The sequence below is a fragment of the Paenibacillus agricola genome (genome assembly GCF_011440305.1).
Taxonomy (GTDB): Bacteria; Bacillota; Bacilli; order Paenibacillales; family NBRC-103111; genus Paenibacillus_S; species Paenibacillus_S agricola.
The window spans coordinates 1-56784 of the sequence record NZ_JAAOIW010000027.1 but is presented as its reverse complement, the minus strand read 5'-3'; the positions used below and the strand labels follow the sequence as shown (position 1 = coordinate 56784).

Annotated in this window: 72 protein-coding genes, 1 rRNA gene and 1 other annotated feature (1 of these 74 only partly in view); of the genes, 1 reads left to right on the top strand and 72 read right to left on the bottom strand. The window is 44.2% G+C overall.

Annotated elements, in window-relative coordinates; genetic code table 11:
* Positions 1-27: the start of a KinB-signaling pathway activation protein gene (locus G9U52_RS36235; RefSeq protein WP_166157520.1), read on the bottom strand. It extends 570 nt beyond the left edge of the window; only the first 27 of its 597 coding nucleotides appear in the window; it begins with the start codon at positions 25-27; the stop codon falls past the left edge of the window.
* Between the two features lie 139 nt (positions 28-166).
* Here G9U52_RS36235 and gerD point away from each other — a divergent pair, with 139 nt between their 5' ends.
* Entirely contained in the window at positions 167-877 is a 711-nt protein-coding gene (gene gerD, locus G9U52_RS36230; RefSeq protein ID WP_166157517.1) for a spore germination lipoprotein GerD, read from the top strand.
* Between the two features lie 94 nt (positions 878-971).
* Here gerD and salA read toward each other — a convergent pair whose 3' ends face one another.
* The 71 genes from salA to rrf all read right to left on the bottom strand — a co-directional run bounded on the left by salA (position 972) and on the right by rrf (position 56775).
* Positions 972-2054 (bottom strand): iron-sulfur carrier protein/transcriptional regulator SalA, encoded by a 1083-nt coding sequence (gene salA / locus G9U52_RS36225; RefSeq protein WP_166157514.1) that lies wholly within the window; start codon positions 2052-2054, stop codon positions 972-974.
* A gap of 54 nt (positions 2055-2108) precedes the next feature.
* Complete coding sequence (cwlD, locus tag G9U52_RS36220) at positions 2109-2861, bottom strand: N-acetylmuramoyl-L-alanine amidase CwlD (protein WP_166157511.1); 753 nt, start codon at positions 2859-2861, stop codon at positions 2109-2111.
* Positions 2862-2933: 72 nt separating this feature from the next.
* Positions 2934-4109, bottom strand: a complete 1176-nt coding sequence (gene sat, locus G9U52_RS36215) for a sulfate adenylyltransferase (RefSeq protein ID WP_166157508.1) — start codon at positions 4107-4109, stop codon at positions 2934-2936.
* Positions 4110-4136: 27 nt separating this feature from the next.
* Positions 4137-4829 carry a phosphoadenylyl-sulfate reductase gene (locus G9U52_RS36210; RefSeq protein WP_166157505.1) on the bottom strand — a complete coding sequence of 231 codons (693 nt, stop codon included), beginning with the start codon at positions 4827-4829 and terminating at the stop codon, positions 4137-4139.
* A 210-nt stretch (positions 4830-5039) separates the two neighbouring features.
* Positions 5040-5432, bottom strand: coding sequence for a 30S ribosomal protein S9 (gene rpsI, locus G9U52_RS36205; protein ID WP_076237405.1), 393 nt, complete (start codon positions 5430-5432; stop codon positions 5040-5042).
* Positions 5433-5450: 18 nt separating this feature from the next.
* Positions 5451-5888, bottom strand: a complete 438-nt coding sequence (gene rplM, locus G9U52_RS36200) for a 50S ribosomal protein L13 (RefSeq protein ID WP_166157502.1) — start codon at positions 5886-5888, stop codon at positions 5451-5453.
* A gap of 203 nt (positions 5889-6091) precedes the next feature.
* Positions 6092-6868, bottom strand: a complete 777-nt coding sequence (truA, locus tag G9U52_RS36195) for a tRNA pseudouridine(38-40) synthase TruA (protein WP_166157499.1) — start codon at positions 6866-6868, stop codon at positions 6092-6094.
* A gap of 94 nt (positions 6869-6962) precedes the next feature.
* The gene (rplQ, locus tag G9U52_RS36190) at positions 6963-7331 is read right to left on the bottom strand and encodes a 50S ribosomal protein L17 (protein WP_166157496.1); all 369 of its coding nucleotides are present in this window, start codon (positions 7329-7331) and stop codon (positions 6963-6965) included.
* A 39-nt stretch (positions 7332-7370) separates the two neighbouring features.
* Positions 7371-8315, bottom strand: a complete 945-nt coding sequence (locus G9U52_RS36185) for a DNA-directed RNA polymerase subunit alpha (RefSeq protein WP_166157493.1) — start codon at positions 8313-8315, stop codon at positions 7371-7373.
* Between the two features lie 124 nt (positions 8316-8439).
* Positions 8440-8835 (bottom strand): 30S ribosomal protein S11, encoded by a 396-nt coding sequence (gene rpsK / locus G9U52_RS36180; protein ID WP_076237415.1) that lies wholly within the window; start codon positions 8833-8835, stop codon positions 8440-8442.
* Positions 8836-8856: 21 nt separating this feature from the next.
* Positions 8857-9225, bottom strand: a complete 369-nt coding sequence (gene rpsM / locus G9U52_RS36175) for a 30S ribosomal protein S13 (protein WP_166157490.1) — start codon at positions 9223-9225, stop codon at positions 8857-8859.
* A 16-nt stretch (positions 9226-9241) separates the two neighbouring features.
* The gene (gene rpmJ, locus G9U52_RS36170) at positions 9242-9355 is read right to left on the bottom strand and encodes a 50S ribosomal protein L36 (protein ID WP_003333770.1); all 114 of its coding nucleotides are present in this window, start codon (positions 9353-9355) and stop codon (positions 9242-9244) included.
* 160 nt (positions 9356-9515) lie between these two features.
* Positions 9516-9734 (bottom strand): translation initiation factor IF-1, encoded by a 219-nt coding sequence (infA, locus tag G9U52_RS36165; protein ID WP_009676800.1) that lies wholly within the window; start codon positions 9732-9734, stop codon positions 9516-9518.
* Positions 9735-9736: 2 nt separating this feature from the next.
* Positions 9737-10045 (bottom strand): KOW domain-containing RNA-binding protein, encoded by a 309-nt coding sequence (locus G9U52_RS36160; protein ID WP_166157487.1) that lies wholly within the window; start codon positions 10043-10045, stop codon positions 9737-9739.
* A gap of 16 nt (positions 10046-10061) precedes the next feature.
* Entirely contained in the window at positions 10062-10808 is a 747-nt protein-coding gene (gene map / locus G9U52_RS36155) for a type I methionyl aminopeptidase (protein ID WP_166157484.1), read from the bottom strand.
* On the bottom strand, positions 10805-11458 hold the full coding sequence (locus G9U52_RS36150; protein ID WP_166157481.1) for an adenylate kinase: 654 nt from the start codon (positions 11456-11458) through the stop codon (positions 10805-10807). The genes map and G9U52_RS36150 overlap by 4 nt, the downstream gene beginning before the upstream one ends.
* A gap of 83 nt (positions 11459-11541) precedes the next feature.
* Positions 11542-12843 (bottom strand): preprotein translocase subunit SecY, encoded by a 1302-nt coding sequence (secY, locus tag G9U52_RS36145; RefSeq protein ID WP_166157478.1) that lies wholly within the window; start codon positions 12841-12843, stop codon positions 11542-11544.
* Positions 12843-13283, bottom strand: coding sequence for a 50S ribosomal protein L15 (rplO, locus tag G9U52_RS36140; RefSeq protein ID WP_166157475.1), 441 nt, complete (start codon positions 13281-13283; stop codon positions 12843-12845). Before rplO ends, secY begins: the two co-directional genes overlap by 1 nt.
* A gap of 37 nt (positions 13284-13320) precedes the next feature.
* On the bottom strand, positions 13321-13509 hold the full coding sequence (rpmD, locus tag G9U52_RS36135; RefSeq protein WP_166157472.1) for a 50S ribosomal protein L30: 189 nt from the start codon (positions 13507-13509) through the stop codon (positions 13321-13323).
* 10 nt (positions 13510-13519) lie between these two features.
* Positions 13520-14017 carry a 30S ribosomal protein S5 gene (gene rpsE / locus G9U52_RS36130; protein ID WP_166157469.1) on the bottom strand — a complete coding sequence of 166 codons (498 nt, stop codon included), beginning with the start codon at positions 14015-14017 and terminating at the stop codon, positions 13520-13522.
* A 27-nt stretch (positions 14018-14044) separates the two neighbouring features.
* Complete coding sequence (gene rplR / locus G9U52_RS36125) at positions 14045-14413, bottom strand: 50S ribosomal protein L18 (RefSeq protein ID WP_166157466.1); 369 nt, start codon at positions 14411-14413, stop codon at positions 14045-14047.
* A gap of 53 nt (positions 14414-14466) precedes the next feature.
* Positions 14467-15009, bottom strand: a complete 543-nt coding sequence (gene rplF, locus G9U52_RS36120) for a 50S ribosomal protein L6 (protein WP_166157463.1) — start codon at positions 15007-15009, stop codon at positions 14467-14469.
* Positions 15010-15040: 31 nt separating this feature from the next.
* Complete coding sequence (gene rpsH, locus G9U52_RS36115) at positions 15041-15439, bottom strand: 30S ribosomal protein S8 (RefSeq protein ID WP_076237442.1); 399 nt, start codon at positions 15437-15439, stop codon at positions 15041-15043.
* 32 nt (positions 15440-15471) lie between these two features.
* Positions 15472-15657, bottom strand: coding sequence for a type Z 30S ribosomal protein S14 (locus G9U52_RS36110; RefSeq protein WP_166157460.1), 186 nt, complete (start codon positions 15655-15657; stop codon positions 15472-15474).
* 31 nt (positions 15658-15688) lie between these two features.
* Positions 15689-16231, bottom strand: a complete 543-nt coding sequence (rplE, locus tag G9U52_RS36105; protein ID WP_166157456.1) for a 50S ribosomal protein L5 — start codon at positions 16229-16231, stop codon at positions 15689-15691.
* 32 nt (positions 16232-16263) lie between these two features.
* Complete coding sequence (gene rplX / locus G9U52_RS36100) at positions 16264-16617, bottom strand: 50S ribosomal protein L24 (protein ID WP_166157453.1); 354 nt, start codon at positions 16615-16617, stop codon at positions 16264-16266.
* A gap of 57 nt (positions 16618-16674) precedes the next feature.
* Complete coding sequence (rplN, locus tag G9U52_RS36095; protein WP_028552006.1) at positions 16675-17043, bottom strand: 50S ribosomal protein L14; 369 nt, start codon at positions 17041-17043, stop codon at positions 16675-16677.
* A gap of 44 nt (positions 17044-17087) precedes the next feature.
* Positions 17088-17351: a 30S ribosomal protein S17 gene (rpsQ, locus tag G9U52_RS36090; RefSeq protein ID WP_166157450.1), complete on the bottom strand. Its 264-nt coding sequence runs from the start codon at positions 17349-17351 to the stop codon at positions 17088-17090.
* A gap of 23 nt (positions 17352-17374) precedes the next feature.
* Entirely contained in the window at positions 17375-17575 is a 201-nt protein-coding gene (gene rpmC, locus G9U52_RS36085) for a 50S ribosomal protein L29 (RefSeq protein WP_076237459.1), read from the bottom strand.
* On the bottom strand, positions 17565-17999 hold the full coding sequence (gene rplP, locus G9U52_RS36080; protein WP_166157447.1) for a 50S ribosomal protein L16: 435 nt from the start codon (positions 17997-17999) through the stop codon (positions 17565-17567). The genes rpmC and rplP overlap by 11 nt, the downstream gene beginning before the upstream one ends.
* 2 nt (positions 18000-18001) lie before the next feature.
* On the bottom strand, positions 18002-18667 hold the full coding sequence (rpsC, locus tag G9U52_RS36075) for a 30S ribosomal protein S3 (RefSeq protein ID WP_166157444.1): 666 nt from the start codon (positions 18665-18667) through the stop codon (positions 18002-18004).
* A 14-nt stretch (positions 18668-18681) separates the two neighbouring features.
* Positions 18682-19017: a 50S ribosomal protein L22 gene (gene rplV / locus G9U52_RS36070; protein WP_166157441.1), complete on the bottom strand. Its 336-nt coding sequence runs from the start codon at positions 19015-19017 to the stop codon at positions 18682-18684.
* Positions 19018-19067: 50 nt separating this feature from the next.
* Positions 19068-19346 carry a 30S ribosomal protein S19 gene (gene rpsS / locus G9U52_RS36065; RefSeq protein WP_166157439.1) on the bottom strand — a complete coding sequence of 93 codons (279 nt, stop codon included), beginning with the start codon at positions 19344-19346 and terminating at the stop codon, positions 19068-19070.
* A gap of 39 nt (positions 19347-19385) precedes the next feature.
* A complete protein-coding gene (rplB, locus tag G9U52_RS36060) occupies positions 19386-20216 on the bottom strand; it encodes a 50S ribosomal protein L2 (RefSeq protein ID WP_166157436.1) in 831 nt (276 codons plus the stop codon).
* Positions 20217-20244: 28 nt separating this feature from the next.
* Positions 20245-20535: a 50S ribosomal protein L23 gene (gene rplW, locus G9U52_RS36055; protein ID WP_166157434.1), complete on the bottom strand. Its 291-nt coding sequence runs from the start codon at positions 20533-20535 to the stop codon at positions 20245-20247.
* Positions 20535-21158: a 50S ribosomal protein L4 gene (rplD, locus tag G9U52_RS36050; RefSeq protein WP_166157431.1), complete on the bottom strand. Its 624-nt coding sequence runs from the start codon at positions 21156-21158 to the stop codon at positions 20535-20537. The genes rplW and rplD overlap by 1 nt, the downstream gene beginning before the upstream one ends.
* 22 nt (positions 21159-21180) lie before the next feature.
* Positions 21181-21804 carry a 50S ribosomal protein L3 gene (gene rplC, locus G9U52_RS36045; RefSeq protein ID WP_166157428.1) on the bottom strand — a complete coding sequence of 208 codons (624 nt, stop codon included), beginning with the start codon at positions 21802-21804 and terminating at the stop codon, positions 21181-21183.
* A gap of 52 nt (positions 21805-21856) precedes the next feature.
* A complete protein-coding gene (gene rpsJ, locus G9U52_RS36040; protein WP_076237484.1) occupies positions 21857-22165 on the bottom strand; it encodes a 30S ribosomal protein S10 in 309 nt (102 codons plus the stop codon).
* 283 nt (positions 22166-22448) lie between these two features.
* On the bottom strand, positions 22449-23639 hold the full coding sequence (gene tuf / locus G9U52_RS36035) for an elongation factor Tu (RefSeq protein ID WP_166157425.1): 1191 nt from the start codon (positions 23637-23639) through the stop codon (positions 22449-22451).
* A 37-nt stretch (positions 23640-23676) separates the two neighbouring features.
* Positions 23677-25752, bottom strand: coding sequence for an elongation factor G (fusA, locus tag G9U52_RS36030; protein WP_166157422.1), 2076 nt, complete (start codon positions 25750-25752; stop codon positions 23677-23679).
* Between the two features lie 37 nt (positions 25753-25789).
* Positions 25790-26260 carry a 30S ribosomal protein S7 gene (rpsG, locus tag G9U52_RS36025; protein WP_166157419.1) on the bottom strand — a complete coding sequence of 157 codons (471 nt, stop codon included), beginning with the start codon at positions 26258-26260 and terminating at the stop codon, positions 25790-25792.
* Between the two features lie 45 nt (positions 26261-26305).
* A complete protein-coding gene (rpsL, locus tag G9U52_RS36020) occupies positions 26306-26728 on the bottom strand; it encodes a 30S ribosomal protein S12 (protein ID WP_166157416.1) in 423 nt (140 codons plus the stop codon).
* Positions 26729-26853: 125 nt separating this feature from the next.
* The gene (locus tag G9U52_RS36015) at positions 26854-27105 is read right to left on the bottom strand and encodes a ribosomal L7Ae/L30e/S12e/Gadd45 family protein (RefSeq protein WP_166157413.1); all 252 of its coding nucleotides are present in this window, start codon (positions 27103-27105) and stop codon (positions 26854-26856) included.
* A 157-nt stretch (positions 27106-27262) separates the two neighbouring features.
* Positions 27263-30886, bottom strand: a complete 3624-nt coding sequence (gene rpoC / locus G9U52_RS36010) for a DNA-directed RNA polymerase subunit beta' (RefSeq protein WP_166157410.1) — start codon at positions 30884-30886, stop codon at positions 27263-27265.
* Positions 30887-30962: 76 nt separating this feature from the next.
* Positions 30963-34499, bottom strand: a complete 3537-nt coding sequence (gene rpoB, locus G9U52_RS36005) for a DNA-directed RNA polymerase subunit beta (RefSeq protein ID WP_166157407.1) — start codon at positions 34497-34499, stop codon at positions 30963-30965.
* A gap of 336 nt (positions 34500-34835) precedes the next feature.
* Positions 34836-35432, bottom strand: coding sequence for a class I SAM-dependent methyltransferase (locus G9U52_RS36000; RefSeq protein ID WP_166157404.1), 597 nt, complete (start codon positions 35430-35432; stop codon positions 34836-34838).
* Between the two features lie 71 nt (positions 35433-35503).
* On the bottom strand, positions 35504-35866 hold the full coding sequence (gene rplL, locus G9U52_RS35995; RefSeq protein ID WP_166157401.1) for a 50S ribosomal protein L7/L12: 363 nt from the start codon (positions 35864-35866) through the stop codon (positions 35504-35506).
* Positions 35867-35920: 54 nt separating this feature from the next.
* Positions 35921-36439: a 50S ribosomal protein L10 gene (rplJ, locus tag G9U52_RS35990; protein ID WP_166157398.1), complete on the bottom strand. Its 519-nt coding sequence runs from the start codon at positions 36437-36439 to the stop codon at positions 35921-35923.
* Positions 36440-36571: 132 nt separating this feature from the next.
* Positions 36572-36734 (bottom strand) — a sequence feature (ribosomal protein L10 leader region).
* Between the two features lie 46 nt (positions 36735-36780).
* Positions 36781-37473, bottom strand: coding sequence for a 50S ribosomal protein L1 (gene rplA / locus G9U52_RS35985; protein WP_166157395.1), 693 nt, complete (start codon positions 37471-37473; stop codon positions 36781-36783).
* Positions 37474-37587: 114 nt separating this feature from the next.
* Positions 37588-38013 carry a 50S ribosomal protein L11 gene (rplK, locus tag G9U52_RS35980; protein WP_166157392.1) on the bottom strand — a complete coding sequence of 142 codons (426 nt, stop codon included), beginning with the start codon at positions 38011-38013 and terminating at the stop codon, positions 37588-37590.
* Positions 38014-38052: 39 nt separating this feature from the next.
* A complete protein-coding gene (gene nusG / locus G9U52_RS35975) occupies positions 38053-38586 on the bottom strand; it encodes a transcription termination/antitermination protein NusG (RefSeq protein WP_166157389.1) in 534 nt (177 codons plus the stop codon).
* Positions 38587-38614: 28 nt separating this feature from the next.
* On the bottom strand, positions 38615-38827 hold the full coding sequence (gene secE / locus G9U52_RS35970; RefSeq protein WP_166157386.1) for a preprotein translocase subunit SecE: 213 nt from the start codon (positions 38825-38827) through the stop codon (positions 38615-38617).
* A gap of 18 nt (positions 38828-38845) precedes the next feature.
* The gene (gene rpmG / locus G9U52_RS35965; protein WP_166157383.1) at positions 38846-38995 is read right to left on the bottom strand and encodes a 50S ribosomal protein L33; all 150 of its coding nucleotides are present in this window, start codon (positions 38993-38995) and stop codon (positions 38846-38848) included.
* 212 nt (positions 38996-39207) lie between these two features.
* The gene (sigH, locus tag G9U52_RS35960; protein WP_166157380.1) at positions 39208-39855 is read right to left on the bottom strand and encodes an RNA polymerase sporulation sigma factor SigH; all 648 of its coding nucleotides are present in this window, start codon (positions 39853-39855) and stop codon (positions 39208-39210) included.
* A gap of 126 nt (positions 39856-39981) precedes the next feature.
* The gene (locus tag G9U52_RS35955; protein WP_166157377.1) at positions 39982-40509 is read right to left on the bottom strand and encodes an NYN domain-containing protein; all 528 of its coding nucleotides are present in this window, start codon (positions 40507-40509) and stop codon (positions 39982-39984) included.
* Positions 40510-41253, bottom strand: coding sequence for a 23S rRNA (guanosine(2251)-2'-O)-methyltransferase RlmB (rlmB, locus tag G9U52_RS35950; protein WP_166157374.1), 744 nt, complete (start codon positions 41251-41253; stop codon positions 40510-40512). It abuts the gene before it with no gap.
* 69 nt (positions 41254-41322) lie between these two features.
* The gene (locus G9U52_RS35945; protein ID WP_166157371.1) at positions 41323-41748 is read right to left on the bottom strand and encodes a Mini-ribonuclease 3; all 426 of its coding nucleotides are present in this window, start codon (positions 41746-41748) and stop codon (positions 41323-41325) included.
* Positions 41748-43145 (bottom strand): cysteine--tRNA ligase, encoded by a 1398-nt coding sequence (cysS, locus tag G9U52_RS35940; RefSeq protein WP_166157368.1) that lies wholly within the window; start codon positions 43143-43145, stop codon positions 41748-41750. The genes G9U52_RS35945 and cysS overlap by 1 nt, the downstream gene beginning before the upstream one ends.
* A complete protein-coding gene (cysE, locus tag G9U52_RS35935; protein WP_243767764.1) occupies positions 43126-43785 on the bottom strand; it encodes a serine O-acetyltransferase in 660 nt (219 codons plus the stop codon). The genes cysS and cysE overlap by 20 nt, the downstream gene beginning before the upstream one ends.
* Positions 43786-44224: 439 nt before the next feature.
* Complete coding sequence (gltX, locus tag G9U52_RS35930) at positions 44225-45682, bottom strand: glutamate--tRNA ligase (RefSeq protein WP_166157362.1); 1458 nt, start codon at positions 45680-45682, stop codon at positions 44225-44227.
* Between the two features lie 107 nt (positions 45683-45789).
* Positions 45790-46275: a 2-C-methyl-D-erythritol 2,4-cyclodiphosphate synthase gene (gene ispF / locus G9U52_RS35925; protein ID WP_166157359.1), complete on the bottom strand. Its 486-nt coding sequence runs from the start codon at positions 46273-46275 to the stop codon at positions 45790-45792.
* Positions 46272-46976: a 2-C-methyl-D-erythritol 4-phosphate cytidylyltransferase gene (gene ispD, locus G9U52_RS35920; protein ID WP_166157356.1), complete on the bottom strand. Its 705-nt coding sequence runs from the start codon at positions 46974-46976 to the stop codon at positions 46272-46274. Before ispD ends, ispF begins: the two co-directional genes overlap by 4 nt.
* Positions 46977-47060: 84 nt before the next feature.
* Positions 47061-48155 (bottom strand): PIN/TRAM domain-containing protein, encoded by a 1095-nt coding sequence (locus G9U52_RS35915; RefSeq protein WP_166157353.1) that lies wholly within the window; start codon positions 48153-48155, stop codon positions 47061-47063.
* Positions 48156-48317: 162 nt separating this feature from the next.
* Entirely contained in the window at positions 48318-49052 is a 735-nt protein-coding gene (gene pssA, locus G9U52_RS35910) for a CDP-diacylglycerol--serine O-phosphatidyltransferase (protein WP_166157350.1), read from the bottom strand.
* Between the two features lie 73 nt (positions 49053-49125).
* Positions 49126-50205: a DNA integrity scanning diadenylate cyclase DisA gene (gene disA, locus G9U52_RS35905; RefSeq protein ID WP_166157347.1), complete on the bottom strand. Its 1080-nt coding sequence runs from the start codon at positions 50203-50205 to the stop codon at positions 49126-49128.
* Positions 50206-50238: 33 nt separating this feature from the next.
* A complete protein-coding gene (gene radA / locus G9U52_RS35900; RefSeq protein WP_166157344.1) occupies positions 50239-51600 on the bottom strand; it encodes a DNA repair protein RadA in 1362 nt (453 codons plus the stop codon).
* Between the two features lie 183 nt (positions 51601-51783).
* On the bottom strand, positions 51784-54237 hold the full coding sequence (gene clpC / locus G9U52_RS35895; protein WP_166157341.1) for an ATP-dependent protease ATP-binding subunit ClpC: 2454 nt from the start codon (positions 54235-54237) through the stop codon (positions 51784-51786).
* 74 nt (positions 54238-54311) lie between these two features.
* Complete coding sequence (gene mcsB / locus G9U52_RS35890; RefSeq protein WP_166157338.1) at positions 54312-55388, bottom strand: protein-arginine kinase McsB; 1077 nt, start codon at positions 55386-55388, stop codon at positions 54312-54314.
* A 39-nt stretch (positions 55389-55427) separates the two neighbouring features.
* On the bottom strand, positions 55428-55943 hold the full coding sequence (gene mcsA / locus G9U52_RS35885; RefSeq protein ID WP_166157335.1) for a protein-arginine kinase activator protein McsA: 516 nt from the start codon (positions 55941-55943) through the stop codon (positions 55428-55430).
* Between the two features lie 12 nt (positions 55944-55955).
* A complete protein-coding gene (locus tag G9U52_RS35880; RefSeq protein ID WP_166157333.1) occupies positions 55956-56417 on the bottom strand; it encodes a CtsR family transcriptional regulator in 462 nt (153 codons plus the stop codon).
* Between the two features lie 241 nt (positions 56418-56658).
* Positions 56659-56775, bottom strand: a 5S ribosomal RNA gene (rrf, locus tag G9U52_RS35875).
* Positions 56776-56784: the final 9 nt, after the last annotated feature.

Below are 56784 nucleotides of genomic sequence, written 5' to 3'. Positions count from 1 at the left end.
TAAATAAAACCATTTCCGTAATGTCACACCTTTACCTCCACCAACAGCGTCTTTTCTGATGATAATTGTACCAACCTTCTCAACAAAAAGCTAATGGAGTAATGAGTGAAAATATGGCGCTTTGGCGAATACTAAGGCTAACAAGAAAGAAAGGAGCCATCTCACCATGAAATTACAATGGCTAAGCAAAGTTTTAAGCCTTTTTCTTATTGGGCTGTTATTATCTTCTTGCGGTTCAGACACAAGTTCTTCACAATCACAGAATGGCGGATACAAGGATACCAAAACTATGGTGATGGATATATTGAAAACCGAGGATGGGCAGCAAGCGATTCTCGCAGCCTCGCTCAAGGCAGCAGCAAAGGACGAAGGGCAATTAAAGCTGCTGTCCGTGGGAGATACCCAGCAAATGCAAATGGCCGTTAAGGATGTATTGACGGATACAAGCAATAATAAATTTTTACAGACGGTCATTACTGACCCCAAATTTGCCGGAGAATTCGCCAAAGCGATCCAAAAGGAAATGAAGCAACTTCAAAAAGATTTGATGAAGGATCCCGAGTACCAACAAGCCTTAATCGGCACGATGAACAATCCGGATTTCGAAAAAATGTTGCTGGACACAATGAAAAGCACAGCTTACCGTCAGCAAACCAAAACCGTAATTCAAGAATCGATGCAAAGCCCATTATTTCGATTGGAGCTTATGAATGTGATGAAAAAGGTGCTGGAGGAGGAATCGCAGCCGAAGCAGCAAGCTTCATCTGGGGGTGACAGTGGTAGCGGAGGTTCTGGCAGCGGTAGCTCAGGCGGCAACGGCGGGGAGAAAAAGAAATCCGAGGAAAGCCAAAGCGAGGAGAAAAACAAGAATCAATAGCAGATGGCCCTCTAATCGAGCGGTATTGTCGTAGAGAACAGAAAATAGACCGTCCTAATACCAAGGGCGGTCTTTTTCTAACGAAGATAAGCCTCTATTCCATCTTAGCTATCACCTTTTGGGCAAGCTCTTTATAAAGAAGGCCTGTCGCAGACTCCGCCTTATAGACCGATGGTGAATAATCAGGCTCGGATACATGGTTATCCGGTGCACCAAGAGGAATTTGCGCCAGCAATTGTGTATTAAGCTGCTCTGCCAACTTACCGCCGCCACCTCTGCCAAATATATAGGCCTTTTCGCCGCTGGAATCCTGGTAATAAGACATATTCTCTACGATACCTAACATTTCATGATTCGTATGTATCGCCATGGCTCCTGCCCTCGCAGCTACAAAGGCGGCTGTTGCGTGAGGAGTCGTCACAATAATTTCTTTGCTTTGCGGGATCATTTGGTGCACATCCAAGGCAACATCCCCTGTACCTGGCGGCAAATCCAATAAGACGTATTCCACATCGCCCCAATTAACTTCCTGGAAAAAATTGCGAAGCATTTTGCCTAGCATAGGGCCACGCCAAATAACTGGTGAATTATCCTCAACAAAAAAACCCATAGAGATCACTTTGACTCCAAAGCGTTCAATAGGAATAATTCGGTTACCTACAAGTTCCGGCTTTTGGTCAATGCCCATCATGTCCGGCACACTGAAGCCATAAATATCCGCATCAATCAAGCCTACCTTTTTACCTTCCCTGGCTAACGCAGCCGCCAAGTTCACAGTGACTGTAGATTTACCTACGCCACCCTTGCCACTTGCAATGGCAATAAAATGTACACCAGCGGCAGGGTCGAGAATATTTCGCACAGCCTCTGTCTCTGTAACGATAACTTCCTTGACCTGTTCTTGAACCTTTTTGGCCACCTCAGCGCGGTCAAAGTCAGACAATGAACGGAACCGTAAATGCACCTCAAGGGCACCTACCTTTTGAAACGCGGCTGTAACTTGGGTATTCAAGGTGTCCCGATAATGATTATCGTCTTTTGATAGCAAGACGGTTGCCGAAACTCGACCTTCCTTGACCATTATATCTCTTACAAAATGCAGCTCCGCCAAATCCATATGAAATTCCTGATCCTGAATGGAACGAACCGCATCCAGCAATTGTTCTTTCGTAAGCACAGCTTCACCCCAATATCATTAATCAGACTCGAACGTTATTATAGCATAGTTTGTTCATAAACCCACTTTTTCCCCAGAGTAATACCGCAATATTCCTTGGTAAACAGCAGCAGCAATTTTTTTCTGATAAGCTGCATTTCTAAGCAAGGCCGCCTCCTCCAGATTTGAGAGAAATCCGACTTCAATCAATGCACTTGGCATTTGTAACGTTTTCAGCAGAAACACATTGCCAACCGGTTTAGCTATCCGGTCCGTATTATTGAGATTTTTGGTTAATTCCTCTTGGATCCACATGGCCAGCCCCGCGCTATCCTTGTGGTTGGGATAATAGAAGGTTTGGGCTCCTGACCATTTCACCGAGGGAATACTATTTACATGTACGCTTATGAATAAATCGGATTTTTGCTGATTTATCAGTTGTGCTCGGTTTAATAAGTCTTCCGTTTTTCTCTTGCTATACCCCTTAGTAGCAGATCCAGCCAAATCCTTATCGTCCTCACGGGTCATAAAAACAAGGGCGCCCGCCTCCTGCAAATAATCCCTAAGATAAAGCGTTATGGCTAGGTTGATATCCTTCTCTATAAGTCCATCCTTGCTCTCCGCTCCCCCATCAGGGCCGCCGTGGCCGGGATCCAAGGCGATAACCTTACCGGATAAAGGTATTGTCCAGTATGACCATGTACGAGCTGCAGGCAGCTCGTAGGTAAACATAATTAACATGAGCAAGACAAGCCCTGCCGACAGCAATATTTTCAAGCTGCCCTGCAAGGTCAACCAGACAACCACACGTTTCCTTCGCTTAAACATAAAAGCCCACCCCACATCCCCATAGATTCTGTATCATCTATATGGATGAAGGTGGACAAATATACCTTAAGGCTATACTTGATATTCGGGTTCTTTCATACCATCTATAAGCACTTGCGCCACTTCCGGGCGGGTAAATTCAACCGGCGGGCATTGCCCGTCACGTAGCATGGCGCGTACTTTGGTACCCGATAGATGAAGATGCTCGGTAGCATCATGTGGGCAGGTCTTGCTGGATGCCATGTTGCCGCAACGCTTGCAAAAGAAGCTATGCTCAAAAAATAAAGGCGTAATACCCAGCTCCTCTTTCGTAAAGTTACTAAAAATTTCTTGCGCCTCATAGGTGCCATAATAGTCGCCAACACCTGCATGGTCACGACCCACTATAAAGTGTGTGCAACCGTAATTTTTACGCACCATCGCATGGAAGATCGCTTCACGGGGACCCGCATAACGCATAGCTGCAGGGAAAACACCTAAGAAGACACGGTCCTTGGGATAATAATTTTCCAAAAGCACCAAATAGCTTTTCATCCGTACATCAGCAGATATGTCATCCGATTTGGTTTCGCCAACCAATGGATTAAGAAAAATCCCGTCCACAATTTCCATAGCTGTTTTCTGGATATACTCATGGGCACGATGCACCGGATTACGCGTTTGAAATCCTACCACGGTCTTCCAACCATTAGCTACAAAAGTACGACGGGTCTCGGCAGGGTCGAAGTAAAACTCTTCGAATTTCTCAGCTTTGGGCCTATTTAATACATGTACAGATCCCCCTATATTCGTAGCAGGCCGTGATAGCAGCTTCTGTACCCCTGGATGGGCTGGATCATCGGTTTTGAACACCTTTACCGCTTCATGCTTCTGATCTACGCTATAGACGCTCTCGACGTTTAGAATACCATATACGACATTATCATGCTCTCCCACCAAGGCCACTTGATCGCCCTTCTGGAAGCTACCTGCGATTTGTTCATCAACTGGAAAAGTTACCGGTATGCTCCATACCGTGCCATCAGCAAGCCTCATATGTTCGACAACCGTTTTATAATCCTCTTCACCAAGAAAGCCCGTTAATGGCGAAAAGGCTCCTACACCAATCAAATCCAAATCTGAGATTGCCCAGGCACTGATGGGTACCTGGAACAAAGACTTAGCAAGCTCCAGCAGCCTGCCACGTTCCTCGCCTTCTACTAAGCGGTAAACTAGCTTACCTCCATGAGGTTGAATCGTTTCCGTCATTAGATGAAGCTCTCCTTTAATTGTGAGTTATTTATGAAGCCCACATTCGGTTTTTTCGCTATCTGCCCACCGGCCAGCTCGTGGATCTTCGCCTGCTGCTACTTGCCGCGTGCAATGGGTGCAGCCAATGCTTGGATAATTGTTATCATGCAGCGGATTATAAAGAACGTTATTGCTGCGGATATAATTCCAAACATCTTCAGAAGTCCAACCGGCTAAAGGATTGAATTTCACTAAGCCAAATTTAGTGTCGTACTCAACTTTCTTCGAATTAGCGCGAGTTGGTGCTTGGTCGCGGCGAATTCCGGTAATCCATGCGTCATAATTTTTTAAAATATCTGTTAAAGGATCAACTTTACGTATATTGCAGCATTGGTTAGGGCTAGTTTTCCAAAGCTCGTCTCCAAACTGCGTAGCTTGCTCGACCAAAGTTAGTTTAGGCAATACTTGTACAAACTCTAAACCATAGTGCTGCTGCATCTTATCACGTGTCTCATAGGTTTCTTTAAAGTGTACATTCGTGTCTAAATAAAAAATATCTGATTTCGGGCTCAGCTTTTGTAGCATATCGACCAATACTACATCCTCCGCGCCGAAGCTACAGGCTAAAGTGATATTTGGAAACTTTTCTACCGCTAGTTCAATTAATGCTTCAGGTGGTTGGTTTTCGTAACGCTCAGCCGCTTCTTGAATCCACTGCTCTTTTTCAAATAAATTCATAGTACACCTCCTAAAATTTAAATCCGAGTATGTTAATAAGTTTTATTAGTATAAATTTATTATAGCTACTAGAAACTTTTTGTCAAATTAAATTTTTCTAATGCCTTTTCATTACTATATGCACATTCTTAATAGTTAGTTAGCAGAAAAGAAAAAAACCTTTCCACCAAAATAGTGGAAAGGCCTGTGTTATGCTTATTGAGCTTTGGATTAACGCTTGGAGAACTGAGGAGCACGACGTGCTGCTTTCAATCCGTATTTTTTACGTTCTTTCATACGTGGATCACGAGTTAGAAAACCCGCTTTTTTCAATGATCCGCGCAATTCAGGATCTACCTTAAGCAACGCACGGGAAATTCCGTGGCGAATAGCTCCTGCTTGTCCGGAAATACCACCACCGTTAGCAATAACCAGTACATCATATTGACCCAAAGTTTCAGTCAAGTTCAGTGGTTGCTTCACGATAAGCTTCAAAGTTTCCAAACCAAAATATTCATCCAATTCACGTTTGTTGATCACAATTCGGCCTTCGCCTGGTACTAAACGTACGCGAGCTACCGAATGCTTCCTACGACCTGTTCCATAATATTGAACCTGTGCCACAAGATAGCCTCCTTTTAACTAACCGCGAAGTTCCCAGACTTCTGGTTGTTGTGCTTGGTGCGGGTGTTCGGATCCTGCATAAACTTTAAGTTTTGTTTTCATAGCATCGCCTAAACGATTTTTCGGAAGCATTCCGAAAATAGCTAATTCAAGAACACGTTCTGGTTTGTTATTGATCATGTCATTGGCAGAAGTTACTTTCAAACCGCCTGTGTACATGGAGTGACGGTAGTACATTTTGTTTTGCAGTTTCTTACCAGTTAAATGGATTTTTTCAGCATTGATGATCACAACGAAATCTCCTGTGTCCACATGTGGTGTGAACTGTGGTTTGTGCTTTCCGCGAATGATTGCTGCTACTTCGCTTGAAAGACGGCCCAGAGTTTTACCTGTTGCGTCAACAATGTACCATTTGCGTTCAATTTCATTAGGCTTAGCCATATATGTCGTGCGCATTCGTGTGTTCCTCCTAAACATTTTGCATATCATGCTTGATTGATGACACAGTTTCCTCATGATACCGAGACAACATGTCATCTCATCATCTAATTTATCTGTATCACATTATTTATAAAGTAAGGTGGCTATTGCTTGATCCGGGGCTGTGGGGTAGCCTATCAAGACGCCAAGTTATATTATACTATGAATAGTGAACAATATCAAGAAGTAAATTGATCATTATTGTATAAAACTTCCCAAAGCGTAAGGCCCTGGGGCATAGCAGTTGGTCCAGCCTTAGCGCGCTCTCGCGCATCTAGAATGTCCAGCATGCTTGTACTTGGTCGTTTGCCTTCCCCTATTTGAATCAGCGTACCTACAATAATCCTTACCATATTGTACAAGAATCCGTTGCCGGTCACACAGATATGAATAGCGTAGGAGTGTAATACAGGATCCATTGGCTCGCAGGCCAATGAAGCTGTATAGATCGTTCTTACATTGGATATCTTGGTAGATCGAAGCGAGCAGAAGGATGTAAAGTCATGCTCGCCTATTAAGCATAAAAGGCTAGATTTCATTGCTTCCGTATCTAAGGGTGTTGGGTGGTAAAACTCTTGTCGGCGCCGGAATAAATCCGGATGCTTGCCACATCTTATCGTGTACCGGTAAGTTTTGCGGAGTGCGTGCCGTCTCGAATGAAAACCCTCGTCAACTTGCCTAGCGCCACTTACAACAATATCAGCCGGCAGTAACGTATTCAAAGCCAGGCACCAACGAACCAAAGGAATGGGGGATGAAGTCAAGAAATTAATAACCTGGCATCTCGCATGCACTCCGGCATCCGTTCGTCCTGAAGAGGTGATTTTAATCGTTTCACCTGTCAAAGAACGTACAGCACGCTCTAGGATGTCCTGAATCGTATTGTTGCTAGGTTGCGTTTGAAAGCCATGGTAAGCCGTTCCATCGTAGCTTACGTTCATGCAAATATTTCTCAAGGCTAACCTCCGTCACACTTTCAACCCAAGTCGAGGCTACAAAAAAAGGGCTTCAGCAGAATCCTAAGATCCTGTCCACCCTTTCCAAACCTTATTATGCACGATCTACAAGCTCAATATATACCATAGGTGCAGCGTCTCCGCGGCGTGGTCCAAGCTTTAAGATACGTGTATAACCGCCTGGACGTTCCGCGTAACGAGGAGCCAGATCAGCAAATAATTTTTGAATAGCATCTTGGTTTTCGTCCGCTGCTTCGCGACGAACAAAGGAAGCCACCTGACGACGGGCATGAAGATCACCGCGTTTAGCCAAAGTGATTAATTTTTCTGCAATTGAACGCAATTCTTTTGCTTTAGCTTCTGTCGTTTGAATACGCTCGTGTATGAACAAATCCGTTACTAGGTCACGGAATAATGCTTTACGTGAGCTTGAATCACGACTTAACTTTTGATGTTGTGCCATTGTATGTGTAACCTCCTTATACTTGATAATCGGTGACGACTAGTCTTCCATTCTAAGTCCAAGACCCAGCTCTTCGAGCTTTTCTTGAACTTCTTCAAGTGACTTACGTCCAAGATTACGAACCTTCATCATATCTTCCTCGGTTTTCGTAATCAGCTCTTGTACGGTATTAATGCCAGCGCGCTTCAAACAGTTGTAAGAACGGACAGAAAGATCAAGCTCTTCGATGGTCATCTCCAACACTTTTTCTTTTTTGTCTTCTTCTTTTTCAACCATGATTTCAGCATCCTTAGCTTCGTCAGTCAAACCAACGAATAACAGCAAATGCTCCGTCAAGATTTTGGCGCCCAAGCTTACAGCTTCCTCAGGTCGAATACTTCCATCGGTCCATACTTCAAGAGTCAATTTATCATAATTGGTAACTTGACCTACGCGTGTATTCTCGATACTGTAATTGACACGAGTAATCGGGGTGTAGATCGAATCAATCGGCACTAATCCGATTAGCTGCTCTTCTTTCTTATTCTTATCCGCTTGTACATATCCGCGTCCACGATTAGCATGAATTCGCATATGAAGACGGGAATCAGAGGACAATGTAGCAATATGGAGATCCGGATTAAGAATTTCCACATCACTATCGCCACGAATATCGCCCGCTAAAACGGCTCCTTCACCTTCAGCATCAATTTCCAACACTTTGTCCTCGTCGGAATGGATCTTAAGTGATAACCCTTTTAGGTTCAGGATAATCTCCGTAACATCTTCCTTGACACCAGGAACGGTCGAAAACTCATGCAGAACACCATCGATTTGAACCGAGGTAACCGCCGCCCCCGGTAAGGAGGACAGCAAGATTCTGCGCAGCGAGTTCCCTAAAGTTGTTCCATAGCCTCTTTCCAAAGGCTCTACAACAAATTTACCGTATGTGCCCTCTTCGCTTAAAGCTACGGTTTCTATTTTCGGCTTTTCGATTTCGATCAATGATAACCCTCCTTCAAAACGTCGTTTCCCTCTGGATAACTTAAGACGCGTAAAACGTGCAGTATTCTTATCCACACAGTATTGTCAACTTTTGGATAATTATACTACTCTTCGTAATCTTGAATTAGACACGACGACGTTTTGGAGGACGGCAACCGTTATGTGGTACAGGAGTTACGTCTTTAATTAGGTTGACTTCCAAGCCTGCTGCTTGAAGCGAACGAATAGCTGCTTCACGACCAGCTCCAGGACCTTTAACCATAACTTCAACGACTTTCATCCCATGCTCCATTGCTGCTTTAGCCGCAGTTTCAGCAGCCATTTGTGCAGCGAACGGAGTGCTTTTACGTGAGCCCTTAAAGCCCATGTTACCAGCACTAGCCCACGAGATAGCATTACCGTGAGGATCAGTAATTGTTACAATGGTATTGTTAAATGTAGAACGGATATGTGCTACTCCGGTATCTATATTTTTCCGATCGCGACGTTTCGTACGAACAACTTTTTTAGGTTTAGCCATTTTCAGTGTTAACCCCCTTTACTATTTTTTCTTGTTAGCTACAGTACGACGAGGACCTTTACGAGTACGTGCATTCGTTTTCGTACGTTGACCCCGAACAGGTAATCCACGGCGATGACGAACACCACGATAACATCCAATATCGATCAAACGTTTAATGTTCATAGCGATTTCACGACGAAGATCGCCTTCTACTTTAACGGTTTTGTCAATAGCATCACGAAGCTTGCTAACTTCATCTTCAGTCAAGTCACGAACGCGTGTTACCGCGCTGACACCTGTTTCGGCCAAAATCTTCTGGGAAGTTGTTTTGCCAATACCAAAAATGTATGTTAAAGCAATCTCCACGCGCTTTTCACGAGGTAAATCTACACCAGCAATACGTGCCATTTATACAAGCACCTCCTTAACCTTGTTTTTGTTTGTGCTTAGGATTCTCGCAAATTACCATTACATTGCCTTTACGACGAATGACTTTGCATTTTTCGCAAATCGGCTTAACCGATGGTCTTACTTTCATTTTGATTACCTCCTGAGAGTTTGCTTAGCAAACTGACTTCGTAAGCATAGGCTGAGTTTTCGGAGAAAACTATCTTCGTGTGCGATACTAAGCTTGCTTTAGCATGCTGTCATCGTATGCATGTTCTGGCTTTATAGATAAAAAGCTAGGTTTTGTACATTTATTTAAAACGATAGGTTATACGGCCTCTGGTCAAATCATAAGGGGAAAGCTCCACCGTTACTTTGTCTCCAGGCAGGATCCGGATAAAGTGCATTCTAATTTTACCGGACACGTGAGCAAGTATTTTATGACCGTTTTCCAGTTCCACTTTAAACATTGCATTAGGAAGAGGTTCAATCACTGTACCTTCAACTTCAATTACATCTTCTTTGGCCACAGTCATTCTCCTTTCTTTTGTGCTTCTGATTGGATTTGGTCCACAACCTTATTGATTACAAAGCGCAGTTTACTATTGGTTACACGACTGCTTTCACTCAAACTTTGCACGACTTCACTACTGATGTAGGGCAACAATTCGAGATGAAGGATATTTTTCTTCTTAGGTTGATCGAATCTCCGTTTATCGCCGTCTACAATCCATACGAATCGTTGGTCTTCGACTTTAATGATGACAGCGTATTTACCAGAATCTTTGCCACGAACAATCCTAACTATATGTCCAAGCTGCGGGATGTTTACCGAATTCACAAGAGTCACCTACGCCTCACACTTTTGTAAAAATTTCGTATCCATCCTCTGTGATCGCGATGGTATGCTCAAAATGCGCGCACAGTGTGCCATCCACTGTAACAACCGTCCAATTGTCCTGCAGTGTCTTAACGTGCCGTCCACCGACATTGACCATAGGTTCGATTGCTAATACCATTCCTGGCTTCAATCGCGGTCCTCGTCCTGGTATCCCATAATTCGGGATTTGGGGCGCCTCATGCAACTGTGAGCCTATTCCATGCCCAACATATTCTCGAACAATTGAAAAACCTTCACTCTCAACGCATTGTTGAATCGCATAAGAAATAGTGAACAATCGAGCATCCGGTTTAGCTTCCGCAAGTCCTTTGTATAAGCATTGCTCAGTTACCTCCAAAAGTTTCTTGGCTGTATCCGATATGGTCCCAACGCCATAAGTCCAAGCTGAGTCTCCATGATATCCTTTGTACTGGGCTCCAATATCAATACTGATAATGTCGCCATTCAGCAGCTTTCGCGAGCTCGGAATACCATGTACCAACTCATCATTGACTGAAGCACAGATACTGCCAGGAAAACCATTGTAGCCTTTAAAAGATGGGATTGCTCCCTGACTGCGTATATAACCTTCTGCGATTTGATCAAGCTCTTTGGTTGTAATATCAGGCTGAATGGCTTTTTCCAACAAGCGATGCGTTTCGGCAACGATCCGCCCAGCTTCTCTCATTAAATCCAATTCAGCTGTAGATTTACAAATGATCATTCTGCTTGACCCCGCAATAGTAAGCTGATTTGTGCAGCAACTGTATTTATTTCTTGCTCACCGTTAACCTCACGCAAATTTCCTTTGTTACGATAATACGACAAAAGCGGTGCTGTTTTATTCAAATACTCGTCAAGACGAGTCCCTACTTTTTCTTCGGTATCATCTGATCTTTGGTACAGTTCGCCTGAACATTTATCACAAACCTGTTCAGTTTGAGGAGGGTTAAACAAGATATGATACGTAGCACCACAAGATTTGCAAATCCTTCGACCTGTTAGCCGCGCTAAAAGCAGGCTGCGGTCCACATGTAAGTTAATGACATGGTCTATACTAGTTCCGAGTGAAACCATAATTTCATCAAGCGCTTCTGCCTGAGAAATTGTTCTTGGAAAACCATCCAACAAGAAACCATTCTTGCAATCAGGTAGTTGCAGCCGTTCCTTCACGATACCTATCGTAATTTCATCAGATACTAGCAACCCTTGATCCACATATTTCTTGGCTTCTAATCCTAGAACCGTTTCTTGCTTCATTGCTAAGCGAAACGCATCACCGGTAGAAATATGCGGGATTTGAAACTCATTGACGATTGCTTCCGCCTGTGTACCTTTTCCTGCACCAGGAGGTCCCATAAAAATGACATTCATAATGATGCCTCCCTACTTACAGCAAATGATGCTAACAGAATAATAGGTGCCGATAGTGAATATTCACTATCAGAACCTATTCACTATTTATTAATGAACCCTTTGTAGTGGCGTTTGATCAATTGGCTTTCAACCTGTTTCATCGTTTCCAGTCCCACACCAATGACGATTAGTAAGGAAGTACCGCCGATTTGTACGGAAGCTGGCAAGCCAGCTAAATTCCCAAGCGCCATAGGGACTATGGATATAGCAGCCAAGAATAAAGCGCCCGACAAGGTAATGCGTGTCATTACTCTTGTTAGATATACGGAAGTTGTTTTCCCAGGACGAATTCCCGGTATGTAACCACCGTTCTTTTTCATTTGGTCTGCCATTTGTTCAGGATTGATCTGGACAAACGTGTAGAAAAAGGTGAACCCAATGATTAACAGAACATACAAAACCATACCTAACGGTTGTGTATAACTTAAGTTCGTAATGATCCAGTCTGCTACCGGATTGCCTCTCCAGAAGCTCGCAAGCGTAGGAGGAAAGACTAGCAACGATAAAGCAAAAATAACTGGTATTACACCCGCCGCATTTACTTTTAACGGAATATGCGTAGATTGACCACCGTACGTTTTACGACCAACTACCCGTTTAGCATATTGCACCGGAATTTTGCGAATGCCTTGTTGAATGAAGATAACCCCAGCGATCAAAGCGATAATTACAATCACGATGAGCACTACTTTGATAATATTCAAGAACAGTGCATCTCCAGCATCGGCTAACTGGGTTTTGTAAATCTGCGATATCCCTGTTGGAATTGCAGCTACAATTCCCGCGAAGATGATAATGGAAATACCATTTCCAATCCCATTCTCGGTGATTTGTTCCCCTAACCACATCAGAAAAGCAGTTCCCGCTGTCAGAACGATTGCGATCAAAGCATAGGTTGCGAATGTTGGATCCACAACTAATCCTGTGTAGATTCGGTTAAATCCGATAGCCAAACCAAATGCCTGGATAATCCCTAATCCTATTGTACCGTAACGGGTAATCTGTGCTAGCTTCTTTCTGCCTACTTCGCCTTCTTTGGCCCATTGCGCAAACCTAGGAATTACATCCATCGATAATAGTTGGACTATAATCGAGGCTGTAATATAAGGCATAATTCCCATCGCGAAGATGGAGAATTGGAACAAGGCACCACCGGAGAAAGTATTCATCAAACCAAAAACATCACTTGTATTGGCTTGGTCCTGAAGCTTTAGCATATCTGTGTTTATGTTAGGCACCGGAATGAAAGCACCAATTCTGTAGACGATCAATACCAATAAGGTAAAGAAAATTCTTCTTCTCAGATCGTCCACTTTCATAATATTGGATATGGTACGTAACATTAAATCACCTCGGTTTTACCGCCGGCAGCCTGAATTTTCTCTACCGCAGATTGAGAGAACTTGTTAGCCTTTACGTTCAACTGAACTGTAATATCGCCATTGCCCAAGATTTTGATTCCATCTCTAGCATTTTTGACAATACCGGACTCTTGAAGAACTTCTGGAGTTACTTCAGTTCCCGCAGCAAATTTGTTAAGCTCAGTAAGATTTACAATAGCAAATTCTTTGCGCCATTTGTTTGTAAATCCACGTTTAGGCAAGCGACGATAAAGAGGATTTTGTCCCCCCTCAAAGCCTGGACGAACACCACCGCCGGAGCGAGAGTTTTGTCCTTTATGTCCACGAGTTGAAGTTTTTCCCATACCGCTACCAATACCGCGACCCACACGCTTGCGGGCCTTACGGGACCCAATAGCCGGAGTAAGCTCATGCAATTTCATCGTTTGCACCTCCTCTTATTACGTTTTGTAAAGCAATTTATGCTTCCAGTTCTTTAACTTCAACTAAATGGCTTACTTGGTTGACCATGCCGCGAATCGCTGCATTATCATTTTGTGTAACCGTAGAGTTCAACTTGCGCAATCCAAGTGATACTACAGTACGGCGTTGTGTTTCTGGGCGGCCGATCAGGCTGCGTTTGAGGGTAATTTGCAATTGTTTAGCCATGATATCCCTCCTAACCTAATAATTCTTCAACAGTTTTGCCACGCAACTTTGCAACTTCTTCAGCACGCTTTAGACGTTGCAAACCTTCAAGAGTAGCATTTACCATGTTAATGGAGTTGGAAGAACCAAGTGATTTTGTCAAGATATCGCCAACACCTGCAAGTTCTAAAACCGCACGAACTGGTCCACCGGCGATAACTCCGGTACCCTTGGATGCAGGCTTCAATAGTACGTTTCCTGCTCCAAATTTACCGATAACCAAGTGAGGGATTGTAGTGCCAACAATAGGTACATGAATCAGGTTTTTCTTAGCATCTTCAATACCTTTACGAATCGCATCAGGTACTTCGCCAGCCTTACCGATTCCTGCGCCTACATAGCCATTACCATCGCCAACAACAACTAGAGCGCTGAAGCTGAAGCGACGTCCGCCTTTAACTACCTTAGATACACGGTTAATGTTAACAACTTTTTCTGTTAACTCTAAAGTATTGGGATCAATACGCAAGTGATTTTACCTCCTTGTATAGTTCGATTAAAATTCAAGACCAGCTTCACGAGCTGCATCAGCTAATGCTTGCACACGTCCGTGATATAAGTATCCACCGCGGTCAAAAACTACTTTTTCTACTCCGTTTTGCTTAGCGCGCTCTGCAATTAAAGATCCGACCTTGCGAGCTGCTTCTGCATTTCCGCCATTACTAATGCCATCTTTCAACTCTTTATCTTGAGTGGAAGCCGATACAATTGTAACGCCTTGTACATCATCAATTAATTGTGCGTACATATGCTTGGATGAACGGAAGATATTCAGGCGCGGACGTAATGCCGTTCCTTGAATTTTCTTACGCACACGTAAATGTCTTTTCAGACGTGCTTTGTTTTTATCGCTTTTATTAATCATTCGAGGTTCGCTCCTTCCAACTTAAATGAGAGGTTAACTCGCATTATGCAAGCTTACTTCTTCTTACCGGCTTTACCTTCTTTACGAAGAATGCGTTCGCCTTCATACTTAATACCTTTACCTTTATAAGGTTCTGGTTCACGAACAGAACGAATCTTAGCAGCAGTTGCTCCGACTAATTCCTTATCGATACCTTTAACCGTTATTTTAGTGTTCGTAGGAACATCAAATTCGATGCCGCTTTCCGGCTCGATTTCAACAGGATGGGAGTAACCAACGTTTAATACTAGCTTATCACCAGTTTTATTAGCGCGGTATCCAACTCCAACCAACTCTAGGTTTTTTGCAAAGCCTTCGGTAACACCGCTAACCATGTTAGCAACAACGCTTCTTGTAGTACCGTGTAGAGAACGATGCAATTTATTATCGGATGGACGTTCAACAGAAATTTCAGCTTCGCCGACGACCAGTTTCATATCTTTGTGTAGCTCACGTGATAAAGTACCTTTAGGGCCTTTAACCGTAATAAAAGTGTTGTCGAGTGTAATATTAACTCCACTCGGAATTGTAATTGGCTTGCGACCAATACGTGACATGGTATGCACCTCCGTTCATTTAAATTCTATATTACCAAACGTAGCAGATAACTTCTCCGCCAGCTTTAGTTTGACGAGCTTCTTTATCTGTCATAACGCCTTGGGAAGTGGAGATAATCGCTATTCCCAATCCGCCCAATACACGTGGAACCTCTTGGCTTTTTGTGTAAACACGCAAGCCCGGTTTGCTAATTCTTTTCAGACCGGAGATAACACGTTCATTGTTAGGACCGTATTTCAAAAATACGCGGATAATACCTTGTTTGTTGTCTTCAATATATTCAGCGTCGCGGATAAAACCTTCTTTTTTGAGGATCTCAGCAATTTCTCTTTTGACCGTCGAAGCAGGGATTTCTACCGTTTCATGACGCACAACGTTTGCATTACGAATACGTGTTAGCATATCTGCAATAGGATCTGACATCACCATATTTGTGAACCTCCTTCCCGAAACTTGGGTAATTACCAGCTTGCTTTTTTGACGCCAGGGATCTGGCCTTTGTGTGCTAATTCGCGGAAACAAATTCTGCAAATTTTGAACTTCCGAAGAACCGAATGCGGACGGCCACAGCGTTCGCAGCGTGTATAGGCCTGCACCTTAAACTTCGGGGTGCGCTGTTGCTTCACGATCATTGAAGTTTTTGCCACTTATTTTTACACCTCCGGTTGTACCGTCACCTTATTTGGTAAACGGCATTCCTAATTGGGTTAATAATTCACGGGACTCTTCGTCCGATCTTGCAGTCGTTACGATAACGATATCCATGCCGCGCACTTTATCTACTTTATCGTACTCGATTTCAGGAAAGATCAATTGTTCTTTAAGACCTAATGTATAGTTGCCGCGACCGTCAAATGCTTTAGACGATACGCCACGGAAGTCACGAACACGAGGAAGCGCTACGTTGAACAATTTGTCCAAGAAATGATACATGCGCTCGCCGCGGAGCGTTACTTTTACACCGATTGGCATATTTTCACGCAATTTGAAGCCTGCGATTGATTTCTTCGCTTTAGTTACTACTGGCTTTTGACCAGCGATCAATTGAAGATCTTGAAGAGCTACATCTAGCACTTTGGAATTGGAAACTGCTTCACCAACACCCATGTTAATTACAACCTTATCAATCTTAGGCACCTGCATAACCGTTGTGTAACTGAATTTCTGCATCAAAGCAGGAGTAACTTCATTTAAGAAACGATCTTTTAACCTTGCTGCCATCTTTCACGTACCTCCTTTCCTAACGATTTCGATTAATCGATAACTTCACCGGATTTTTGAGCTACACGCACTTTCTTACCGTTGTCCAGAACTTTGTAACCTACACGGGTAGGCAGGCCGCTCTTAGGATCAATCAGCATCACGTTAGACACATGAATCGATGCTTCTTGTGAAATGATACCACCCTGAGGGTTAGCTTGTGATGGTTTGCTGTGTTTTTTGATCATGTTCACACCTTCGACCAGAACGCGGTTTTCACGAGGGTATGCAGCGATTACACGGCCTTTTTTACCTTTATCCTTGCCTGTAATAACGAACACTTTATCGTCTTTTTTAACGTTTAGCTTATTATTGTGAGACTCCAATTTCTTGGGTTGCTTTGGCATTGAGTTTCCACCTCCTGAGAGCGTTCGAAGAACGCTAACTTCGTAAGCATATTTATATTAGATAACTTCTGGAGCAAGTGAAACGATTTTCATAAAATCCCTGTCGCGAAGTTCACGAGCAACTGGTCCAAAAATCCGAGTTCCGCGAGGACTTTTATCATCCTTAACGATTACTGCTGCATTCTCATCGAAGCTGATGTATGAACCATCTTTACGACGTGCACCACTTTTCGTACGAACAATAACTGCCTTTACTACGTCACCCTTTTTGACAACGCCACCTGGTGTTGCTTCTTTTACCGAGCAGATGATTAAATCACCAATATGACCCACACGACGACCTGTACCACCAAGTACGCGAATGCACATCAATTGCTTAGCTCCAGAATTGTCAGCTACTTTTAAACGAGATAGAGGTTGTATCATTGTTTAAACCCTCCTTCCGGAAATGATGCTAATTATAAGCTAATTTATGATAAAACGCCTTTTTCAACAATCTCAGTCAGTCTCCAACGCTTGTCTTTCGACAACGGACGAGTCTCCATAATTTTCACAACGTCACCGATTTTAGCTTCGTTATTTTCATCATGTGCTTTGAATTTCTTTGTTGATTTAATTCTTTTGTGATAAAGGTTATGTTTTTTGTATGTTTCAACAGCAACAACGATAGTTTTCTCCATCTTGTCACTAACAACTTTACCTACCTGATTCTTTCGATCGTTACGTTCAGTCATTGAAGATCCTCCTCTCTCACTCATTAACTAATGATCCCCAGTTCTCTTTCACGCAAAACAGTCTTTGCACGAGCAATCTCTTTGCGGACTTCCCGGATCTGAACTGGGTTTTCCAGTTGACCGGTAGCTAGTTGAAAACGGAGGCTAAAGAGTCTTTCCTTAAAGCCGGCAATTTTTTGTTCAATTTCAGCAGTGGTTAGGTTGCGAAATTCACTAGCCTTCATTTGCTTCACCACCTACATCTTCTCTTTTAACGAACTTTGTTTTGATCGGAAGCTTATGAGCAGCCAGACGCAATGCTTCGCGAGCGATTTCCTCGCTTACACCTGCAAGCTCGAACATAATTTTACCTGGTTTTACGACACAAACCCATTTTTCAACATTACCTTTACCACTACCCATACGAACCTCAAGTGGCTTTTGTGTTGCTGGCTTTGATGGGAAAATTTTGATCCAAACTTTACCGCCCCGTTTGATGTAACGAGTCATTGCAATACGAGCTGCCTCGATTTGGCGATTGGTGATCCACGAAGGCTCAAGCGCTTGTAAACCGAATTCACCGAAGCTTACTTCTGTTCCGCCTTTTGCATTACCACGCATTTTACCGCGGAATTCTTTACGATGTTTGACACGTTTTGGAACTAACATAGTTAGTTATCTCCTTCCGTAACAGCCTTTTTCTTAGCCGGTGGAAGAACTTCGCCGCGATAGATCCATACTTTTACGCCGATACGTCCATAAGTGGTTGCAGCTTCTGCTGTACCATAGTCAATATCTGCACGCAATGTATGAAGAGGTACTGTACCTTCACTGTAACCTTCATTTCTAGCGATTTCAGCTCCGCCTAAACGACCGCTTACTGCTGTTTTAATTCCTTTTGCTCCGGCTCTCATGGATCTTTGGATCGCTTGCTTCATCGCACGACGGAACGATACACGACGTTCTAATTGTTGTGCAATGCTTTCAGCAACCAAAATCGCATCCAGCTCAGGGTTCTTGATTTCAGAGATATTGATATGAATCTTTTTGCCGTTGGACAGATTAGCGATGTAGTTACGAATAACTTCGATCTCTGCTCCGCCTTTACCGATAACCATACCAGGCTTAGCTGTTTGAATGGTTACATTCACACGGTTAGCAGCACGCTCAATTTCGATATGCGATACAGCTGAATCTTTCAGCTTAGTCTTTAAATATTCACGGATTCTCAAATCCTCAATGAGTAAATCGCCGAAATCTTTACCAGCGTACCATTTGGATTCCCAATCGCGAATGACTCCCACTCTAAAACCTACCGGGTTTACTTTTTGACCCACACGTTATCCCTCCCTTATTTTTCGGATACCACGATTGTAATGTGGCTGGTACGTTTATTGATACGGCTTGCACGTCCCATAGCACGAGGACGGAACCTTTTCATTGTTGGACCTTGGTTTACAAAAGTTTGTGAAATAACCAAGTTGTTCGGATCCAAAGAATAGTTGTGCTCAGCATTAGCAATGGCAGAGTTCAAAACTTTCTCAACGATCGGTGAAGCAGATCTTGGTGTATGACGCAGAATTGCGATTGCTTCTCCTACTTTTTTGCCACGGATCAAGTCAATGACCAACTGCACTTTACGGGGAGCAATACGAACATATCTTGCTATACATTTTGCTTCTTGCATATTGAAGTACCTCCTTTCATTCACTACTTATTTCATAAACGAATCTTTAATTAGCGTTTGCTTGTTTTCTTGTCGTCATCATGACCTTTGTAAGTACGAGTTGGAGCAAACTCTCCAAGCTTATGTCCAACCATATCCTCAGTTACGTATACCGGCACGTGCTTTCTGCCATCATATACCGCAAATGTGAAACCGATAAATTGAGGAAAGATTGTCGAACGACGTGACCAAGTTTTGATAACTTGTTTCTTTTGAGTATCACCTTGTGCTTCAACTTTCTTCATCAGGTAGCCGTCAATAAACGGACCTTTTTTCAAACTGCGACCCATATTTCGTTCCTCCTTTCTTCAAACCCTACTGATTTCCGATTATTTCGTGCGACGACGAACGATATATTTATCAGAAGCTTTACCTTTTTTACGTGTTTTGTAACCAAGAGTCGGTTTACCCCAAGGAGACATTGGAGATTTACGACCGATTGGAGCACGGCCTTCACCACCACCGTGTGGGTGATCGTTAGGGTTCATAACAACACCACGAACTTCAGGTCTTTGGCCCAACCAGCGCGAACGTCCAGCTTTACCGATTTTGATCAATTCATAATCTTCGTTACCAACAGAACCAATGGTTGCGCGGCAAACCTTCAAAACTCGTCTAACTTCGCCGGAAGTAAGGCGGATCGTTACATAAGCTTCTTCTTTACCAAGCAATTGAGCTTCTGTACCAGCTGCACGCACCAATTGTCCACCCTTACCAGGCTTCAATTCGATGTTGTGGATAACTGTACCTACAGGGATATTCTCAAGCGGCAACGCGTTACCGATCTTGATATCAGCTGCTGGACCCGATTCAATGCGATCATCTACTTTAAGATTCTTAGGAGCGATGATATAACGCTTTTCACCATCAACATAATGAATCAAAGCAATGTTAGCCGAACGGTTTGGATCGTATTCTATTGTAGCAACGCGACCTGGTATTCCATCTTTATTACGTTTGAAATCGATAATCCGGTATTTACGTTTATGTCCTCCACCTTGATGGCGAACCGTAATTTTACCTTGGTTATTACGTCCAGCATGTTTAAACAAAGGAGCCAACAAAGACTTCTCTGGTGTTGACGTGGTGATTTCTTCAAATGTCGAAACCGACATAGCACGTCTTGCAGGTGACGTTGGTTTATATTTTTTGATTGGCACTTGGATTCCTCCTTACTTGAAAAGTTAATTACACGCTCTCGAAAAACTCAAGCTCTTTGCTATCAGCGCTTAGTGAAACAATCGCTTTTTTCCATTCGGATGTATACCCAGCATGACGACCGTAACGCTTAGGCTTAGCAGGCATTCTCAAAGTGTTAACTTTATTTACTTTCACTTTGAAGATTTGCTCAATCGCTAATTTAATTTCTGTTTTGTTAGCACGAAGCTCAACTTCAAACACGTATTTTTTCTCAGCCATCATATCACTTGTACGTTCTGTGATTACAGGGCGTTTAATAATATCGCGAGGATCTTTCATTATGCAAAAACCTCCTCTACTTTCTGTATCGCTTCTTTAGTGATGATCAGCTTGTCATATACCATAACATCAAGCACATTAATACTTTCAGCGACAACAAATTTCACGCCTGGAATATTACGAGCAGATAATGCTACGTTTTCTTCATAACCAGCTGTTACTACTAAAGCTTTACGATCCACTTTCAAATTGCCAAGAATGGCTGCAAACTCTTTGGTCTTCGGTTGATTCAATAGCAATTGATCCAACACGATGATTTCATTACTGTTTACCTTAGAAGATAACGCAGATTTGATTGCAATACGACGAACTTTTTTAGGAAGTTTGTATGCATAACTCCGTGGAGTTGGTCCGAATACAACACCGCCGCCCTTCCATTGAGGGGCACGAATACTACCTTGGCGAGCACGACCTGTTCCTTTTTGTTTCCATGGCTTACGTCCACCACCGCGTACTTCAGAACGTCCTTTGACTTTGTGTGTTCCAAGTCTCATGGAAGCACGTTGCATCAGTACAGCTTCATTCAAAATATGGGAATGCGGTTCAATACCGAAAACGGAATCCGCTAATTCAACTTCCCCTATTTGGGTACCTGTTACATTATATAGGGCTACTTTTGGCATCTGTTAATCCTCCTTTCCTGCTTTACTTAACTGTAGATTTAAGGCTCACGTAGCTATTTTTAGGACCTGGAATGGAACCTCTTACAAGGATCACATTACGCTCCGTATCGACTCTAATTACTTCAAGGCGTTGAATGGTAACCGTTTCATGACCCATGTGTCCTGGAAGCTTTTTGCCTTTTGGAACACGGTTGGATTGAATGGAACCCATGGAACCTGGACCACGATGATAACGCGAACCGTGTGCCATAGGACCTACGGATTGGTTATGTCTCTTAATGGAACCTTGGAACCCTTTACCCTTGGAAGTACCTGTAACATCAACGAATTCGCCTTCTGTGAATAAGTCAGCTTTGATTTCTTGGCCAACTTCGTATTCAGAGATCTGAATACCGCGAAACTCTTTAATGTAGCGCTTAGGTGTTGCACCCGCTTTTTTCGCATGGCCCAACTCAGGTTTAATTGCTTTTCTTTCTTTCTTATCATCAAAACCGATTTGAATAGCTTCGTATCCGTCGTTCTCAGCGTCCTTCTTTTGCAAAACCGTGCAAGGACCAGCTAGAATTACCGTTACAGGAATTACCAAGCCTTCTGGAGTAAATACTTGGGTCATTCCAAGCTTTTTTCCTAAGATACCTTTAGTCATCGTTGACACCTCTTTTCTTCTTATAACTATCAATTATTTATGCACATGTGCATTACAATTTAATTTCGATATCCACACCGGATGGCAGATCCAAACGCATCAATGCATCAACAGTTTGTGGAGTCGGATTTACAATATCGATCAAACGCTTATGTGTGCGTTGTTCAAATTGCTCACGCGAATCTTTGTATTTGTGTACGGCACGAAGAACAGTAATGATTGTTTTCTCCGTAGGTAATGGAATCGGTCCAGATACGCTTGCACCGGAACGTTTTGCAGTTTCAACAATTTTCTCAGCAGATTGATCAAGAATTCTGTGATCATATGCCTTCAAACGAATACGAATTTTTTGCTTTGCCATAGTATTCCCTCCTTCTTTCGCCCAATTTAGTATCGGACATACTCAGTGAAAATCTCCTGACGCCTTCCCCATGGCAAAGGGGCCGGGTGTGTCAGCAACCTCTCACATCATCGCAACGTCTCAGACCAACGTTAACTATTATATAAAATACCCAAAGAAAAAGCAAGAAGAACTTTGCTTTATTTATATTTTATTTTTAATAGCCCAAAGTCATCACAAAACGTGCTTACAAAGCAAGAGCCTTCCATCAATCTGATGGAAGGCTCTTCTAGATTGCATGTACTTATTTAGTGATTGTAGCTACAGCGCCTGCACCAACAGTACGACCGCCTTCACGAATCGCAAAACGAGTACCTTCTTCAATAGCAATTGGGGAGATCAGGTCAACCGTAACGGTGATGTTATCACCAGGCATAACCATTTCAGTACCCTCAGGCAAGGAGATAATACCTGTTACGTCAGTTGTACGGAAGTAGAACTGTGGACGGTAGCCTGTAAAGAAAGGCTTATGACGGCCACCCTCTTCTTTAGTAAGAACGTAGATTGAAGCGGAAAATGCAGTATGGGCTTTAACGGAACCCGGTTTAGCCAATACTTGACCACGCTCGATATCTTTACGGTCTACACCACGAAGCAATGCGCCAATGTTGTCGCCCGCTTGTGCGGAGTCCAACAATTTGCGGAACATTTCTACGCCTGTAACGATACATTTGCGAGTTTCTTCTTGAAGACCAATGATTTCAACTTCTTCTTGAATTTTAACAGTACCACGCTCTACACGACCTGTAGCAACAGTACCACGACCTGTGATTGAGAATACATCCTCAACCGGCATCAAGAAAGGCTTTTCAGTTTGACGCTCAGGAGTTGGGATAAAAGTATCGACTTGTTCAAACAATTCGACGATTTTATCAGCCCAAGGGCCCTCTGGGTTTGCCAAAGCTTCACGAGCTGCTCCACGGATGATTGGAGTATCGTCACCTGGGAATTCATATTCATTAAGAAGGTCGCGAACTTCCATCTCAACCAATTCAAGAAGCTCTTCGTCATCTACCATGTCGCATTTGTTCAAAAATACAACGATGTAAGGTACGCCAACTTGGCGGGACAGAAGAATGTGCTCACGAGTTTGTGGCATAGGACCATCAGTAGCAGATACTACTAGGATAGCTCCATCCATTTGTGCTGCGCCTGTGATCATGTTCTTAACATAGTCAGCATGTCCTGGGCAGTCAACGTGTGCATAGTGACGGTTAGGCGTTTCATACTCAACGTGTGCTGTTGAGATAGTGATACCGCGTTCGCGCTCTTCTGGTGCTTTGTCAATTTGGTCAAAAGCTACTGCTGCGCCACCGTATCTTTTGGATAGTACAGTTGTGATAGCTGCAGTTAGTGTTGTTTTTCCGTGGTCAACGTGACCGATAGTCCCGATGTTAACATGCGGTTTATTACGTTCGAATTTCGCTTTTCCCATGGCTTAGATTGCCTCCTCGAATAACTTATATTTTATATTATGCGCCTTTGTGTTTCGCAATAATTTCTTCCGAAATGGACTTAGGCACTTCTTCATAATGTGATAATTCCATCGAGTATACACCGCGTCCTTGGGTACGGGAACGCAATGTCGTGGAATATCCGAACATCTCGGAGAGAGGCACTTTCGAACGGATAATTTGCGCTCCGAAACGAGAATCCATTCCTTCGATCCGACCACGGCGTGAGTTCAAGTCACCAATGACGTCACCCATGTACTCTTCTGGTACGGTTACTTCTACTTTCATAATAGGCTCAAGCAATACTGGGCGGCATTTTTCTGCTGCTGCCTTCAAAGCCATCGATCCGGCAATTTTAAATGCCATTTCATTCGAGTCAACATCATGATAGGAGCCGTCAACCACAGTTGCTTTAATATCAACCAATGGGAAACCGGCAATAACACCGTTTTTCATTGTTTCTTCGATACCGGCTTGAATCGGGGCGATAAATTCTCTAGGAATAGAACCACCTACGACCTTGCTTTCAAACAGGAAGCCAGCTCCCGGTTCTTGCGGTCCAAAGATAACCCAACAATGTCCATATTGTCCACGACCACCGGATTGGCGTACAAACTTACCTTCAACTCTAGCTTCTGCACGGAACGTTTCACGGTAAGCAACCTGAGGTTTACCCACGTTGGTTTCTACCTTGAATTCACGAAGCATACGGTCTACTAGAACCTCTAGATGAAGCTCACCCATACCAGCAATGATCGTTTGACCCGTTTCTTCATCTGTATGTGCACGGAAAGTCGGATCTTCTTCAGACAGCTTGGATAAAGCAATACCCATTCTATCTTGGTCAGCCTTCGTTTTCGGCTCAACAGCAAGTTGAATAACAGGATCAGGGAAATTCATTTTCTCAAGGATTACTGGGTGCTTCTCTTCACAAAGTGTATCACCCGTTGTTGTATCCTTCAAGCCTACAGCCGCTGCAATGTCACCAGCATAAACGATGCTGATCTCTTGACGTGCATTTGCGTGCATTTGCAGAATACGTCCAACTCTTTCGCGTTTGCCTTTGGTAGCGTTAAGTACATAAGATCCTGAATTTAACACACCAGAGTAAACACGGAAGAAAGTAAGCTTTCCTACATAAGGATCCGTCATGATTTTAAAGGCAAGTGCTGAGAAAGGCTGTTCATCCGAAGATTTACGGATGACTTCTGTGCCGTCATCCAGCACGCCTTTAATATCAGGCACATCAAGAGGAGATGGTAGGTAATCTACAACCGCATCCATCATCAATTGAACACCTTTATTTCTGTATGACGAACCGCAAATAACAGGAAAGATTTTTACTTGGCATACGCCGAGACGTAGTGCTGCTTTGAGTTCCTCAACAGTGATTTCTTCACCTTCAAGGTATTTCATGGTCAGCTCTTCGTCAAGCTCTGCTATTTTTTCAACTAACTCAAGTCTTAATTCTTCAACTTGGTCTTTGAATTCATCAGGGATATCAACTATCTCGATGTTTTCACCTTTATCATCTTTGAAGATGTGTGCTTTCTGTTCAATCAAGTCAATGATGCCGTCAAAATCGCTTTCAGCACCAATCGGCAATTGAATAGCAATTGCATTAGCGCCTAATTTCTCGCGCATTTGCTGGATCGCTCCAAGAAAGTCAGCTCCGATGATATCCATTTTATTAACATAAGCAATCCGAGGAACATTATAACGGTCAGCTTGACGCCACACCGTTTCCGACTGAGGCTCAACGCCTTCTTTAGCGCTGAATACTCCAACTGCCCCGTCCAACACACGCAGGGAGCGTTCTACTTCAACAGTGAAGTCAACGTGTCCCGGGGTATCGATAATATTAATGCGGTGACCCTTCCAAGCGGCAGTTGTAGCAGCGGAAGTAATCGTAATTCCGCGCTCCTGCTCTTGCTCCATCCAGTCCATCGTCGCAGCGCCATCATGCACTTCTCCGATTTTGTGAGTACGGCCTGTAAAGAATAAGATACGCTCAGTCGTGGTAGTTTTACCAGCATCAATATGCGCCATAATCCCAATATTACGTGTATCTTTCAAGGAGAACTCTCTAGCCATCAGGATGTCTCCTTTCAAATTATACGGAATTTAAATTCTACCAGCGGTAATGTGCAAATGCTTTATTAGCTTCAGCCATTTTGTGAGTATCTTCACGTTTCTTAACGGAAGATCCTGTATTGTTGCTAGCATCAATAATTTCTTGAGCTAGTCTTTCTTCCATAGTCTTCTCACCACGAAGGCGAGAATAATTAACCAACCAACGAAGTCCTAATGTCGTACGACGATCAGGTCTAACTTCGATCGGCACTTGATAGTTCGCTCCGCCTACACGGCGAGCTTTAACCTCAAGAACAGGCATAATATTTTTAATGGCTTGTTCAAAAACTTCCATTGGCTCTTTGCCTGTACGTTCTTGAATCATTTTGAATGCATTGTACAAAATGGTCTGAGCAACACCTCTTTTGCCATCGAGCATAATGCGATTGATTAGACGAGTAACAAGTTTGCTGCTATAAATAGGATCTGGTAATACGTCTCTGCGAGTAACTGGACCTTTACGAGGCATAGTTATCCCCCTTTCTAAAAAACTCATTCTTATTTTTATTCATAATTACTTTTTAGCTGCTTTCGGGCGTTTAGTACCATATTTGGAACGAGCTTGCTTACGGTTGTTTACACCGGATGTATCCAATGCGCCGCGCACGATATGATAACGAACTCCTGGAAGATCTTTAATTCTACCTCCACGAATCAATACCACACTATGCTCTTGCAGATTGTGTCCGATACCTGGGATATACGCAGTAACTTCTACACGGTTAGTCAAACGAACACGTGCATATTTACGAAGTGCTGAGTTAGGTTTCTTTGGTGTCATGGTTCCAACACGCGTACATACTCCACGCTTTTGAGGAGCGCTGATGTCAGTTGCTTCTCTTTTCAAAGCATTAAATCCTCTTTGAAGCGCAGGTGATTTGGATTTCTCCACTTTGGCCTGGCGTCCTTTACGAACTAGCTGGTTAATTGTTGGCATTTTGCTACCTCCTTCCACTACTATTAATTTACTTTCAAGCCCACAGATCCAGGCGAATCATAAATGAACAAACGAAAAGCTTTTGCCGCGAACATTTCTGTTTATTGGACAAAAACGGATCTTGCTTATTCATTCACTATAGCTGCTACCGCAGCTCCAACATCAATACCGCACGCTTTACCTAACAACTTCAAGGAATCGACGTAGGTTACTGGCACCCCTACCTTTTTGCAAAGGGTAACCATCTTTATCGTTATTCGCGGATCTGCATCTTTAGCAACAAAAACTTCGGAGGACTTGCCTAATTCCACCATTCTTGTTGTTTGCTTTATGCCAATACTTATGTTTGCAGCCTGTTTTACTTTTTCATAAGACATAAAAAATATCCTCCAAAGCTCAAGGAAACACGTCGCAAAATGGCACACTTCGATATAATAGCACTATGAAAGTACCATTGTCAAGAAAATTACTTGCCCCTACAAAGAATTTCATGTAAAACCTTTGTAAAGGCAAGTATATAGCCTTCAATCTCTATTAATCAACAGCTACTACTTCCAACTCCAAAGATTTGTTATCACCTTGATCCGCGTCATTCGGAGTAGTTATCCGGATGTCACGATATCTGTGCATACCTGTTCCCGCAGGAATCAGCTTACCGATAATAACATTCTCCTTCAATCCGAGCAATTTATCGACTTTGCCTTTAATTGCGGCATCCGTCAATACACGGGTCGTTTCTTGGAAGGATGCTGCCGATAGGAATGAATCCGTCTCAAGTGATGCTTTAGTGATACCGAGAAGAACTGGTTTGGCAACAGCAGGCTCTTGTCCTGAGAACAAAGCCACTTTGTTGGCTTCTTCATACTCATGGATATCGACGAATGAACCTGGAAGCAATGTTGTATTCCCCGCATCAACGATACGTATTTTACGAAGCATTTGGCGAACCATAACCTCGATATGTTTATCGTTAATTTCTACCCCTTGGTTACGGTATACACGTTGAACTTCTTGAAGGATGTAGTTTTGTACCCCACGAATACCTTTAATACGCAGCATTTCTTTAGGGTCAATCGATCCTTCTGTCAATTCATCGCCGGCCTCAACCTGTTGGTTAAGCGAAACACGTATACGTGAGCCATAAGGAACGGCATAGGTCTTAGATTCAGCCTCGCCCAATACTTCAATTTCACGACGGTCTTTGGCTTCGCGAATTTCTTTAACGACACCATCGATCTCGGAAATAATAGCTTGGCCTTTAGGGTTTCTGGCTTCAAACAATTCCTGGATACGTGGCAAACCTTGTGTAATATCATCGCCGGCAACACCACCCGTATGGAACGTACGCATAGTAAGCTGTGTTCCTGGCTCACCAATGGATTGTGCTGCGATAATACCCACGGCTTCACCGATCTCTACAAACTGTCCTGTTGCCAAGTTACGCCCATAGCATTTTTTGCATACGCCGTGGTGCGAACGGCAGCTAAGTACAGAACGAATCTGCAGCTTTTCAATACCGGCAGCAATAATTTTATCCGCAATATTCGATTCGATGAGTTCATTACGCCCAACAATGATTTCGCTTGTTTTCGGGTCACGAATCACTTCAAAAGCGTAACGTCCTTCGATACGGTCATACAGATCCTCAATGACTTCTTTGCCATCTTGGATTTTGCTAACGGTAAAGCCCTTATCCGTACCACAATCGTCTTCTCTGACAATAACGTCCTGCGCTACATCGACAAGACGACGCGTCAAGTAGCCGGAGTCAGCAGTACGAAGTGCCGTATCGGCCAAACCTTTCCGAGCACCATGCGTAGAAATAAAGTATTCTAGTACGGTTAAGCCTTCACGGAAGTTGGATTTGATTGGTAACTCAATAATTCTACCCGATGGATTAGCCATCAAACCACGCATACCGCCAAGCTGTGTAATTTGCGATTTGTTACCACGCGCTTTGGATTCAACCATCATATTGATGGAATTGTATTTGTCGAGGGATTTCATCAAGATATCTGTGATTTCGTCCTTCGCCTTACTCCAAATCGTAATAACACGATCATAACGCTCTTCATCGGTTATTAAGCCGCGGCGGTATTGGTTCGTTACCATCGTTACTTTATCATCGCATTCCTTCAAAATAGCTTCTTTCTCCAACGGAACGGTTACATCCGCAACAGCGATGGTAATCCCCGATTTCGTTGAATAAGTAAAGCCAAGCTCTTTAATGCGATCCAAAATAATGGAGGTTAACGTAGTATGGTATTTACGGAAGCATTCCGCAATTATAGAACCTAAATATTCTTTACCTACAGCCTTAGCTTCAGGAAGTTCCTGCATAATTTCTCGAATATTAGCGCCCTTTTCAAAAACGAAATATTGATCGGATGTACCGTTCAGTAAATTCGCTTTTGTCGGCTCGTTAATATAAGGGAAGTCCGCTGGATAGATTTCATTGAAGATCACTTTACCAACCGTAGTGATCAAAATCGCTTCTTGCTGCTCAGGTGTAAAGCTTGTTTTATTCAACGCTTTAGCTGGAATCGCAATCCGTGCATGCAAGGCTGCGGCACCACGTTGGTACATCGAGACTGCTTCATGCACAGTACGAACAATAGTCAACGCTCCTAGAGCTTCTTTATTATCCGTTGTTAAATAAAAGCTACCCAAGATCATATCCTGCGACGGCGTAACTACCGGTTTGCCATCCTTAGGATTCAAGATGTTACCTGAAGCTAACATTAGCAAACGAGCTTCCGCTTGGGCTTCCGCTGATAAAGGAACGTGAACAGCCATTTGGTCACCATCAAAGTCGGCATTATAAGCCGTACATACTAATGGATGTAGCTTAATTGCACGTCCTTCAACCAAGATGGGCTCAAACGCTTGAATACCTAGTCTATGAAGCGTAGGCGCACGGTTTAAGAGCACCGGATGTTCCCGGATGACTTCCTCCAATACGTCCCATACCTCAGGGCTCACACGTTCTACCTTACGTTTAGCGCTCTTGATATTATGGGCAAGACCTTTATTCACCAATTCTTTCATAACGAAAGGTTTGAATAGCTCCAAAGCCATTTCTTTAGGAAGTCCACATTGATACATTTTCAAGCTAGGACCTACGACGATAACGGAACGACCGGAATAATCGACACGTTTACCCAATAGATTCTGGCGAAAACGACCCTGTTTCCCTTTTAGCATATGGCTTAGGGATTTCAAAGGACGGTTACCCGGACCCGTTACTGGACGGCCACGACGACCATTATCGATTAAGGCATCGACAGCTTCCTGAAGCATCCGTTTTTCATTTTGTACGATAATATCCGGTGCACCCAAATCCAACAGCCTTTTCAAGCGGTTGTTCCGGTTAATTACACGGCGGTACAAGTCATTCAAATCGGATGTTGCAAAACGTCCGCCATCCAATTGAACCATAGGACGAAGCTCAGGAGGAATAACAGGAAGGACATCAAGAACCATCCATCCCGGCATGTTTTTCGAATTACGGAAAGCTTCCATAACTTCAAGACGTTTGATCGCACGGTTGCGGCGCTGTCCCTGAGCGGTCTTCAGCTCTTCCTTCAGCATCTCCACTTCACGTTCGATTTCAATATCTTGCAGCAGTTTTTTTACAGCTTCAGCACCCATTCCTGCTTGGAACGCATAGCCATATTTCTCACGGTAACTGCGGTATTCCTTTTCGGAAAGGAGTTGTTTTTTCTCAAGCGGTGTATCTCCAGGATCCGTCACGACATAGGATGCAAAATAGATAATCTCTTCTAGGGAACGAGGAGACATATCCAACGCTAAACCCATACGGCTTGGAATTCCTTTAAAATACCAGATGTGGGATACCGGAGCGGCTAACTCGATATGTCCCATCCGTTCACGGCGGACTTTCTGGCGGGTTACTTCTACTCCACAGCGATCACAAACGACACCCTTATAACGGACACGTTTGTATTTACCACAATGGCATTCCCAGTCTTTGGTTGGTCCGAAAATCTTCTCACAAAACAAACCTTCTTTTTCGGGCTTAAGGGTTCTGTAATTGATAGTTTCCGGCTTTTTCACTTCCCCGCGAGACCACGAACGGATTTTTTCAGGAGAAGCTAAACCTATTTTCATAAATTCGAAGTTGTTAACGTCCATCAAGGAGCCACCCTCCTTATGTTTTATGGGACAAACCTAAAGCGTCAGCATAGACCCTAATATACGACGGGAAACTGAGTTATTCTACACCCATCTCTGTGCCTTCCAGATTGAGATTAAGCTTGTCGCTTGAAACCTCATCATCATCGTCCGTTTCCTTCATTTCGATCTCTTTCTCATCACCAGAGAGAATCTTGACGTCCATACCTAAGCTTTGCAGCTCTTTAATCAAAACCTTAAAGGATTCTGGAACGCCCGGCTCAGGAACATTCTCGCCTTTAACGATCGATTCATAGGTTTTTACACGTCCGACCACATCATCGGATTTCACGGTCAGAATTTCCTGTAGTGTATAAGCAGCACCATAGGCTTCCAACGCCCATACTTCCATCTCTCCGAAACGTTGTCCACCAAATTGGGCTTTACCACCCAATGGCTGTTGGGTAACTAGAGAGTAAGGACCTGTAGAACGGGCATGGATCTTATCATCCACCATATGTGCCAGCTTGATCATATACATCACGCCAACTGTAACCTCACGCTCAAAAGGATCACCCGTACGACCATCATACAAGATGGTTTTACCATTACGCTGCATGCCTGCTTCAACCATCGTATCGAACACATCATACTCGTGCGCTCCATCAAATACCGGTGTTGCGGTATGGATACCTAGATACTTGGCAGCCATTCCTAAATGGACTTCCAGCACTTGACCGATATTCATCCGGGAAGGAACGCCTAGCGGGTTCAGCACGACTTGCACTGGTGTACCGTCCGGCATAAACGGCATATCTTCTTCGGGTAAAATACGTGCGATAACACCCTTATTACCGTGGCGTCCAGCCATTTTGTCGCCTTCGGAAATTTTCCGTTTTTGCGCGATATAGACACGAACCAGTTGGTTGACGCCTGGAGGCAATTCATCACCGTTCTCACGGGTGAACACTTTAACATCTACAACGATACCATCGGTACCATGCGGCACACGAAGCGAAGTATCACGAACCTCACGGGCTTTTTCACCAAAAATGGCATGCAACAAGCGTTCTTCTGCCGTAAGCTCCGTTACACCCTTAGGCGTTACTTTACCTACTAGAATATCACCTGCACCAATCTCAGCTCCAACACGAATAATACCGCGCTCGTCCAAGTTCTTCAGAGCATCTTCACCTACGTTAGGAATATCACGAGTAATTTCTTCAGGTCCAAGCTTCGTATCCCGGGCTTCTGATTCGTACTCCTCGATATGGATGGAGGTGTAAACATCTTCTTTCACCAATTTCTCGCTTAGAAGGATCGCATCCTCATAGTTGTAGCCTTCCCAAGTCATGAAAGCTACGACTACGTTCCGTCCTAAGGCCAACTCTCCCATTTCTGTAGAAGGACCGTCAGCCAGAATATCGCCGACACGAACCTGTTCACCTTTAAAGCAGATCGGACGTTGATTGATACATGTTCCTTGATTAGAACGCATAAATTTATGCAATTTATGTTTGACCAAGTCTCCGTTGACCAGCTTGCCATCTACCATTGCTTGGCGGCGCACCCATATTTCGTTAGCCGAAACACGTTCTACAACACCATCAATTTTGGATACAATACATACACCGGAATCCTTCGCCGCTTTATGTTCCATACCTGTTCCAACCAAAGGTGATTGGGGTATTAATAAAGGTACCGCCTGGCGTTGCATGTTCGAGCCCATTAGTGCACGGTTCGAGTCATCGTTTTCCAGGAAAGGAATTAATGCTGTAGCTACTGAAACTACCTGCTTTGGCGATACATCCATATAGTCAACGCGATCTTTTGAAAGAATCAAGTTATCATCTTTAAAACGAACAATAACCGTATCATTTTTCAAATGGCCATCTTCCGTCAATTCCGAGTTTGCTTGCGCAACCACATAGTTATCTTCTTCATCTGCTGTCAAATAAGCGATTTGCTCAGTAACAATACCGCTCTTCGGATCCACCCAACGATAGGGCGCTTCTATGAAGCCATATTCATTGATTCTAGCAAAAGAGGACAAGGAATTGATCAGCCCGATATTCGGTCCTTCCGGTGTCTCAATAGGGCACATCCGGCCATAGTGAGAGTGATGTACGTCACGAACCTCAAATCCTGCACGTTCCCTAGTCAAACCGCCGGGTCCTAGTGCAGACAAACGACGTTTATGGGTCAACTCAGCCAAAGGATTGGTTTGATCCATAAATTGTGACAGCTGGGAGCTTCCGAAGAACTCTTTTATAGAAGCAATAACAGGACGTATATTAATTAATGCCTGTGGAGTAATTACATTAGCATCTTGAATGGACATCCGCTCGCGGACAACACGCTCCATCCGAGACAATCCGATCCGGAATTGATTTTGCAGCAATTCACCGACCGAGCGCAATCTCCGATTGCCCAAGTGATCGATATCATCTGTGCTACCAATACCATGTAAAAGATCAATAAAATAATTAATCGACGCAATAATATCGGCAGGCATAATATTTTTGATCGATTTATCAATCTTTCCGTTGGCAATAACTTTGACTATCTTGCCATCTTCATCGGGAGAATACACATGGATACATTGAAGAGGAATACGTTCCATATCTGCAATACCGTTAGAAGCAGTATAATCCTTATAGCCAACATTTTTCTCTAGGAAAGGCAAAACCTCATCCAAAAGCCTACGATCCAATAATTGTCCGGCTTCAGCAATAATTTCTCCAGTTTCTGGATCTGCTAAGGTTTCAGCTAGGCGTTGATTGAATAGACGATTTTTGATATGGAGCTTTTTATTAATTTTGTACCGTCCTACATTTGCTAAATCATAGCGTTTTGGATCGAAGAACCGTGCTACCAGCAAGCTTCTTGCATTATCCAGTGTAGGCGGCTCGCCTGGACGTAAGCGCTCATAAATCTCAATCAAGGCTTTGTCCGTCGAATCCGTGTTATCTTTGTCTAGCGTATTACGCAAATATTCATCGTCGCCTAATAGCTCCAGTATCTCAGCATCCGTGCCAAAGCCCAATGCACGCAGCAAAACAGTTACTGGAATTTTCCGAGTTCTATCGATTCTTACATATATAATATCTTTCGCATCTGTTTCTAATTCCAACCACGCGCCGCGATTTGGGATAACAGTAGCTGTATACGTTTTTTTACCATTTTTGTCTACCTTGGTGCTGAAGTAAACACTTGGTGAACGAACCAACTGACTGACGATAACCCGTTCTGCACCATTGATAATAAATGTACCGGTCTCTGTCATTAAAGGGAAGTCACCCATAAATACTTCCTGCTCTTTAACTTCTCCAGTTTCCTTATTGATCAATCGCACCTTCACACGGAGTGGAGCTGCAAAAGTGACGTCACGTTCCTTGGATTCATCGACCGAATACTTAGGCTCTCCTAAGTTATAATCAATAAACTCCAGTATTAAATTTCCAGTAAAATCCTGAATGGGGGAAATATCCTGAAACATTTCACGCAATCCTTCTTCCAAAAACCAATCATATGATTTTTGTTGGATTTCAATCAGGTTAGGAACATCCAAAACCTCATGAATCCGAGCGTATGACCTGCGTTTGCGTCGACCTAGTTGAATAAGATGACCCGCCAAGTTTGATTCACCCCTTATGTCTACTCAATAGAACAAAATAAAAGCCTCTCCTGAAGCCTTCTCGAGTAAATACTGCCCGAAGTGTCACTTCTTACAGAAGCTTTCCATGCATGTAATTCAACTGCTAACAATAACCAACATTTTCCCAACACTTGGTATCGTGCACTTAAAAGTTACACATTATACGTATCATGTATGAATTCTATGCACGAACCCAGAAAAAAAGTCTTGACATTTTAGTGAACTAAAGACAAAGATACTGCATTTAATGCTGACATTTTATAATAGTAACACATCATAAAAGTCAAGTCAACATAATTCGATTTTACCCCAAATTTATTTTTGTGCCTTAATAATTCGATAACCTTTATCCTTGCCTACCTCACTCACCTGGCTAAACAGGCTTTCTAGCTTAGCAAAAGCCGAGGGCGCTCCTTGCTTTTTTTGAATCACAATCCAGAGGCTACCACCAGGGCAAAGCACCTGATACGATTGCTCAAAAATTCGGTGGACGGTCTCTTTGCCCGCACGAATAGGAGGATTCGTAATTACCCTATCAAAAGTGAGGTCGATCACCGTATCCAACATGTTACTTTGCCTAATTTCGACATTGGATATATGATTAGACTCCGCATTTAATCGGGTAAGTTCCAGGGCTCTTTCATTAATATCTACCATAGTCACTTTGCCTTTTACCGCCAGGCTTGCCGCTACAAGACCCATGGGCCCATAGCCGCAGCCAACGTCGAGCACATCGCTGTTCTCAGGAATATCCATAGCTTCAATGAGCACCTTGGAGCCATAATCGACTCCTTTTTTGGAGAACACCCCTGCATCCGTCAAAAAGGTATACGTTCGGCCACGCAACGTTTCCTTGATTTGGTTTACATCATGTGCCGCTGTCGGCTTTTGCGAATAATAATGCTCTGACAACAACCTCACCTCGCATGCGAAAATAGAAAACCCCTTGAAGCATTACACTTCAAGGGGTTTTTAGGCGAAAACTACTTAACTTCTACGCCAGCGCCAGCTGCTTCAAGTTTTGCTTTAACAGCTTCTGCTTCTTCTTTGCCAACTTTTTCTTTGATTGGTTTTGGTGCGCCATCAACAACATCTTTAGCTTCTTTCAAGCCAAGACCTGTAATTTCGCGAACAACTTTGATAACGTTAATTTTGGAAGCGCCAGCGCTCAACAAGATAACGTCAAATTCAGTTTGTTCCACTACTTCAGCAACAGCTCCGCCGCCGCCAGCAGCTACTGGTGCTGCTGCAGTTACGCCGAACTCTTCTTCGATTGCTTTAACTAGATCGTTTAATTCCAAGATCGTCATACCTTTAATGGCTTCCAAAATTTGTGCATTACTCATGGTATATACCTCCGTTATTTGTGTTATAAATATTTAATTTCAAATCTTAGGTAATTAAGCTTCTTGCGTCGTTGCAGGACCTTCTTGCTTTTCTGCAACAGCCTTAACCGCAAGGGCGAAGTTGCGAACAGGAGCTTGAAGAACGCTAAGCAACATGGAAAGCATGCCTTCTCTTGAAGGAAGGTCAGCCAATGCCTTGATTTGGTCGTAGCCGACAACTTTGCCTTCTACAACGCCCGCTTTTACACTCAACTTATCGTTTTTCTTAGCAAAATCAGTTAAGATTTTGGCTGGGGAAACGATGTCGTCTTTACTGAATGCAATTGCAGTTGGACCTGTTAAAAATTCATCAAGTGCAGTAAGATCAGCCGATGCTGTTGCACGTCTAGCCAAAGAATTCTTTAACACTTGAAATTCAATACCCGCTTCACGCAATTGTCTGCGAAGCTCGGTGATTTGAGTTACGTTCAATCCACGGTAATCCGTTACGATTGTGCAAGAGCTGTCTTTTAATTTATCAGCTACTACGGTAACCTTCTCCGCTTTTAATTCAATTGTTTTCGTGTTTGCCATTTTTGCACCTCCTAAGAGCATCCATAAGGATGCTTTCTTCGTAAGCATTTACTTAACTTTCATTAAGAAAGTTATCTACGTAAGCATGATCTTTACTTTCCTGTAACAAACTCACCACGCCATGTGAAGGCATTCGCACAAGCAAAATGCCTCCGCAGACGTTGCGAAGGCATGACGATTCACGTTATCTTTGGTCAAACAAAGAAAAACCCGATTCTATATCATAACACCTCGGCAGGACATTAAGCCTGATTGCTCAAGCACCTGCTGTCTATGGTAAGTTATATTCATTTATCAACTAGAATAGGTTAGCATGAGTGACTATAAAAGTCAACCCAACCTTATCTATAAGTTTGTGTGTTTACGCGAGCACTAGGACCCATTGTCGAGGAAACTGCGATGTTCTTCAGGTAGATACCTTTAGCAGCAGCAGGCTTCGCTCTGTTCAAAGCGTCGATCAATGCACGGAAGTTTTCATTAAGCTTCTCGTCATCAAAGGATACTTTGCCAATTGGAGCATGGATTTGTCCAGCTTTATCCAAGCGATATTCGATTTTACCAGCTTTAATCTCCTGAACGGCTTTAGCTACATCAAATGTAACCGTGCCAGCTTTCGGATTAGGCATTAAACCTTTACCACCTAAGATACGGCCAAGCTTACCCACTTCACTCATCATGTCGGGAGTTGCTACGCAAACATCAAATTCAAACCAGCCTTGTTGGATCTTGTTAATCATGTCTTGGTCGCCTACGAAATCAGCACCAGCCGCTTCCGCTTCTTTTACTTTCTCGCCTTTAGCAAATACAAGAACACGTTTTGTTTTACCTGTACCATGTGGTAAAACTACAACACCACGAACTGCTTGGTCTTGCTTTCTTGGGTCTACACCCAAACGCACTGCAACTTCAAGAGTTTCATCAAACTTGGCAGTTGCTGCTTTTTTAACAAGCTCAATTGCTTCTTTGGCTTCATACAAAGCTTCGGAATCGATAAGCTTTACTGCTTCTGCATACTTTTTGCTTACTTTAGCCATTTGTAACTTCCTCCTTTGTGGTATTAGCGGAATATCCTCCCACTTCGGTTGTCAATCAACCTTGTTCGCAGTACCATAAGCGTCGAAATTGTTGCCATTCATCTCGAAGATGAATTAGCCTTCGATAACTACGCCCATGCTACGTGCTGTACCTTCAACCATACGCATTGCAGCTTCAACAGATGCAGCGTTCAAGTCGGGCATTTTTTGCTCAGCAATTTCACGAATAGTTGCACGTGTTACTGTAGCAACCTTCTTCTTGTTCGGCTCACCGGATCCTTTAGGAATCCCAGCAGCAACGCGCAGCAATACAGCAGCCGGTGGCGTTTTGCAGATGAATGTAAATGAGCGATCCTCGAAAACTGTGATTTCAACTGGGATGATTAATCCTGCTTGATCGGCAGTACGAGCATTAAACTCTTTACAAAATGCCATGATGTTAACACCCGCTTGACCAAGAGCCGGACCGATTGGAGGAGCCGGATTCGCTTTAGCAGCATTAACTTGCAATTTAACAATTTTAATAACCTTTTTTGCCATTGTGTTACACCTCCTGCATGTAGTATGCGGAACTTCCCTCTAAATTTTTTCTACCTGGTGGTAGTCCAGCTCTAAAGGCGTTTCCCTACCGAACATGTTCACATGTACCTTGAGCTTGCTTTTGTCGATCAGAATTTCTTCAATGGTACCGACAAAATTCGCGAAAGGACCTTCTTTCACACGAACGGTTTCTTTCAATTCGAAATCAATCTTCGGCTTAGGCTCTTCCATGCCCATATGCTTAAGAATAGATTCCACTTCTTCAGGAAGCAATGCAGTGGGCTTCGATCCTGATCCTGTTGACCCAACAAAGCCTGTAACGCCTGGCGTATTACGCACGACATACCAAGAATCATCGGTCTGAACCATCTCAACCAGCACATAACCCGGATACACTTTACGCATAACCGTTTTCTTTTTGCCATCCTTGTTTACGATCTCTTCTTCCATCGGAACCAAAACGCGGAAGATCTTGTCCGTCATGTCCATGGACTCTACGCGCTTTTCCAAATTTGCTTTGACCTTGTTTTCATACCCGGAATAGGTATGTACGACGTACCATCTTTTTTCCATCTCCATATTAGCCACCTATAACTCCCGCTTATTTAAAAATAAGACGTAGCAGCTCAGAGATACCCAAATCCAGTACGTAGAAATAAACAGTGACAAAAACAACAGTAAACAGTACAACCAACGTGTAGCTGATTAACTCTTTACGATTTGGCCATTTCACTTTTTTCAATTCAAGCCAGCTATCTGCAAAAAAAGAAAATGTGTTACCGAAGCCTCGCTTCATTCTAACCAAAAATGACAAAACTACACCTCCAAGAAACTACCTAGTTTCGCGATGAGCAGTATGTTCATTGCAAAACTTGCAAAACTTCTTCAACTCCATGCGGTCCGGGTTGTTGCGCTTATTCTTGTTAGTCGTATAGTTCCTTTGCTTGCAGTTCGTGCACGCTAATGTAATAATTACCCGCATGATGTCACCCCCTACGGTCCCAGCCTCATATTTGAATCCTTAAAAATCAGCAAAAAAACGCCTACAAGTTTTAAGGCTTCCTGTACACTTTAGCATAGCGTTATTTTCATGTCAAGGAAAACCTATCACTAGTATAAACATAGACGACAGAGAGTAAACTTGCCCCCTGTTAATTCGACAAAAAATAAAGCGTCTCATCTTATGAGTACGCTTTACCTTGCATCCCTAATTTCCAAATACCGTTCAAGCTTTCGTTTAACACGCTGTAAGGCATTATCAATGGACTTCACATGGCGATCCAGATCAACCGCAATTTCCTGATAGGAGCGTCCATCCAAATAGAGCATAAGCACCCTGCGTTCCAAGTCGCTCAAGATTTCACCCATTTTATCTTCCAAGCCGCTGAATTCTTCCTGATTAATAATCAGTTCCTCAGGATCGGTTACACGTGATCCGCAGATGACATCAAGCAAGGTTCGATCGGAGTCTTCATCATAGATAGGCTTGTCTAAAGAAACATAGGAGTTTAGAGGAATATGCTTTTGGCGGGTGGCGGTTTTGATGGCTGTAATAATTTGACGGGTGATGCAAAGCTCGGCAAAAGCCTTAAAAGAAGCTAGCTTGTCTCCACGAAAATCACGAATGGATTTATATAAACCTATCATACCTTCTTGCACGATATCTTCCCTATCAGCACCTATAAGAAAATAGGAGCGTGCTTTGGCGCGAACGAAGTTTTTATACTTGTTAATCAAGTACTCCAGTGCGTCGCTATCCCCTTCACGGACCGCTTCGACAATGTCTTCATCTGCCTTGAGGTCGTATTCGCACATTCTCAATTCTTTGAGGTCGACACTCAAAATAATCCCTCCGGCCTAGGCAAGACTAATAATCTACTTGATCCTAAAAGATAGGATAAGTATACATTATGTAATCTATTAACGTCAACCGAATTCACGCCAGCCGTAGCCTTTTATTGAAGATATTTACTGGTCCCTGCGCCATTTCTCAAAGAGAGCTTTCATTTCGCTGCTCATCTTGCCACCGAACGGATTGCGCTTGCGGGAAGCCTCTTCGTCAATCTTCTGGTGGATTTCACGTTTGGCGAGCCTAACCTTGACTAAAAGCTCACTGGCCGGAATGCGAAAGGCGCCTTTGCCAAAAATAACATGCTGCTCCGTCATATCCGAGGTAGCTACATAAATCAGCTTGCGCCGGCCTACATGCTCGATAACCAACCGCTCGATCAATTCGTCGGCCGTTTCCTTTTCCTTCGTATACAGGATGCGCAGCCTGCTATGTTCATACTTGCCGCCCAAGCCGGGCACGTAGTAAGCATCAAACACAAGGATTACTTTCATTCCCGAAAAGGATTGGTATTCTGCCAATTGCTCGATCAATCGGTCGCGGGCATCCTCAAGGCTGATATCCTTTAGCTTTTGTAGCTCAGGCCAATCGCCAATAATATTATAGCCATCTACTATGAGAAACTCCTGCAGTGCCGGAGCGACCATCTATTTCACTGCAATCCGCTGGCGGACGACCTCATACATAAAAACAGAGGCAGCTACAGAAGCATTCAAGGAATTGACATGGCCAAACATCGGAAGCTTGAGCAGGAAATCGCACTTTTCTTTGATCAGGCGCCCTACTCCTTTATTCTCGTTCCCAATGACCAGCGCTAGCGGAATTGTTAGGTTGGTTTGGTAAATCGGCTGGCTGGCTGCCACATCAGTTCCCGCCACCCAAATGCCATCCTCCTTCAACTGCTCGATGGTTTGCGCTAAATTGGTCACACGGGCTACACGTACGTATTCAACAGCACCTGCCGACGTTTTGGATACGGCTGCCGTCAAGCCTACCGCTCTGCGCTTGGGAATAATAACCCCATGCACCCCTGTACAGTCTGCTGTCCTCAGAATCGACCCGAGATTATGAGGATCTTCAATTTCATCTAGGATTAGGATGAATGGCTCTTCATTCCGGCTTTTGGCGAAAGCCAGTATATCTTCGATTTCCACATAAGCGTACGCCGCAACTTGGGCAACCACACCTTGGTGGGGAACGTCCTCGACCATTTGGTCAAGCTTGCGCTTATCGACAAACTGGACAATTACGCCCTTGTCCTTGGCTTCAGCTAGGATAGGCTGTACCATTTGCTTCTGGGCATTTTCCGCAACCCATATTTTATTAATCGTTCGTCCCGAACGCAAAGCCTCCAGCACAGAGTGCTTGCCTGCGATAAATTCTTCTTCCATGGTCGTTCTCTCCTTTAGGCAAAAGCTGGCTTGGTCCCAAAAAGCGAACGCTGCCTGTTTTGTGTCTTGCTAATGGTTTTCCAGCGTCTGCAGCATCAAATACTGAAGCCTGTCCATCTGCTTCATATAATATAAATAGCCAAGTAAACATTCAAAGGCGGTGCTATGGCGGTATTCCAATATATCTGCATTTTTGGCGGATGACCCTGATTTGGCGTTTCGCCCCCGCTTGACTACTTCCGTTTCTTCTTCCGTTAGCATCGGCATCAAGCTCTGCAAGGATTTTGCTTGCGCTCGCGCAGATACGTATTGGGTTGACAGCTTGTGCAGGTGATTGGGACGTTGGTTGGTCATTGATATCACATATTGGCGAACGAATACCTCATAAACGGCATCACCGATATACGCCAGTACGATCGGACCCAGCTGCTTAGGATCCTTGGCAGGTGGAAAGCTGAACAAGTCGGTTTCGAATGAAAATGGACCCTCGCTCATTATTTACGCCGCCAGCGGATACCTTGTGCCGTATCCTCCAGCACGATCCCTTGTTCGATAAGCAGGTCGCGGATTTCGTCAGCACGCGCCCAATTTTTAGATTTGCGGGCTTCTGTGCGGTCCACAATCAATTGCTCGATATCTTGGTCCAACAGCTGTTCTTCAGGCTTTGCTAGTATGCCCAAAACAAGATCCATCTGCTCAAACCGCTCCAGCAGTAGCTTAAGCGAGCCTTCGGATACTTCTTCCTGCTGTAGGTAGTGGTTAGCCGCATTGACTAATTCAAAGACCGCCGTAATCGCATCTGGTGTGTTGAAATCGTCATTCATCTTAAGCTCGAATTGCCGTTGCACTTCAGCCACGGTATGCACGATTTCTTCTGCCGGGCTTGCTCCAACAGCCGTAGAAAGGCGGTGCTTAAGATTGGCCAAGCAGTTCTCAATCCGTGCTAATCCGTTATTCGCTTGTTCAATCGTTTCCTCGCTGAAATTCAGCGGGTTCCGGTAATGGACGGAGAGCATAAAATAACGGAGTGTTTGGGGACTGATCGTTTTTAGCAATTGGTTCACATTTACGCCATTGCCCATCGATTTGGACATCTTTTCGTTATTGATATTAATATAACCGTTATGCATCCAGTAGTTGGCCATAGGATGGCCGGTCAAGCATTCCGATTGCGCGATTTCACATTCATGATGGGGGAATTGAAGGTCTTGGCCACCCCCATGGATATCGATCGTATCACCCAAGTATTTGCGAACCATAGCGGAGCATTCAATATGCCAGCCTGGCCGCCCCTCTCCCCAGGGGCTATCCCATGAGATTTCTCCTGGTTTAGCTGCCTTCCACAGCACGAAGTCCTGCGGATTCTCCTTACGCTCATCCACCTCCACGCGGATGCCGAATTGGAGCTCGTCCAAATTTTGGTGCGAAAGCTTGCCATATTCCGTAAATTGATTGGTGCGGAAATAGACGTCGCCACCCCGCTCATAAGCAAAATCCTTTTCCATAATTCCGATAATAAAGGTGATAATTTCATCAATATTTTCTGTCACTCGTGGATTTAATGTAGCTTTGCGAATGCCCAGCCCCTCGGTATCCTCGTAAAACTTTTGGATAAATAAATCGGCGATCTCCGGAACGGTTTGTTCCATAAGCAAGGCCTTCTTGATCAGCTTATCGTCCACGTCTGTAAAATTAACCACATAGTTAACCTCGTAATCGATCGATTCCAAATATCTCCGCACTACATCAAAAAACACCATCGGACGGGCATTCCCGATATGTATATAATCATAGACGGTAGGGCCGCACACGTACATTTTTACTTTTCCCGGCTCAATGGACCGGAACTCTTCCTTCGTCCGAGCTAACGTATTATAAATTTTTAGCGCCATGGTCTTGGTTCCCTCCGCTTTTGTGTTTAATCTCCCTTACTTCCACCTTCAGCTCATCAATCTGCTTCTGCAGCTGGCGGAACATGTCAATCACCGGATCCGGCAAATTATTATGGTCCAGCCGCCCGACACGTACGCCATCCTGCTTCACAATCCGCCCAGGTATGCCTACCACCGTGCTGTTAGGAGGCACTGTGCTCAATACAACGGCGTTGGCGCCAATACGTGAATTATCGCCCACAATAAACGACCCAATAACTTTGGCTCCTGAGGATATCACTACGTTGCTGCCGATCGTCGGATGGCGTTTGCCCGTTTCTTTGCCCGTGCCACCAAGTGTTACACCCTGATAAAGCACAACATCGTCGCCAATTTCACAGGTCTCGCCAATAATGACGCCCATCCCATGGTCGATAAAAAATCTCCGTCCGATAACCGCGCCTGGATGAATCTCGATTCCCGTCATAAATCGGCTCCACTGCGAAATCACTCTGGCAATTGTGTACCAACGGTTCACAAAAAAGTAATGTGCTACCCGATGCGCCCACAAAGCATGCAAGCCGGCGTAAGTAAATACCACTTCAAACCAGCTGCGCGCGGCGGGATCATTCTCAAATATAGTCGTGATATCTTCCTTCATGGACTTGAACAAGCGCAACACCTGCCTTCTACCTTGATTCCCATTCCCCTAACACAAGCAAGAACACATAAAAAAGCCCCCACAGCCCATAAAGGCTGCAGAGGCGAAAAAGTCGCGGTTCCACTCTGCTTGGACAGAAAGCTCCTGTCCATCTCATGTGTTCGTAACGTGAACACATACGGTACGACTACCCCGCTATTCTAACCACTGACACATGGCTAAAGGTAACGGCTCGTCAATACGGCTCCCAGGTGCATTTCCAACGGAAGGACATAGACAACTTACAGCTCGAACCCCTGAAGCCATGCTTACGAAAAAACCTGCAAGCCAAGCTCTGAGATACCGGTTGTCTTCTCTGTGAAGCCCTTACTCGATTGTACTCTCCTGATCGACGCCACGATTCCTATGTTGTAAACAGTATAACGAATAAAGTTCCGGTTTACAATAACTTGTTAAGCCGCGCGGCAACCTTTTCTTTTCCCAGCAAAAAAACAGTCACATTCAAGTCAGGTCCATGCACTTGTCCCGTTAATGCAACACGGATCGACATAAAGAGCGGCTTGCCCTTATACCCGGTCGCCTTCTGGACTGCCTTTAGCATAGCTGGAATATGTTCGGCTTCAAAGGCTTCAGCGCGCTGCACTTCGTCCAAGAAGCCGCGTATCACGATAGGGGCATATGCCTCTGCCAAGATCGCCTTAGCTTCTTCATCCTCATACGTAACTTCCTCTTGGAAAAAGATCTCGCTTAAGCTTACGATCTCTGCCGCGAATTGCATCCGGTCTTGATTGAGAGCAACAAGACGGTTTACCCATTCCTGCTCTTGGCCACTTAATGAATCGGCAAGCCAGCCCGCTTTTTGAAGGTGGGGCAAGCAAAGCTCTACCACACGGGACAAGTCTGTCTTCTTCATATAATGGTTATTCATCCAATTCAACTTATCCATATCGAATACAGCCGGGCTTTTGGAAACACGGCTAAGATCAAACTGGGCGATGATCTCCTCCTTGGTGAAGATCTCCTCTTCACCAATAGGCGACCAGCCCAGCAACGTAATGAAGTTCAATACCGCTTCCGGCAGGTAGCCTAGCTCCTTGTATTGCCCGATAAACTGGACGATCGACTCGTCGCGTTTACTCATTTTCTTCCGGTCGGGGTTCAATATAATCGAGAGATGGGCGAACTCTGGGATAGGCAGCCCTAAAGCCTCATACATCATAATTTGCCTTGGTGTATTGGACAGATGCTCCTCACCACGAATAACCAGGTTGATCTTCATTAAATGGTCATCCAGAATAACGGCGAAGTTATAGGTCGGAATGCCATCCGCCCGTACAATGATAAAATCGCCAATGCCATCGGACTCAAATTCTACATGCTCGCGGATTCGGTCGGCAAAGGCAATAATCTTGCCTTCCGGGACACGAAAGCGGATGGATGGCTTACGCCCTTCTGCTTCGTACTGGGCAATCTGCTCCGCAGTTAGATAACGTCCAATGCCCGAGTAGCGGGGCATTTCCCCCTTAGCTTCCTGTTCAGCGCGCTCCTGCTCCAGCTCTTCTTCGGAGCAGTAGCAAGGATAAGCATCCCCACTCTTAAGCAATTGATCGATATAAGGCTTATATAAGTCCAAACGCTCCATCTGGCGGTAGGGCCCGAATGGTCCGCCAATGTCGACGCTTTCGTCCCAGTCCAAGCTTAGCCATTTGAGGCCCTGCAATTGATTGTCGACCCCTGACTCAATATGTCGGCTTTGGTCAGTATCCTCGAAGCGGATAATAAATTGGCCGCCTGTTTTGCGAGCCAATAAATAATTAAATAAGGCTGTACGTGCGCCGCCGATATGCAATTGGCCGGTCGGGCTTGGCGCGTATCTTACACGCAGCTGATCTGACATGATAATAGCTCCCCCTTATATAGCAATCCGATATTTAACAATAATAATCATTTAGCTGAATAATCGTTTCTAAACACATTTCTGAATACGTTTATGAATAATAGTTGTTATGATAGCACATTTTTAATTAAGCATACAACCGATTGGGCAGCAATACCTTCGCCGCGTCCCGCAAATCCCAATTGCTCGGTTGTCGTTGCTTTTACATTCACTTGGGAAAGCTCTGCTTCCAGTACATTGGCGATCCGCTCTACCATCGCAGGAATATATGGCGCCATCTTAGGTTTCTGGGCAATAATGGTCGAATCGATATTGCCCAGCTTATAGCCTGCTGCTTTGGCCAATTGCCAAACCTGGACAAGCAGTTGGTAGCTATCGGCATCCTTGAACGCTTGGTCAGTATCGGGAAAGTGCTTGCCGATATCTCCCATCCCCAGCGCTCCGAGAATAGCATCGCTAATTGCATGCAGGAGCACATCCGCATCGGAGTGGCCCAATAAGCCTTTATCATAGGGGATATCAACGCCGCCGATGATACATTTACGCCCTTCTACCAGTTGGTGTACGTCAAAGCCTTGTCCTACTCGAATCATGGTTGCTTCTCTCCCCTAACATTGTGAATAATCCAATTGGCCCAAGGCAAATCCTCAGGCGTCGTAATTTTAATATTGTAATAGTCCGCTTCTACCACCTGGACGCTTACGCCCATCCTTTCAACCAGCATGGCATCATCTGTGCCGATGAAGCCTTCCTCGGCTGCCTGCTCATAAGCTTGCAGCAGCAAAGAACAGCGAAAAGCTTGTGGGGTTTGAATAGCCCACAAGCTGCGCCGATCCGGCGTCGACCTGATCGTCCCCGACTGGTCGACTATTTTGATCGTGTCCTTAACGGGCACCGCCAAGACAGCTGCTCCCGTTTCTATAGCTTGATGCCAGCAAGCGATGATGTGTTCCTTGGCCGCAAAAGGCCGGACCCCATCATGCACCATGACCCATTCCGTATCCGCGGCAAGGGCTTGCAAGCCTTTGTAAACGGAATCCTGGCGTTCTTGCCCACCTGGCACAACTTGATGCACCTTAGTTAGCCCATACTGCTCTAGGTAGCCCCTACAGCGCACTACATCATCTATACCAGTAACCAGCACGATGGAATCAATCTCGGGCATGCTTTGAAAAAGATTTAAAGTATGTACAAGGATCGGCTTTCCATTAAGCTCCAAATATTGCTTGCTCTCTTCAGTGCGCATTCGTGTGCCTTTTCCTGCTGCTACCACCACTACCGCCAGTTGGCCCATTCCCTATTCACCTGCTACCTGCATCATAGCGCCTTCAGGGCTTTGTATGTCCCCCTAAATGCTCACTCCTCTATCATAAACGTTTCAGAGTGCTTTTTCCAATAGTTTTGGTTTGGCGAAAATCATGCGGCCTGCTGAGGTCTGCAGCACACTGGTTACCATGACTTCGAGCGTGGTTCCAATAAACTCCCGGCCGCCTTCCACTACAATCATCGTGCCATCATCCAGATAAGCCACACCTTGCCCATGTTCCTTGCCATCCTTAATGACCTGCACCAGAATTTCTTCACCCGGCAGTACCACAGGCTTGACTGCATTGGCCAAATCATTAATATTCAATACCGAGACACCTTGAAGCTCACATACTTTATTTAAATTAAAATCGTTCGTAATCACTTTGCCTTGCAACACCTTGGCCAACTTGACCAGTTTGCTGTCCACCTCGGAAATTTCTTCGAAATCCCCTTCGTAGATCAACACTTTCACATCAAGCTCCTTTTGGATTTTATTAAGGATATCAAGCCCGCGGCGACCGCGGTTTCTCTTCAATAAATCGGAGGAGTCGGCAATATGCTGAAGCTCTTCTAAGACAAATTCCGGTATGACCAAGGTTCCTTCAATAAATCCAGTCTTGCAAATGTCGGCAATACGGCCATCGATGATGACGCTGGTATCCAAGATTTTGTGTTCCTCAAACCCTTTAGCTTCTCCTAATGCCGCCCGCTCTCTCGAAGTACGGTTTTTGGAAAGCAAACCAATAAACTCTTCTCTTTTAGCGTAGCCTAAACGATATCCTACAAAACCAATCATCGCTGTCAACACGACATGCAAGAACGGAGAAAATAGGCCTGCTTGTTCGAAAGGAGTAAGCAATATAAGCGTCACTAGTAATCCTGCAGACATTCCTAGGATGCCTGCGGCCAAATCGGTAATCGGTATGCGTGTTATCCATTCTTCGCCGCGCTGGATTAGCTTTAATCCATAATCGGCAGCCCAAGCCCCTACTCCATAAAAAACCAAAAACCCGACAAGCATCATCCAATAGCTTTGGCCAACTATTTGTATGCCGGTTATCGATTCTATGAATGTAAATAAGGGTTGCCCAATGCTTGTACTCCACTCCAAACCTAATATACCGCCAATAACTGCAAATAAACATTGAATCCACTTTCTCATCATAGGTTCACCTCCATACTTTTTTCATACATATTTTCATACATATAGGTTCGTTAACATTATGAACCAAAAGCTTCTTGCCTAATCCTCAGATAGCTAAAAAAACAAAAAAAAGCATCTATTTTCCCAAGGGGAAAATAAATGCTTTTCATTTTCGAATAATCTTTATAAGGAGTTAGTTTCCGACTTGGCTTCATCCATGGTCTTACGTGCTCTTTTACGTTTGGTAAATAGTCGTTCAGCGTTTTTTTTTAAGCCGTACAGCGCATACAAAAGTAGCGGTACGAAGATCATCTTAGATAAGGTTCCTGGGTATTGAATCGCTATGACAACGGCAAGGATCACCACGACAGGTGTAATCCAGATAGCCTTCTTGGGAATGCCCATTTTTTTGAAGTTGGGATATTTGACGGTACTGACCATCAGATAGGAAAGCAGCAAGGTGCTAAGCACTAATACAAATGCATTTAATTCCGTATGGAACAGAGCCAACGTACAAAGTACACCACCAGCAGCCGGTATAGGCAAGCCTATAAAATAACCTGGCGTGCTTGCTACTACATTAAAACGTGCTAAACGAAGTGCACCGCATATAGGGAAGATTGCTGTTGCAATCCATGCTGTAGGCGCATTCAGTTCTGTAAAGGCTACCACATACATAATAAAAGCGGGCGCTACACCAAATGATATTACATCGGACAAGGAGTCCAGTTCTTTGCCAAATTCACTTTGTACATTTAAAGCACGTGCAACCCGTCCATCCAAACCATCCAATAGCATAGCTACGATAACCATAATTGCAGCTAAATCCGGCTTGCTGTTAAAGACGAAAATGATCGCAATAATTCCCAAAAATAAATTTCCTATTGTGAAAATATTGGGAAGAGATTTTGTCAGCATGTTTTGTCCACCTCTGGTTTACTTTACCCTAATACTTCTTTCTATATTAAGGCACGTTCTGATTGTTTGCAAGTTAAATGTGGCGGTCAATGAGCACTTGATCACGAATTCTTTTCAAACCTTCCTTGATCGTCCTTGCCCGCACTTCACCAATGCCTTCCACTTCATCCAATTCTCCGATTGTTGCCATCATCAAATGAGGGAGGCGCCCGAATCGTTCCACAACGTTTTGAATGATTATCGGCGGCATCCGCGGAATTTTGTGCAGTACGCGATAACCTCTAGGGGAAACGGTTTCTTCAGCACTGTTGCTTGCGGTTGAATAACCCAACAACCGAGCCACATGGTAATGATCCAGCATTTCTTCTGATGCCAACCGTTTCAGGCTATTTGTCAAATCCTTGATTTTTTCATCATTAAAATCTTTCACATAATCTTTTAGCACCAGATAGGCTTCATGTTCGAGTGTACCAACTAATTCCTCAAGCTGCATACTTATTAGCCGTCCCTCCGTTCCCAGCTCCACGATATAACGTTTAATCTCTGCTTTGATACGCAGCACCATTTCAATTCTTTGGATGACATTCGTCACATCATGGAGCTCAACCAGCTCTTCGAATTCGGAAGCGCCCAAATTAGTCAAGGCTTGGTCCAATACCGTCTTATACCGTTCTAACGTTTGCATAGCTTGATTCGCTTTGGTCAGAATAACACCAATATCCTTTAACGAATATCGCAAATTTCCTTGGTATAAGGTGATAACGTTACGCCGCTGCGAGATGGATACTACAAGCTTGGAGGTTTGCTTGGCAACCCGCTCAGCGGTACGATGCCGAATCCCTGTTTCTGAGGAGGAAATCGCCGAATCCGGGATTAGCTGCGTATTGGCATATAAAATCATTTTCACATCTTCACTTAGAATGATCGCTCCATCCATTTTGGCTAGTTCATATAAGTAATTCGGTGAAAAATCGCATTTGATCGAAAAGCCGCCATCTACCAAGGCCATCACTTCCGGACTGTAGCCAACAACAATTAAAGCACCTGTTTTGGCGCTTAACACATTTTCCAATCCTGCTCTGAAAGCAGTACCTGGCGCGACCATTTGCAATAGCTTAATCATCACATCTTTTTTTATTTCTTCCTTGCTCATGTTGTTCCTCCCTGCCCATCCCGGTTTTCCCTATTAGCCTAATGCTGCCTTTAATGCCTCAGCGACCGTATTGACGCCTATAACTTCGATACCTGAAGGAGGTGTCCAGCCTTTCAAGCTCTTCTCTGGGACAATAACCCTGCGAAATCCAAGCTTCTCCGCTTCCTTGACCCTTTGGTCGACCCGGGATACCCCCCGTACCTCGCCTGTCAGCCCAACTTCGCCAAATACGACATCATAAGGCTGTGTAGGTTGGTCCCTAAGGCTGGAAGCGATACAGACCGCTATCGCCAAGTCTACAGCTGGCTCATCCAGCTTTATCCCTCCCGCTACATTGACATAAGCATCCTGGGTTTGTAAAAACATCCCCATTCGCTTTTCCAATACTGCAATGATCAAGGAGAGCCGGTTATGGTCAATACCCGTGGCCATCCTTCGTGGCGAAGGAAAGTTGGTTGATGATACCAACGCTTGAATTTCCACAAGCACCGGCCGGGTTCCCTCCATACTAGCCACGACCGTAGAGCCTGCCACTCCTAGCGAACGTTCAGAGAGGAACAATTCAGAAGGATTACTTACCTCCACAAGCCCAGTTTCCCTCATCTCAAATATGCCAATTTCATTCGTAGATCCGAAGCGGTTTTTTACAGCACGCAGCAGCCGGTAGGAATGGTGCCGTTCCCCTTCAAAATAAAGCACGCAATCCACCATATGCTCCAGCATCCGTGGGCCCGCAATAGCACCTTCTTTAGTAACATGGCCAACTAATACCGTTGCAATACCTTTGATCTTGGCAATTCGCATAAAATGGCTTGTGCACTCCCTAACCTGGGAGACACTGCCTGGTGCCGAAGAGATCGCGGGATGGTATACGGTTTGTATCGAATCAATCACGACAAAATCGGGTTGAACCTCATCAATAGCCGCTTCGATCTGCTCCAAATTGGTTTCACACAGCACATAAAGCATTTCCGATGAAGCATTCAGCCTATCCGCACGCAGCTTGGTCTGGCGAATGGACTCCTCTCCTGAAATATAAAGCACTTTTTTTCCTACTTGGGTCAGGTCATGTGAAGTTTGCAGTAATAGTGTCGATTTGCCAATTCCCGGATCACCACCTACCAGCAGCAATGAACCTGGCACTAATCCTCCGCCTAACACCCGGTTCAATTCATTATTACCCGTTAAGATACGCTGTTCTTCGCCGCTCTTTATATTTATGATAGAAATGGCCTTTTCTTTCGTATGCAATGAAGAATGTGTCATTTGTGGCTTTATTGTTTCCAATTCCTCTATTAATGTATTCCAAGCTTGGCAGCCTGGACATTTCCCTAGCCATTTGGGTGATTCGTACCCACATTCCTGGCAGCAGAACTTTGTTTTTTGCTTAGCCATCTATGCTCCCCTTGCTTTATGCGTTTTTCAAAACCTGCTTTTATCCGAGCCAATCGAATTACCGCTTCATTCGGCTGCGTATATCAAAGTTTACCATTTTCAGAAAGTAATGAAAACCCTTCCCACCTTTACGTGCAAAAACACCCTCCATCTGGGCTTAGGTGGAGGGTGTTTTCTTTAGACTTATTTATTTAATGTAGTTGTGGTTACTTCCTGCGTGCGGTCTACGACCAGCTCGCCATCTCTTTCGTCAATCGAAAGCGAATCGCCTTTAGTAATGGTACCTCGCAGTAATTCCTCGGACAAACGGTCTTCGATATGCTTCTGGATTGCTCTGCGCAAAGGCCTTGCTCCATAGGTCGGATCGTAGCCTTCTTTGGCCAAGAAAGCTTTGGCTTTCTCCGTAAGCACGAAGTCCACGTCTTGCTCCTTGAGGCGCTTGCGCAGTTCTGCAGCCATAAGCGTAACGATTTGCGCAATATGCTCTTCAGCCAAGGAATGGAATACAATGCTTTCATCCAATCTGTTTAAGAACTCAGGGCGGAAGCTTTTCTTCAGCTCGCCCAATACTTTATCGCGCATATTCGTATAGTCTTTACTCGCATCTTGAGCAGCGGTAAAACCAAGTGACGAATTTTTCTTAATCACGTCGGCACCTACATTAGATGTCATAATAATTAAGGTATTTCGGAAGTCTACTGTGCGTCCCTTGGAGTCCGTCAGTCGACCATCCTCGAGCACTTGCAGCAGGATGTTAAATACCTCCGGATGTGCTTTTTCAATTTCATCCAATAATACAACCGAGTATGGCTTGCGGCGAACCTTCTCGGTAAGCTGGCCACCCTCTTCATAGCCCACATATCCTGGAGGCGCTCCTACCAACCGTGAGGTTGAATGCTTCTCCATATACTCGGACATGTCGATGCGGATTACAGCATTATCGTCACCGAATAACGATTCAGCCAAGGCACGTGCCAGCTCGGTTTTCCCTACGCCTGTAGGACCTAAGAAAATAAACGAGCCAATCGGACGCTTAGGATCTTTCAAGCCTGCTCTTGCACGGCGGATGGCACGGCTTACTGCTTTAACAGCTTCCTCCTGGCCAATAACGCGGTCATGCAGGATGGATTCCATCTTGAGCAAGCGTTCCGTTTCTTCCTCAGCTAGCTTGACTACTGGAATACCTGTCCAGCTTGCGACAACTTGGGCGATATCCTCCGGGGTTACCTCGGAATCCATACTGCCTTGTTTTTCTTTCCAATCGTTCTTGGTGGAGTCCAGCTCCTCACGCATCTTCTGCTCGGTATCACGAAGAGAAGCGGCTTTCTCGAACTCTTGGCTTTGTACAGCAGCGTCTTTCTCTTTGCGTACATCCTCCAGCTTGTTTTCCAGTTTTTTCAAATCTGGTGGTACGGTATAAGAGCGAAGTCTTACTTTGGAGCCCGCTTCATCCATCAAATCGATAGCTTTATCCGGTAAAAAACGATCCGGAATATAACGGTCGGACAATTTCACAGCTTGCACTATGGCTTCGTCAGTAATCTTCACGCGGTGATGGGCTTCATAACGGTCGCGCAAACCAAACAGGATTTGAATGGCTTCTTCTGGTGACGGCTGGTCAACCGTAATAGGTTGAAAACGTCTTTCCAAAGCGGCATCCTTCTCGATATATTTTCGGTACTCATCCAAAGTAGTGGCGCCAATGCATTGGAGCTCGCCGCGGGCAAGTGCCGGCTTCAGAATATTGGATGCATCAATAGCACCCTCTGCTCCGCCAGCTCCAATCAAGGTGTGTAATTCGTCAATGAACAACACGATGTTGCCAGCTTGGCGAATTTCATCCATGATTTTTTTCAAGCGGTCTTCGAACTCGCCGCGGTACTTGGTTCCCGCTACAACGGAGCCCATATCCAAAGTCATAACACGTTTATCACGCAAGGTTTCTGGAATTTCATTATTAATAATTTTTTGTGCCAAGCCTTCGGCAATAGCTGTTTTACCTACTCCAGGCTCTCCGATAAGTACTGGGTTGTTTTTCGTTCTGCGGCTCAGAACTTGAATAACACGTTCAATCTCTTTGCTGCGTCCAATTACAGGATCCAGATGGCCTTCCTTAGCGTATGCCGTCAGGTCACGCGCTAATCCATCCAGCGTAGGCGTATTTACATTCACTGTATTGGCATGGCTTGTTGACACCGTTTCGCTGCTTCCTAGCAACTGTAGCACTTGCTGGCGCGCTTTATTCAGGCTCACACCTAAATTGTTCAATACGCGTGCCGCTACGCCTTCGCCTTCACGAATCAAGCCTAGCAGGATATGCTCTGTGCCTACATACGTATGACCCAACTTGCGCGCTTCATCCATGGAAAGCTCTATTACCTTTTTAGCCCTTGGTGTATAGGCAATATTGGTGGGTTGCTCCTGGCCTCTGCCAATAAGCGCTTCAACTTCATCTTGTATCTTCTCAAGACCTAGCCCCAACGCTACTAAAGCTTTGGCAGCAATGCCTTCCCCTTCACGAATAAGCCCCAGTAAAATGTGCTCCGTACCAATATTATTATGGCCTAAGCGAACAGCCTCTTCTTGAGCTAAAGACAGCACTTTCTGCGCACGTTCCGTAAATCTTCCAAACATCATAACTAACACACCTTCCTGTCTTTAGAATGAAATATGGAATCCTAGTAGAAGAATAATAATTGTAGGGCGTGTAGCTACGCCTGCTCCAAATGCTCCGAAGTTAGCTTTTCTCGAATCAATTGTGCTCTCCGGATGTCTCTTTCTTCCGCGTTAAGCTTCTCTCCTGCATGCTGCTGCAAAAACCCAGGCTGTGTCATCACCATAAGCTCGTTCATAGCCTGCATCGAAACATTCTTGATGATGCCTAGATCAATGCCTAGGCGGACATCAGACAGCCGCTGGGCGGCTTCTTTAGAGTCCATAATAGCTGCATAAGACATAATGCCAAATGAACGGCTTACCTTGTCCAATAGCTTAGCTTTAGTGTCTATTTGCAGCTTTTCACGAGCTACACGTTCATGCTCAATTAACTGGCGGACAACACCGCATAAATTATCGATAATCTCCTGCTCGGACTGTCCCAAAGTAATTTGGTTAGAAATTTGAAATAAATTACCTAAAGCTTCACTGCCTTCACCATATAAGCCTCGAACCGCTAAGCCTACCTGTGTAATAGCTGATAAAATTCGGTTTATTTGCTGAGTAAGCACCAACGCGGGAAGATGGATCATCACGGATGCTCTAATACCTGTACCGACATTGGTCGGGCAACTTGTTAAATAACCACGTTTTTCATCAAAGGCATATTCCAAATATTCCTCAAATACATCGTCAAGCTGGCTGGCCATATCCCAAGCTTCCTTGATCTGGAATCCCGAGCACAAGCATTGTATTCGTAGATGGTCTTCTTCATTCACCATAATACTAATGGATTCATTATCACTTAGAATAACGGCTCCATTGCGTGATTCATTGGCTAAAGCCGGACTAATCAAATGCTTTTCAACAAGCACCCGCTTCTCCAACTCATTCAAATCTTCAAGATTCACGATTGTAAAATGGCTTATTGTACTGAGCTCCTCATTGTCTAAAATACCTGACATGGTATCCAATACTTCATTGGATTGTTGGCTTGTCGATAACATAGGAAAAGGATACGACTGCAGGTTCCTGGCAATGCGGACTCTACTGCTGATCACGATATCCGAATCGGGGCTATCACCTTTCATCCAATCACTTAATGCGTGCTCCGTAAAACGATTTATTTCCATAAGCTTCTCTCCTTGCCTGAGGGAACTGGAATTAGCAACTTATCCTTCTAATACTCGTTTCTCCAGTTCACGTATTTCATCACGCAATTGGGCTGCCATTTCAAATTCCTCGTTCTCAATTCGGTGAAGCAGCTCTTTTTTCAATCCTTCAATTTCCCGCTTATGCTTTATTAACCCACCTGAGCGTTTGGGAACCTTCCCCGTGTGAATAGTGTTTCCATGAACCCGTTTAAACAAAGGATCTAATTTCTCGTCAAAATATTTATAACAAGAACTGCAGCCAAACCTGCCTATTTTGCTAAACTGGCTGTAGGTAAGCCCACAATTGTCACAACGGCTAGGCTGGGCTTTGGAGGTTAAGCCTTGGCTCGTTGGATCGAAATCCAATAAGCCAGACAACAGGTTGTGAATCGAAAATCCATTCGGTGTTCCCGGGATCAGCTCGCCCTTCTCTCTTGCACAGGTTTCGCAAATATGAAATTCGGTCTTTTCCCCGTTCAAAATTTTAGTGAAGTGTAGCGTAGCTTGTTTTTTGCCGCACTCCTGACAAATCATAAGAATTCCTCCTTATTTATTCAACAAGGAAATCAGCATTGCTTTTAAAATCTTGGCTCGAATCTCATCCCGAATTGGCAGCTTCAGCAATAACACATCTCTAGAGATTGCCGCTTTCATCAGCGCCGCTTCTCTCGAGGTAACATAGCCGCTTTCCTCCAACTGGTACAACAAGCCTTCAGAAGTGCCTTGGTCGATCTCTGTACTGATCGTCTTAAAAATAAGATCGAGCACTGAACCATGAGCATTAAGCTCAATCTTTTGGATGCGAATATACCCTCCGCCACCCCGTTTGCTTTCCACCACATAGCCTTTTTCCAAAGTAAACCGGGTACTAATGACATAATTAATTTGAGAAGGAACACAATCAAATTGATCCGCCAAATCGTTGCGTTGGATATCTACAATGCCTTCATCGCTTAAATGTAAAATGTTTTTCAAATATTGTTCGATGATTTCTGAGACATTACGCATCAATTCGACCTCCTTAAAAGAAGTAAATTGACTTTGACTTTCTTTGACTTTAACTTTATTATAGCAGTTTTCAGATAATTTGCAACTGGGGGATCATTTCTATTTATTTTTGGCTTTATGCACTTTTGTTATACCTTAACTATGTGCTTAATAAAGACAAATTAAGGCATGCTTTAATAAAGCAAAAAAAGCCCAACTGGAGATCTTCCAGAAGAGCTTTTCATGTTTCGTTGATACTATTGCTTGGCAATGTCCTACTCTCCCAGAACCCTGCGGTTCAAGTACCATTGGCGCTAGAGGGCTTAACGGTCGTGTTCGAGATGGGAACGTGTGGTTCCCCTCTGCCATCATCACCAAACGGTTGCTT

What these genes read in the sequence shown, in the direction of transcription:
- gerD (WP_166157517.1), top strand. Translation starts at nt 167, where the DNA reads ATGAAATTACAATGGCTAAGCAAAGTTTTAAGCCTTTTTCTTATTGGG.
- cwlD (WP_166157511.1), bottom strand. Translation starts at nt 2,861, where the DNA reads ATGTTTAAGCGAAGGAAACGTGTGGTTGTCTGGTTGACCTTGCAGGGC.
- sat (WP_166157508.1), bottom strand. Translation starts at nt 4,109, where the DNA reads ATGACGGAAACGATTCAACCTCATGGAGGTAAGCTAGTTTACCGCTTA.
- G9U52_RS36210 (WP_166157505.1), bottom strand. Translation starts at nt 4,829, where the DNA reads ATGAATTTATTTGAAAAAGAGCAGTGGATTCAAGAAGCGGCTGAGCGT.
- rplM (WP_166157502.1), bottom strand. Translation starts at nt 5,888, where the DNA reads ATGCGCACGACATATATGGCTAAGCCTAATGAAATTGAACGCAAATGG.
- rplQ (WP_166157496.1), bottom strand. Translation starts at nt 7,331, where the DNA reads ATGGCACAACATCAAAAGTTAAGTCGTGATTCAAGCTCACGTAAAGCA.
- rpsK (WP_076237415.1), bottom strand. Translation starts at nt 8,835, where the DNA reads ATGGCTAAACCTAAAAAAGTTGTTCGTACGAAACGTCGCGATCGGAAA.
- rpsM (WP_166157490.1), bottom strand. Translation starts at nt 9,225, where the DNA reads ATGGCACGTATTGCTGGTGTAGATTTACCTCGTGAAAAGCGCGTGGAG.
- rpmJ (WP_003333770.1), bottom strand. Translation starts at nt 9,355, where the DNA reads ATGAAAGTAAGACCATCGGTTAAGCCGATTTGCGAAAAATGCAAAGTC.
- map (WP_166157484.1), bottom strand. Translation starts at nt 10,808, where the DNA reads ATGATCATTTGTAAATCTACAGCTGAATTGGATTTAATGAGAGAAGCT.
- G9U52_RS36150 (WP_166157481.1), bottom strand. Translation starts at nt 11,458, where the DNA reads ATGAATGTCATTTTTATGGGACCTCCTGGTGCAGGAAAAGGTACACAG.
- secY (WP_166157478.1), bottom strand. Translation starts at nt 12,843, where the DNA reads ATGTTACGTACCATATCCAATATTATGAAAGTGGACGATCTGAGAAGA.
- rplO (WP_166157475.1), bottom strand. Translation starts at nt 13,283, where the DNA reads ATGAAATTGCATGAGCTTACTCCGGCTATTGGGTCCCGTAAGGCCCGC.
- rpmD (WP_166157472.1), bottom strand. Translation starts at nt 13,509, where the DNA reads ATGGCTAAACAATTGCAAATTACCCTCAAACGCAGCCTGATCGGCCGC.
- rplR (WP_166157466.1), bottom strand. Translation starts at nt 14,413, where the DNA reads ATGATTAATAAAAGCGATAAAAACAAAGCACGTCTGAAAAGACATTTA.
- rplF (WP_166157463.1), bottom strand. Translation starts at nt 15,009, where the DNA reads ATGTCACGTATTGGTCGCAAGCCAATTACAATTCCGAGTGGAGTTAAT.
- rpsH (WP_076237442.1), bottom strand. Translation starts at nt 15,439, where the DNA reads ATGGTGATGTCAGATCCTATTGCAGATATGCTAACACGTATTCGTAAT.
- rplE (WP_166157456.1), bottom strand. Translation starts at nt 16,231, where the DNA reads ATGGCAGCAAGGTTAAAAGATCGTTTCTTAAATGAAGTTACTCCTGCT.
- rplX (WP_166157453.1), bottom strand. Translation starts at nt 16,617, where the DNA reads ATGCCAAAGCAACCCAAGAAATTGGAGTCTCACAATAATAAGCTAAAC.
- rplN (WP_028552006.1), bottom strand. Translation starts at nt 17,043, where the DNA reads ATGATACAACCTCTATCTCGTTTAAAAGTAGCTGACAATTCTGGAGCT.
- rpsQ (WP_166157450.1), bottom strand. Translation starts at nt 17,351, where the DNA reads ATGACTGAACGTAACGATCGAAAGAATCAGGTAGGTAAAGTTGTTAGT.
- rpmC (WP_076237459.1), bottom strand. Translation starts at nt 17,575, where the DNA reads ATGAAGGCTAGTGAATTTCGCAACCTAACCACTGCTGAAATTGAACAA.
- rplP (WP_166157447.1), bottom strand. Translation starts at nt 17,999, where the DNA reads ATGTTAGTTCCAAAACGTGTCAAACATCGTAAAGAATTCCGCGGTAAA.
- rplV (WP_166157441.1), bottom strand. Translation starts at nt 19,017, where the DNA reads ATGCAAGAAGCAAAATGTATAGCAAGATATGTTCGTATTGCTCCCCGT.
- rpsS (WP_166157439.1), bottom strand. Translation starts at nt 19,346, where the DNA reads ATGGGTCGCAGTTTGAAAAAAGGTCCGTTTATTGACGGCTACCTGATG.
- rplW (WP_166157434.1), bottom strand. Translation starts at nt 20,535, where the DNA reads ATGAAAGATCCTCGCGATATTATTAAACGCCCTGTAATCACAGAACGT.
- rplD (WP_166157431.1), bottom strand. Translation starts at nt 21,158, where the DNA reads ATGCCAAAAGTAGCCCTATATAATGTAACAGGTACCCAAATAGGGGAA.
- rplC (WP_166157428.1), bottom strand. Translation starts at nt 21,804, where the DNA reads ATGACTAAAGGTATCTTAGGAAAAAAGCTTGGAATGACCCAAGTATTT.
- rpsJ (WP_076237484.1), bottom strand. Translation starts at nt 22,165, where the DNA reads ATGGCAAAGCAAAAAATTCGTATTCGTTTGAAGGCATATGATCACAGA.
- tuf (WP_166157425.1), bottom strand. Translation starts at nt 23,639, where the DNA reads ATGGGAAAAGCGAAATTCGAACGTAATAAACCGCATGTTAACATCGGG.
- fusA (WP_166157422.1), bottom strand. Translation starts at nt 25,752, where the DNA reads ATGGCTAGAGAGTTCTCCTTGAAAGATACACGTAATATTGGGATTATG.
- rpsG (WP_166157419.1), bottom strand. Translation starts at nt 26,260, where the DNA reads ATGCCTCGTAAAGGTCCAGTTACTCGCAGAGACGTATTACCAGATCCT.
- rpsL (WP_166157416.1), bottom strand. Translation starts at nt 26,728, where the DNA reads ATGCCAACAATTAACCAGCTAGTTCGTAAAGGACGCCAGGCCAAAGTG.
- G9U52_RS36015 (WP_166157413.1), bottom strand. Translation starts at nt 27,105, where the DNA reads ATGTCTTATGAAAAAGTAAAACAGGCTGCAAACATAAGTATTGGCATA.
- rplL (WP_166157401.1), bottom strand. Translation starts at nt 35,866, where the DNA reads ATGAGTAATGCACAAATTTTGGAAGCCATTAAAGGTATGACGATCTTG.
- rplJ (WP_166157398.1), bottom strand. Translation starts at nt 36,439, where the DNA reads ATGGCAAACACGAAAACAATTGAATTAAAAGCGGAGAAGGTTACCGTA.
- rplA (WP_166157395.1), bottom strand. Translation starts at nt 37,473, where the DNA reads ATGGCTAAAGTAAGCAAAAAGTATGCAGAAGCAGTAAAGCTTATCGAT.
- rplK (WP_166157392.1), bottom strand. Translation starts at nt 38,013, where the DNA reads ATGGCAAAAAAGGTTATTAAAATTGTTAAATTGCAAGTTAATGCTGCT.
- nusG (WP_166157389.1), bottom strand. Translation starts at nt 38,586, where the DNA reads ATGGAAAAAAGATGGTACGTCGTACATACCTATTCCGGGTATGAAAAC.
- rpmG (WP_166157383.1), bottom strand. Translation starts at nt 38,995, where the DNA reads ATGCGGGTAATTATTACATTAGCGTGCACGAACTGCAAGCAAAGGAAC.
- G9U52_RS35955 (WP_166157377.1), bottom strand. Translation starts at nt 40,509, where the DNA reads ATGGTCGCTCCGGCACTGCAGGAGTTTCTCATAGTAGATGGCTATAAT.
- rlmB (WP_166157374.1), bottom strand. Translation starts at nt 41,253, where the DNA reads ATGGAAGAAGAATTTATCGCAGGCAAGCACTCTGTGCTGGAGGCTTTG.
- G9U52_RS35945 (WP_166157371.1), bottom strand. Translation starts at nt 41,748, where the DNA reads ATGAGCGAGGGTCCATTTTCATTCGAAACCGACTTGTTCAGCTTTCCA.
- cysS (WP_166157368.1), bottom strand. Translation starts at nt 43,145, where the DNA reads ATGGCGCTAAAAATTTATAATACGTTAGCTCGGACGAAGGAAGAGTTC.
- cysE (WP_243767764.1), bottom strand. Translation starts at nt 43,785, where the DNA reads ATGAAGGAAGATATCACGACTATATTTGAGAATGATCCCGCCGCGCGC.
- gltX (WP_166157362.1), bottom strand. Translation starts at nt 45,682, where the DNA reads ATGTCAGATCAGCTGCGTGTAAGATACGCGCCAAGCCCGACCGGCCAA.
- ispF (WP_166157359.1), bottom strand. Translation starts at nt 46,275, where the DNA reads ATGATTCGAGTAGGACAAGGCTTTGACGTACACCAACTGGTAGAAGGG.
- ispD (WP_166157356.1), bottom strand. Translation starts at nt 46,976, where the DNA reads ATGGGCCAACTGGCGGTAGTGGTGGTAGCAGCAGGAAAAGGCACACGA.
- G9U52_RS35915 (WP_166157353.1), bottom strand. Translation starts at nt 48,155, where the DNA reads ATGATGAGAAAGTGGATTCAATGTTTATTTGCAGTTATTGGCGGTATA.
- pssA (WP_166157350.1), bottom strand. Translation starts at nt 49,052, where the DNA reads ATGCTGACAAAATCTCTTCCCAATATTTTCACAATAGGAAATTTATTT.
- disA (WP_166157347.1), bottom strand. Translation starts at nt 50,205, where the DNA reads ATGAGCAAGGAAGAAATAAAAAAAGATGTGATGATTAAGCTATTGCAA.
- radA (WP_166157344.1), bottom strand. Translation starts at nt 51,600, where the DNA reads ATGGCTAAGCAAAAAACAAAGTTCTGCTGCCAGGAATGTGGGTACGAA.
- clpC (WP_166157341.1), bottom strand. Translation starts at nt 54,237, where the DNA reads ATGATGTTTGGAAGATTTACGGAACGTGCGCAGAAAGTGCTGTCTTTA.
- mcsB (WP_166157338.1), bottom strand. Translation starts at nt 55,388, where the DNA reads ATGGAAATAAATCGTTTTACGGAGCACGCATTAAGTGATTGGATGAAA.
- mcsA (WP_166157335.1), bottom strand. Translation starts at nt 55,943, where the DNA reads ATGATTTGTCAGGAGTGCGGCAAAAAACAAGCTACGCTACACTTCACT.
- G9U52_RS35880 (WP_166157333.1), bottom strand. Translation starts at nt 56,417, where the DNA reads ATGCGTAATGTCTCAGAAATCATCGAACAATATTTGAAAAACATTTTA.